Origin of the sequence: Emticicia agri, from assembly GCF_004168285.1 — a bacterium.
Lineage (GTDB): Bacteria > Bacteroidota > Bacteroidia > Cytophagales > Spirosomataceae > Emticicia > Emticicia agri.
Genome location: NZ_SEWF01000006.1, coordinates 173,015 through 219,931 on the forward strand (window position 1 = coordinate 173,015; position 46,917 = coordinate 219,931).

The window sequence follows — 46,917 nt, forward strand, 5'->3', positions numbered from 1 at the left end:
CTCATGGATGCTTTCGCAGGAGTTTCAGATTATGGAGGGGCATATGGGTGATTTCTGGTGTCAGGCCAATTCAGCCATTGATATACGCTCTTTTCCGGCAGAAGGGATTATGAACAGGGTTGCAGACGAGAAACAGCCATTCGGTACATTCAAAAGTAAAGGAGACTATTATTGTATGCGCTCGGGAAACTACGAAAGCCCTGCGGGCGAATGGACGACGCTTGAACTCATTTGTTTCAATGGGAAAAGCCTGCACATTGTGAATGGACACGTAGTAATGGTTCTGCAAAATTCACGCTATATCCAGCCTGATGGTAAAGAAATTCCTATGACCAGTGGTAAAATACAACTGCAAAGTGAAGCGGCTGAGGTATTTTACAGAGACATAAAAATTAAACCACTTACGGCCATGCCTAAAGCTTATGAAGGCCTTTTTCTCTAAACAAATAAAGATTTAAATTAAAAGTCAATGAAAAAAACGACACGTAGAAAATTTTTGCAGACAACTGCATTAGCTTCAGTAGCGGCCGCTCCGGTTTTTGCTTCTGATAATAATAAAGCCAAAGAACTCTTTGTGCATCATGTGTACTTCTATTTGAAGAATCCGGGTAATGAAGCGGATAGAGCTAAATTAATAGAAGGGTTAGAAGTACTATCGAAAGTTCCGGAAATCAGAATGGTGCATATTGGTACACCTGCCAGTACGAACCGAAGCGTCATAGAACGAGGCTATGCCGTTTCATGGTTATTATTTTTTGATAACCTCGAACAGGAAGAAATTTATCAGAAACACCCGATTCATCTGAAATTTATTGAAGATTACTCACATCTTTGGGAGAAAGTAATTGTATATGATTCAGTGGGAGCGAAGAGAGGTTAAGCAAAAACGCTCTTGTGTAAATGGTATATTATTGGCACAAGAGCGTTACAAAAGACTATTCCCCTACTCAATGCTCTCCCTTTCCTCCTAAATAAGGGTTATCTAACAATTTTTGAAAGCCTTCAAATTTTACAGGTGTTTTCTGATACTGGTAGGTGGTGCGCAACGATTGCGTACGGTTATTATCACCCATTGCCACATCAACGTCGTCCATCATAAACTGGCTTGGGTGTTCGTAGCCGCAGGCATGGCATATTTCCAGTATCTCTTTGGTCATGGTTTTCAGGTAATTATAGAGCCTTTCGCTTTTTAAAGTGGGGTCTAAGCCTGACTGTAACCATTTATTTTGTGTGGCTACTCCTGTAGGACAGGTATTGTTATGGCAAACCTGCGCCTGAATACAGCCGATGGAAAGCATAGCTTCACGGGCTACATTCACTACATCGGCACCCATCGCAAAAGCCATAATAGCAGTGTCGGGTAAACCTAATTTCCCCGCACCCATAAACGTTATTTTTTCGGTTAAATCTCTCTTCTGAAAAATTCGGTACACCGACGAAAACGCATAGACATAAGGCAAAGAAACGTGGTCGGCAAAACTTGGCGGAGCCGCACCTGTGCCTCCTTCACCTCCATCTATATTAATAAAGTCAGGGCCTTTGCCGGTCTTTTTCATCAGGTCAGCCAGTTCTTCCCATAACTCTAATTTTCCTACGGCTGATTTGAGACCTACGGGTAGGCCGGTAGCATCTGCCATTTTTTCAATGAAATCAATCATTTCAGGTACATTCGAGAAAGCGCTATGGCTGGCCGGGGAAATAATATCTTTGCCAATAGGCACGTGTCGAATTTCGGCTAATTCGGGCGTTACCTTAGAGGCAGGTAATACTCCCCCTTTACCGGGTTTAGCTCCTTGCGAGAGCTTTAATTCAATCATTTTAATTGCGGGGTTCGCTTTACATAGCTTCACCAGTTTTTCCATCACAAAATTGCCGTCGTCGTCTCGCACACCAAAATAGGCTGTTCCGATATTTACCACCACATCGGCCCCTTTTTTATGATAGGCAGATACGCCTCCCTCACCTGTATTATGATATGCCCCGAATTTGGCAGCGCCTATGTTTAACGCTTCTATGGCCGGAGCCGACAACGAACCAAAGCTCATACCCGATATATTGATAACTGATTTAGGTAGATAAGGGTGTTTACGGTTATGGTATTCGCCGATAACCTTGGCTGACGGGCATATATAAGGATTGGCTATATTCGGATGACCTTCGGGCAGTTTGAAGGGTAATAAAGCAGGTTTAATGAAATTATAACCTGCGGTGTGCATATCCTGGTCGGTACCAAAGCCCTGAAAGTTGTTTTCTTTTTTAGAAGAGGCATAAATCCAGGAACGTTGCCGACGATTGAACGGAAGTTCTTCCCGGTTATTGGCAACAATGTACTGACGGAATTCGGGGCCGATGCTTTCGATGAAATAGCGCAGATGTCCAACCAGCGGGAAGTTATGAACAATCGTATGCTTTTTTTGCGATATATCTCTGAGTGCCAGTAAAACGAGTATCAATAGCAGATATACCCACCAGGGAATATTACCTAAAAATTCTAATAGGGTCTCCATAAGTCATTTTGTAGTGTTGAATTTAAGAGTATGTTTAGCCTGAATATGTTAATACAACGGTTGAATGTATAAGTTTTTGATAGACCAATAGTAATATGTTGCATTAAATTCGTATTAATGAATGATATTTGGCAAATAATTACCTTTTATTTATTGAACGTCAGGTATATACATGAAAGTACTATACGCAAACTTCTGTAACTTACAACTATTCACTCAAAACTATTGTATCCAATGAAACTTCAACACCTATTTATTCTCTTTTGTTTATTGTGCTTTAAAAATAGTTTTTCCCAGAACCCTGTACTGAAAAAAGAAGATATTTATGAGTCTGCACCTTTTCCTGAATGTCATGCTTCTACTATCGTAGAATTATCGAAAGGTAAAATGCTGGCGGCATGGTTTGGTGGCACACGTGAATCAAATCCTGATGTATGTATCTGGCAGTCGAGAAACGAAAACGGTAAATGGTCAACACCTGAAAAAATAGCCGATGGGGTCATTGACGAGAAACTGCGCTATCCGACGTGGAATCCGGTATTGTTCAAAACCAATGAGGGTAAACTATTCCTATTTTATAAAGTAGGTAAGAACCCGAGAGAATGGTGGGGAGAAATGAAAACATCGGCAGATAATGGCGTAACGTGGTCGAAGGCTGAAAAACTACCGGACGGGATGTTAGGTCCTATTAAAAATAAGCCCGTACAACTGCCAAACGGAGATATTCTGTATCCGACCAGTACAGAAAGCGTAAAAGGAAATATCTGGCATATTCACCTGGAGAAATCTGACAAGAACGCTAAAAACTGGGAGAAGATTCCGATAGAGAACGATACCTTTGGTGTAATTCAGCCAAGTATTCTGCAATATGCCGATGGACGTATGCAATTGCTTTGCCGCAGTAAACAGAATTATGTAGTAGAAACATGGTCGAAAGATGGGGGTAAAACCTGGGGACCACTTAAAACCACCAGTCTGCTTAACCCCAACTCAGGTACTGATGCCGTTACCTTAAAGAACGGTAAACAGGTAATTGTTTATAATCCATTAACAAGAGGCAAACAATGGTCTAATGGCCGACAAAAATTACATGTAGCGGTTTCGACTGATGGTGTCGATTGGAAAGATATAGCAGTATTGGAAGACGAGACTAAAGGCGAATTCAGCTATCCTGCCATCATTCAATCATCAGATGGATTGGTACATATTACCTACACCAATAATCGTAAAAAGATAAAATATGTTGTGATGGATGTGAAATAGGAAGCCATGTAGGGAGCCAAAATTTTGAACCCCTGCTGGGTACATTCATGCAGTATTAGTAGAAATAGTCAGATAATAAAAAGCAGATATAGCCACTATATCTGCTTTTTATTTGCCTTTTCATGTAACCAAAAACCGAAAAATACTACCACTTATCTAAAATTAACTGCCATTTAACCGAGTATAACCACCAATTATCCGAAAAATGCTTCCAAACAGGCTCCATTTTTTGCATTTCATCGAAAAAGGCTCCTGTAATCTTTAAAAGGAATATAAATTTGTATCAACAAAGCGCAAGAGCAAAAGGCGATTTGAATGGTTAAGCTATTAGAGTGCAAAAGTTTACAGTACAATTGCTATTGAGTGAAATATTGAGCGGACATCGCATAGTGAAAAAATTACCATTGCTATTCAATGAAAGTTTCGGAAATGAATATAGACTAAGACAATTGCTATTAAAAAAGAATCCCGGAAAGTATCGATTAACACGAGTATTTAGTTTGATTGAGAGAATTTGAGTAAACAATTGCTATTGAAAGAAATTACCAATTTGTATGATTGCTGTTACTGTAAAAATCTTAAGTTGAGGTTGAATAGAAAGACAATTGTTATTGAGAGAATTTAACACTAAAAACAAACTGCTATTTTCATTGAATGAAGGTTAAGAGAATTGAGGAAAGCTTGTTAACCTACTCCCAAAAAGTAAAACTTACTAAAAAAGAAAAGTGGAGTTGAAAATCGACTCCACTTTTACTGACAATTGCTATTGAGTGAATATTCTTGTTATATATTGAACTATATAAATCTTTTTGAAAAAAAGGAAATTGTATTTTTCTAATAATGAAATAAAATCATATTCCCTTACCCAAGGAATCTTTATAAAAAGAAACAAAACTTACGAACTGTCCCCTTTTAGTTTTTTAATCACTTCCAACACCTCCCTACAATGAGCATCTTTACACATTAATAGGAGAGCAAAAATGCTCATTCACGGGAGGGTTGGAGTGACCATTACGATGTCCCACAAAATACTAAGAAATAATCATACCAAAACCTTGTAAATAAGGCAATTTGTATTTATTTTTGTTTAACGGTGCTTTAAAACATGCTTGGAATTATACAATTTTGAGCTCTTTTTATGCCGCTTAATAACAAAGACAAACTTTTGCTACCTCTTGATAATTTTTTTGATAAATGAAAAAAAAGTCTTTTTTCATTTATCAAAAACTTAAAAGTAAATTAAAAAATTAGTGAACGGTACCAAAAGAAAAATTCTGAAAAAATGGTATGAAATTTGTTGACGTGCAAGACCATTTTTGAAGATTCAATTTGCACTTTTTTACGTGGCATAAACTTCATAAACCCAACATAAAATGAAAACGTTTACAAAGAATACTTTGAATACTATTGAGGAAGTTCTAACTGAAATTAACCACTTAATTGCCCAAAAAGAAAAAGAAGACTATGCAAAAATTTTTATTATGCGCAGTAATCTTTCAAGCACGTATCAGTCAAATGAATATTTGACAATCATGGATACAACATCAACACTTTTCAACAAAAGTATTTCATGGCAGGCAGACTTTAGTCTGTAACAGAAGTATGTAAATCTATTGATTCTTTAAACAAAGACTGTACCAGAATTAGGACAAAACGCAGTTTTATTTTTTTCTATTTCACTAATTTACGGTAGAGTTCTGTTTTTGATGGGTCAATTGAAGAAAGTACCTGAAATGCCTTTTGTTTTTCGTCTTTGGTAGCCTCCGAAAAAATATTTACCAGTTCCTGTCCTTTTGCATCTAAAAAGCTATTCATTAAAACCGAGTTAGTTCTGGATTGTTGCATAGTTTTAATTACGTTCAGAAACTCAAGCACCTGTCTGCGTCCGTTACCGGGGTCGCTTGTAAAGTTATCTAACGCCAGGCGGTGATAGGTATAAAAGCCTTCACGGAATGGCAACAGCTGCTGATTCTGTAAATTCTCTACCAACCAGTATCTGTTTCTCACGTCTCCTGTCTGTTCCCAGCCCGACTGTCCGGCACTGAAAGCCATATTGGCAATATTATAAGCCCTTGTAAGAAACTGGCTACCGCCTGTTTTTGAGAAACTGTCATAATCAAGTGTCAGCGCAATCATTGAATAAAAACCTAAGATAGAGGTCAGGTTATTGGTAAAAGATTGTTCGTTGAAATTCATCTGACGGTCTTCAGGCGAAAACGAAATATTGAAGTTTCTGTCAACATAAGTCAGCAATAAAGTCTGATAAGTAGTATTAAAGACTGGTCTTATTATCTGAAACTGAGCATTTCCCTGAAAAACATTTTGTTGTGGCGACTTGGTAAATGTTATAATAAGGTTACATTTAATACGCTCGTCCTGTGAGTAAATATCATTTGTCCAGCGTTTATTATTCATAAAATCGCTGATAGCAATTTTCATATCTACAAATACCTGCTTTTCAGCAGCCTGCTGTGCATTAATCTGGTCAGATATAATGGTTACATTACAATTGAGTTCCTGCGCATAGACTGCCGCCGAACAGCAAACAAATGATAGTACACTTAGTATTTTTTTCATATACATTTTAATCACAGGTTGTTTTTGATAGCACCCCACCCTAAACCTCCCCAACAGTGGGGAGGGGATTTGAACTCCCTTCTCCACTGTTGGGTCGGACCGCCGATGCGGAAGGGTTGGGGATGGGGTTTTCTAAACCAACCCACGTTACATTTTTTCTATAACAATATTGAATATATCTTGCGCTACTTCCTGCTTCGATTTTAAATCAAAATCATACAGATTGCCTTCCTTGTCAAGAATTTTGATTTTGTTGGTATCATAACGAAAACCCGCCCCTTTATCTTGTAAAGAATTGAGTACTATCAAATCAAAATTTTTCTTTTCCAGTTTCCCTTTGGCGTTTTCCAGTTCGTTGTCTGTCTCCAGAGCAAAACCCACTATCAGTTGATTGGTTTTCTTCCGCTTACCAAGCGTAGCTGCAATATCAATAGTTTTGGTAAGTTCTATATTAAATACATCTTCTTTCTTCTTGATTTTTTTATCGGCCACGTGTAGTGGCGTATAATCTGCTACAGCCGCAGCTAATATCACAATATCACTTTCGGTAAATTGCTTTTCTACTGCCTCATACATCTGTTGAGCCGAGAAAACTTTTTCAACTTTTATGCCAATGGGTGTCGGTATTGAAACCGGCCCGCTTACTATTGTTACTTCAGCACCTGCCATGCTGAAAGCTTCTGCAATGGCAAAGCCCATTTTACCCGATGAATGATTACTGATGAACCTCGCAGGGTCAATAGGTTCTTGAGTAGGCCCGGCTGTAATCAATACTTTCTTCCCTTGTAGTGTTGCATGCTGTAAAAAATGACGGCGCAACTCTTGTACGATGTGTTCAGGCTCCGCCAGCCGACCTTCGCCTACCAGCCCACTGGCCAGTTCTCCATACTCAGCATTAATTAACTTATTCCCGTATGCAATTAATTTATCTATATTGTGTAGCGTGCTTGGATGCTTATACATGTCTAAGTCCATAGCCGGGGCAAAAAAGACCGGGCATCTGGCAGACAGATAGGTAGCCACCAACAGATTATCAGCAATACCATTGGCACACTTAGCTATGGTATGGGCAGAAGCAGGGGCAATAAGCATTACATCAGCCCACAGCCCTAAATCTACGTGATTATTCCATTCGCCTGTTGCACCGCTGGTAAACGAACTTAAAACCGGATTTTTAGATAAGGTAGCCAAAGTAAGTGGTGTAATAAATTCTTTGGCTGATTCGGTCAGTATTACTTTTACCTGTGCGCCTTCTTTTACTAACAGGCGTACAAGTATGGCAGCCTTATAAGCCGCAATACTACCGCTGACACCTAAGAGAATTTTTTTGTCTTTTAAGCTCAATGTATTCAGATTGGTATGATTTTTTTATCAATGTTAAGTATTACACAACAAAAATAGAAAACATCAGATTAAGTCATTGATATTTTCGTTAAAAGTATATAGTTTTAAGAATCGGGAAGCCACAAACAGATATTGATGAAACGACTTGCACGCATCTTTTTATGGTTTATTGTTGGATTATTGGCGCTGGTAGGGCTGGTAATTGTCTTTGTGCAGTCTCCTACCGGGCAAGACTACCTTACCAAACAAGCAGTAACTTTTCTCCGCAAAAAATTAGGCACGCCTGTCTCCGTCCAGAAAGTCCGTTTTCGTATTCCCGACTGGGTTACTTTAGAAGGGGTGTATGTACCTGACCTCAAAAAAGATACGCTACTGGCAGGTAAACGGCTACACGTAGATTTGGACATGCTTGGTTTATTAAGCAATAATGTAAAACTCAATCAGATTGAATTAGAAGGGATAAGAGTAAATATCAACCGCACCTTGCCGGATACGGTTTTCAACTTCAACTACATTCTGGACGCCTTTATGTCGAAAGAACCTGTGGACACTACTTCATCGTCTGACCCTTTCGATATCAGTCTAAAACGTGTCAAACTCAACAACGTAAAGATTACGTATAATGATGCCATTATAGGTACCGATGCAGACATGTATGTAAAAGACTTATCGACTGAGTTTAAGGAGTTTAACATCGCTAAATCGCAATATCACTTTGCTAATGTGAATGCCAATGGCGGCTCTGCCAAACTAAGATTGTATAAGTCTGTAAAGCCCAGTCCGGTTGCTCCACCAACCAAGGTAAACCCCGAAGTAGCCGCCGCCGATACGCTTGATTTGAATGTAGGAACAGTAACCCTGGCTAATTTTAACTGGTTGATGGAAAGTGAAGAAGACGGTTTAAAAAATGGAGTGAAAATAGGAAAACTTGAACTGGAAGGCGACAAAATTTATGTGAACGGGCAAAAGGTGATTTTCAAAAAAGTAGCCTTGGAAAATACGGAAGCCTTTGTTGAAATGGCTAACAAGCCTCAGCCGACGCCTGCTAAAAAACCAGCAGAAAACAGCACTGATACCGGGCCGGGCTGGGCGGCTATCATCAGCAATATTGAGGTAAATAAAGTAAGACTCAGGTACGATGATAAGTATGCACCACGCCAGTTGAAAGGGTTAGATTATGGGCATTTAGATGTAAATAATCTGTCTTTATTACTCAAAAATTTTGTGTATAGTTCAACTAATATTTCAGGTCAATTAGCAAAAAGTACTTTTACAGAACAAAGCGGATTGAACTTACAGAGCCTTACAACCAACTTTACTTATGGTAATAAAGAGATTGGTCTGAGGAATTTATTCCTCAAAACTCCCCAAACTGTGATTCGTGATGAGGTGGTGATGCAATATGATACTATTGCCGATTTAAGTAATAATTTAGGCAGTGTAAGAGTAAAAATGAACATCAGACAAAGCCAGGTGGCTATGAAAGATGTATTATTGCTGGTACCTGATTTAGCCAAAAATCCGACATTCAGAGAAAACCAGAATGACATTATCAAAGCAGATGGTATTATTACCGGAAGGGTTAATAATTTAGCTATTCCGAAATTATCAATCACCGGATTCGGAGCTACCAGAGTAATAGCTAAAGGTAACATTACAGGTTTGCCTGATGCCAATAAATTAGGCTTTAATTTGGACATTGACGAAGTGTCAACCACTAAAAAAGACATTATTAAATTGGCAGGCCCCGGCACCATACCTGAATCAATAGAGATACCTGAGAAGATAACCGTAAAAGGCAAACTGAAAGGTAAAGCCAACGATTTGCAGGTGGACGCTTCCCTTAATTCAGATTTTGGCATAGCTGTATTTACAGGCAAACTACAGAACTTTGTAGCAGGTAAAAATCAGGCTTATGACGGTAAACTGACACTCGAAGATTTTGACGCAGGTAAACTGATTAAGCAACCAGAAAATGTAGGCAAACTGACCTTAGAGGTAAACGCCAAAGGTACAGGCATTGACCCTAAAACCATGAATGCAAGCATTGATGGCACTGCCAAGAAAGCAGTATTGAAAGGCTACGAATATAATAACCTGATTCTGAAAGGGGATATACACAACCAGATTGCCAATATCAATGCTAATTTAGACGACCCGAACGCCGATTTCAAGTTAGTAGCCAAAGCTGATTTATCGCAACCTTATCCGGCTGTAGAAGGAAATGTATCTATCAATAATGTTGATTTGAAAAAGCTGAATCTTTATGCAGAAGATTTGAAGATAAAAGGAGATATAAAAGTAGATTTAACGTCAACTGACCCGAAAAATCCAATCGGAACAGTATCTATCAATCAGGCAGTAATTGAAACCGCAGGCAAGGTAATTCCTTTAGATACCACCAATCTGGTTATTCAGAACTCACCTGAAGGCCATAATATAGTTTTGAAGTCTCCGATAGCTACTGCAGAAGTAGAAGGTAATTTTGATTATACTCGTCTGTTGGATATGGTTATGACAGAAGTGAACAAGTATTTCAAGATTCCTGATGTGCCTTATACGCCTGTTACAGAAGCCTACGATATAAGTGTCAAAGCCAAAGTAAACCAGCACCCGATTATTCAGAGTTTTGTGCCAGAACTAACCAGGCTGGCAACCGTAACACTGATAGCTGAAATTGATAATAAGAAAGACACCACTTTGCAGGCAACCGTATTGGTTCCTTTGGTAGAATACGATTCTTCTGTAGTAAGAAATGCCAATCTGAAATTGTATGCCATTGGCGACAAAGCTACCTATAATGCAGGTATAAGTGAAGTTAATGTGTCAGACTTCAGTATCAAACGTACTTCTTTGAATGGAGAAATAACTAACAATACATTAACTGCTAATGTAGCTTTGAAAGACTCTCTGAATAAAGACCGATTTGCTTTTAATACCAGAGTACAGTCTGTTGAAGATAAATATCGCATTAACCTGAGTAATGGCGGTACATTGATTGACTATAAAGAATGGCGTTCTGATTCGACCGGATATATAGAATATGGTAAGCAAGGGCTATTGGTGAAACAGTTTTTATTAGAGCAAAACGGACAAAAACTATTGGTAAACAGCACTACCAACGAACCAAATTCGCCGATTACAGTAGAGGTAGATAGTCTGGATATTAAGCCTTTTGTTACCATAGCCACTATGGACTCAACACTGGCAGGGGGTAAACTGAACGGAGATTTCAAATTAGCTAATTACATGACGGCTTCTCCGGCCTTTACAGGTGATTTAGTGATTAATAATTTTACGCTTACGCAGATACCTATCGGGAATGTAGCCGTAAATGCCAATAACGAAACCGCCGACAGAATTGCCACAAAGGCTTCTATTACGAGCGATAAAAACGATATTCAGCTAACGGGCAATTATATCCTGAAACCGAAAGGCACACTTGATTTTGATGTGGACATCAAGAAGTTAGGTGCTGAAACCGTTCAGGCTTTCAGCTTTGGCCAACTAAAAAATGCCAAGGGGAACCTGAGCGGAGGACTAACCTTAAAAGGTGAACCTACCAAACCTTTAATTAACGGCTCTCTCAAATTTGATGATGTATCTTTGAGCCTTACACAATTAGGGTCTAAATATATTTTCAATAACCAGACGCTGACTTTTGTTAATAGCGACATTAAGTTTAACAACTTTGTAGTAGCCGATACTTTAGGGCAAAAACTGACTGTAACCGGAAATCTTAATATTCAGAATATCCCTGATTTCAGTTATAAATTAGATGTAGATGCCCGCAACTTCATGGTATTAAACGGTAGCCGGAAAGACAATGATTTCTTCTATGGCAAGGGCTTTATAGATGCCGACCTGAATGTAACAGGGGTAGGGGCAACGCCTTCTATTGATGGAAGTGTACACCTGAAAGAAGGCAGTGACATTACCGTAATTCTGCCTGATGATTCTATTGGTGAAACTGAAACAGATGGCATAGTTGAATTTATTAATGTGAAGAATCCGGCGGCTGCTGATTCACTGGCAAAAGATAGTACTGCTTTAGCCACTAACTTTAGTGATGTAGCCTCTGAAATGGCACTGAATATTGAAGTGGACGATAAGTCTCAATTAACTATTGTGATTGATGAGGTGAATGGAGACGCCTTGAAAATTAAAGGCAATGCCCAACTGAATACAGGTATTACGCCAAGTGGAGAGTTCTATATTTTTGGTTTGTATGAACTTACTTCGGGTCAGTATGATTTGACTTTTGAGGTACTCAAAAGACAATTTACCATAGAGAAAGGTAGCACCCTGTTATGGACAGGAGACCCAATGAAGGCACAGATAGATATTACAGCGGCCTACTCACTGAATACTGAATTAACCTCTTTAAGCGATGAATCCAGAGCCAGGTATTATGGTAAAGTTCCGGTGAAAGTGTTGTTGAAAATGCAAGGAAACTTATCAAGCCCGGATATTAGCTTTGGTATTGTGTTAGATGAAAAAATAGCGTCAAGTGATGTAAAAAACTTTGTTGAGGAAAAAGGCTTATTCAAGCCTTTTGAACAAGACCAGATGGCTTTGAATAAAGAGGTGTTTTCTTTATTGATATTGAATCGTTTTTCAGGTCAGCAATCTTCCGATTTCTTCTCTGGTGCAGGTGCTGAGGCCATTGCACGGCAGAGTGTAAGTAAACTATTAACTGACCAGTTGAATGTATTAGCCGGAGATTTGATTAAAGGTGTAAAATTAGACTTCAATCTGAATTCAGATTTTTCAGCTGCTCAAGCGGGTGGTACGGGCGTAAGAACCGACCTGAATGTGGGTTTAAGTAAAGCCTTCCTGAACGACCGTTTAACGGTATCCGTGGGTCGCAACTTCCAGATTGAAAATACAACGGGCATACAAAAAAGCTCAACAGAAATTTTCGATAACATTGCTTTAAACTATAACCTGACAAAAGACGGACGCTATCTGTTCAGAGCGTATCGCAAAAACGAATTCTTTATTCTTGACGGTTACGTACAGGAAACAGGGGTGAGTTTTGCGGTTACGTTAAACTACGAAACATTTAAGGAATTATTCAGTAAACAGAAAAAATGAGAGCAGCTAAATACATACTACTATTGAGCATGATAGGCTTATGGAGCTGTTCGGTTACGAAGCATATACCGGCAGGAGAGAGTTTGTACACCGGAGCCGATATAAAAATCCAGACAGATTCTACCGTAAAAGTCAGTAAGATTGAGGCAAAGGCATTGGAAGGACAGATTGAGGAAATTATTAGACCCAAGCCTAATAGTACTATCTTCGGTTGGCCTTATAAAGTGTCATTCTACTATTTATTCGGAGAACCTAAAAAGGAAAAAGGTTTCAAGAGTTTCTTCAGAAAACGATTCGGAGAGGCTCCTGTATTAGCCAATAGAAGAGCTGTTACGACCAGTTCGGCCATTATTGCCAATACACTTCAGAACGAAGGATATTTTCGTTCTACGGCTACCGGTGAACTGATAATTAAAGGAAAAAAAGCCAGAGGCCTTTATACAGCCTATCTTAAGCCGCGCTATACCATTAACGAGGTGCAATTTACTATCAAAGATAGTAGTATCTTTCAGAAGAGTTTCAGGCTTTCGGAGCGGAGAACCCTATTGCGGGAAAATAACCCTTACCGGTTTGAAGTAATTAAACTCGAACGTGAACGCATTGACCAGTTTCTGAAACGCAGAGGCTTCTATTTCTTCCGGCCTGATTACCTGATTGTGAAAGTAGATACGAACCTGAGCACCTACAAGGTAAATATGTATGTTGATATAAAACCTACTGTAAACCAGACTTCACTGAAACAATACCGCATCAATGAAATATATGTAAACACCGATGCAACTGATACTACCAACAGAAATTACGTGCAGCAGGAATTTATGAAGATTTCAGACCTGAATCGTTCTTATAAACCACGTGTGTTTAATGATGCCATCGGTTTTCGTTCGGGTATGATTTACAGTAGTACTGTGCATGATGCTTCTTTATCAAGGTTGATTAACCTGCGTAATTTTAAATTTGTCAGAAATCGTTTTGAGTTGGTGCCACGTTCAGACTCTGCACTGATAGATGTGCATTATGACATGACCCCACTGAAAAAGAAAGCCCTCCGTTCTGAAATCTCAGGTGCTTCCAAATCTAATGGTTTAGTCGGTTTTCAGATAGGAATTAACTGGTCGAACAGAAATATGTTCAGAGGAGCCGAGATATTGAACATAGGTGCCAACATTGGAACAGATATTCAGGTAAGCGGGAGGAAACAAACAAATCTGAATAATTTCCGCAGGTATAAGGCTACTATTGACTTAACTTTTCCAAGATTTGTATTCCCTTTTTACAGAATCAATCCGGCACGCAATCAGGCTTTACCTAAAACAAACCTGAATTTAGCTTATGGCTGGTTACAACAAAGAGGAGTGGCCTATAACGATGATAGCACAACGTATGCTTATACCCAATATGTACTGACTTCTATTGAAGGCTCATGGGGCTATGAGTGGCGACCTAACCCAAGAGTGCTCCATACCTTGACCCCATTGTATGCCAATGTATTGAAGCCTAAGAATATCAGTGAAGAGTTTGTTGAAATGATTTTTAATAGTACCAACCCTAATGATATTGTTCGCTATATAGAAATATTAAAAAACCAATTGATATTAGGCGGGCAATATCAGATTACTTATACACCACAACAAACAAATAACAAGCGCCATTTCCTTTATATGTCGGGTGGAATAGATGTAGCCGGAAATTTAGGGAGTTTATTTGCCAAGAAGGGTTCTGATGAAACTTCGCCCAAAACACTTTTTGGTATAGCCTATTCCCAGTTTGTACGGTTAGATGGTGAAATCAGATATTATTACGATATATCGCCAAGTCTGCGTATTGCTAACCGGTTAATGGTAGGCTATGGTATTCCTTATGGTAATTCGAACGAACTACCACAAATTAAGCAATATTTTGTAGGAGGTAGCAATAGTCTGCGAGGATTCAGGGCACGTTCGGTAGGGCCGGGTGCTTTTTATGCCGACTCACTCACGGTATCTATCTTTGGTTATCGCTCGTTTGGTGATATCAGATTAGAAGGAAACACAGAGTTAAGATATAAAGCAACTGACTACATTAATTTAGCCCTCTTTGTTGATGCAGGAAACGTATGGCTGAAAAAGTATAACCCCAATACCTCATTTTATGATGCAGGAGCTCAGTTCGGTAAAGACTTTTATAAACAATTGGCTGTAGGGGGCGGGATTGGACTTCGCCTGGATTTCAGTTATATCAAACTCCGTTTTGATTTAGCAACGCCATTCCGTAAACCCTGGTTACCAGAGGGAGAGCGATGGGTATTTAAAGATATTTCCATCTCAAGAAAAGCCTGGCGGCAGGAAAACCTGATTCTGAATATTGCAGTAGATTATCCGTTTTAAGGAGTGTTGATTATGAGTTTTTAAATATGTCCATAATGGCATGGTTGGAAGGTTTCAGCGAATAGAATTCGCCGTCTAAATTAACAAAGGAATTTTTTATATACGGTGCCGGACTTAAGTCCGCACATGTAAGATGACATTACCATTGTTATCTTAGACGGCGACCGCACGGCGGACCGTTTCAGTCGCTGACACTTTAATATAAAGCCGATTTTATATCCACCCACAACAAACACAAAAAAGCGTTGCACTCAATCATAGAATGCAACGCTTTTTATATGGGCATAAGACAAGTTTATTCTTCGTCTCTCCAACGATATTCTACTTTCTCTTCTGTAAATTCGTCCAAGGCAATAGAAGTTGGTTTTGGCTGACGCTCATAGAAACGTGAGATTTCGATTTGCTCACGGTTTTCAAAAATTTCTTCTAAATTGTCGATATTCGAAGCAAATTCTGCTAATTTTTGCGTTAGTTCTTCTTTGGTCTTAACAGCCACCTGTTTCGCACGTTGCGAAACAATAAATACAGACTCATAAACATTACCCGTTTTGGCGGCAAGTTTATCTACGTCTCTTGTTACTATTGAAGGATTTACTGCCATAATATAAAAACCCCGGCCTCTGGAGGGGTATGGTGTTTATGTGTAATGATAGCAGATAAGTGAGTCCTGTTAGAGGCGCCGGACTTTTGGCTTATCCTTTGGTTGCAGTATCAGCCTTTGCGGCTTCGGCTGCTTGTTTTGCTTTTAATTCTTTTAATTCCTGTTCCTGTTTAGCCAGACGTTCCAACTCTTTATTGGCACCATCATAGGCTTTTTGAGCTTGTTTAATGTATTTGCTCTTCGGATAGGCATCTATAAATGCTTCATAGAATTTCAAAACATCTAAGAAACGTTCTTTCTGTTTATTCTCAAAACTCACCATTGCGTAATCATATTGTGACTGCACTTTCAGATAAGATAATTCTTCGTTATACTGCGAATCAGGAAAATCTTTCTGGAAATTATCTATGGTTACTACGGCGGCTTTAAAGTTTACAATAGTTACCCCACTGGTTTTGTAATACAACTTGGCCTTTTCGTAGGCTTTTTCTTCTAACCGATGTCTTAAATCGAGCAGGTGTTCATTACAGTTCTGTGCGTATTTACTGTCCGGAAAACTATTAATAAATGTCTGTAAAGCATCAATCGCTGTCAGGGTATTCGTCTGGTCAAGGTTATAGTTCGGAGAATCCTTATAGGTCGAATACGCATACATATAAAATGCTTCCTCAGCCATCGGACTATTCGCATACGTTGCATAAAAGCTCTTGAATAAATAAGAACTCATGCTGTATTGCTTTTGCTGAAACTGGGCATAAGCATTATAAAACTGTGCATTTTCCGCCAGTGAATCTCCCTTCAATAACGGTATAATTTCCTCAAAAAGCAGACCAGCTTTGTAATAGTCTCCCTTTTTATAGTATTCGTTGGCCGCAGCGTATTTTTCTTCGGTTGTACCTTTTTTCTGCAATCTGGCAAACTTAGCCGAACAAGCCGATGACAATACAATAACGACAAACAAAAGGGCGGTATATGGTCTTTTCAAAAACATGGGTGCAAAGATAATAAAAAATATATGCTTTCAGAACGAAAAATTCAGCATAATTATTCTTTATTAAGAATTTTTAAGACATTATTTCTCTCAGACTCTCTTCATTGGCCTGTAAAATGGCCTGAATATGCTCGTCGGTAAGGGCAGTGGATAAGAAAAGTGCTTCGTACTGTGACGGAGCCAGATAAACGCCTCTATTCAACATAGCATGGAAATACTTACCGAATCGTGGAATATCGGAAGTTTTAGCGGTCTCAAAATCAACTACAGGCGTATCGGTAAAGAATAAACTATACATCGACCCGATATGGTTAATCTGGTAGTTTAACTGCAATTTTTTCAATATTTCTCTTATACCACTTACCAGTTTTTCTCCGGTTTTTTCCAGTGTAGTATATACTTCAGGGTGCTCGTTCAGATAGGTAAGCATAGCATAGCCTGCCGCCATCGCTATCGGATTGCCCGATAAAGTACCTGCCTGATACACAGGGCCTTGGGGAGATACACAGTCCATAATTTCTTTACGCCCACCATAAGCACCCACAGGCATACCTCCACCAATAATTTTACCAAGGGTTGTCAAATCAGGCATAATATTGAAACGCTCCTGTGCGCCACCTTTAGCCAGACGAAAACCTGTCATTACTTCATCAAAAATCAACACAATTCCTTCTTTGGTACACAGTTCACGCAGGTTTTCAAGAAAGCCTTCCTGCGGTAGTACAGTACCCATATTGCCTACTACGGGTTCTAATATTAAAGCGGCAATCTGGTTCTTGTTGGCATCAACCAATTGCTGTACGGCTGCAAGATTATTAAATGGGGCTGTAAGGGTATCATTTGCTACGCCTTTGGTTACACCCGGACTATCAGGTACGCCCATAGTTACTGCTCCACTACCTGCGGCAATCAGAAACGAATCGCCATGCCCGTGATAACAGCCTTCAAACTTGATAATTTTATCCCGTCCTGTAAACCCGCGGGCTACCCGGATAGCCGCCATTGTAGCTTCTGTTCCGGAGTTGACCATTCTTACTTTTTCGATAGAAGGTACCATGTCGATAATCAGTTCAGCCATTTCTACCTCTTTGCGGGTTGGTGCACCAAATGAAAAAGAGTGCTGAATGGCTGCTTTTACAGCTTCTTCAACAGGGGCATAGGCATGGCCTAATATCATAGGCCCCCACGAGTTAATGAGCTCGATGTATTGATTGTCGTCTTCGTCATAAATATAGGCGCCTTTTGCTTTTTTAATAAAGATAGGATTACCCCCTACCGATTTAAACGCTCTCACAGGAGAATTAACCCCTCCCGGAATATAGTTTTTGGCTTTAGCAAAAAGGGCTTCACTTGTAGTATGTATCATTGAATGAGGTATTTTTTATTTCAGACAGGCCGCAAAGTTCGTGAAGAATTGGGAATGAAGCAATGAGAATAGTAAAGGAATGAATTGATTCTTTATAGGATAAGATTTACAAGTATAAATCTGTAGGCACCATAGAATTAATACCTGATGTGAAATAAGCTCATTGATAAATAAAAGACCTCTGACATTTAAAACCAGTCGTAAATAGGAATAGATTTATCAGCTATTCTCTTCATGGATTTACTTATCATAGGAGTAAAAAGTGCTTTTATTGAATTTTATCGGCATTTTGCATGGTCTTGTCTTGAAAGATGCCATTCTTCTACCGGAATTTTATCTTTTTCATTATCTTGCATAAAACATTTATAAACTCCCTAAGATAAATTAATGAAAAAGTTTGCATTGGCCGCCACTGTTCTATTGACTACCAGCCATTTATACGCTCAACAAATAAAAATCGGCGACAACGCCGGAGCCGTTACTTTTGAAGAATACGAGCCAAAATCTACCCTTGTTGTTCCGGGTAAGGCAATTACACGTGCTAAATTCCCTTTTATAGATATTCATAACCATCAATGGGAATTGAACAGCAAAGAAGACCTGAATAAGTTGATTACCGAAATGGATAAAATGAATATGGGTCTTATGGTAAATTTAAGTGGACGAGGGTTTAATCAGGATGAAGCCAGAAGTACAGCAGGACTGGTAAAGCAGATAGAAACGGTAAAATCTTATTACCCGACCCGTTTTGCCATTTTTACTAATATTGATTTCTCTAAAATAGGTGACCCTGACTGGACAGCCAAAGCGGTGAAAACTTTAGAAGACGATGTGAAACTTCGGGGTGCCAAAGGTCTGAAAATCTACAAAAGCCTTGGATTTAGTGTAAAAGATAATGGCAAATTAGTACCTGTAGATGATGCTCGTATTGACCCTGTCTGGAAAAAAGCGGGTGAGCTGGGTATTCCGGTTTTGATTCATACGGCTGACCCTTCTTCTTTCTGGGACCCACTCAATGCCCAGAATGAACGTTGGTTAGAGCTGAAAACTCATCCGGGTCGTAAACGTAATGCGGCAGAAGGCAAAGATTATACCTGGGAACAATTGATTGAACAACAACACAATGTTTTTAGAAAAAATCCTAAAACTATCTTTATTAATGCCCACATGGGTTGGTATCCAAACAATTTAGCAAAATTAGATAGCCTGATGGACGCATTCCCGAATATGTATGCCGAAATCGGGGCGGTAATTGCCGAGTTGGGTCGCCAGCCACGTACAGCCAAGAAATTTTTTGAAAAACGTCAGGATCGTATTCTATTCGGTAAAGACTCGTGGGTACCTGACGAATACCAGACGTATTTCCGTGTATTAGAATCAGAAGATGAGTATTTCCCTTATCACAAAAAATACCATGCGTATTGGAAAATGTATGGTTTAGGGCTATCAGACGAAGTGTTGAAGAAAGTGTATTATAAGAACGCATTGAAAATTGTGCCGGGTCTCGACAAGAGCCAGTTCCCCAAGTAAACCTAAACTAAACATACTGTCATGAAGAAACACTTCATCTTCGCTCTTACTTTACTTTTGAGCAGTAGTATTGCTTTTTCTCAAAAAAAGAAAAAGGATACTGCTCCTGTACCTGATAAGCTTGAATTGCTGAAACAGGAAGTTATTAAAAAGATTGACGAACGTCAGAAATTTACGCAGGAAGTCAATGACCAGATTTTCAGTTTTGGCGAATTAGGCTTTCAGGAATTTGAAACAACGAAGTATCTGACAAATCTATTAGAGAAAAATGGTTTTACCATTGAAAGGGGAGTAGCCGGAATGCCTACTGCATGGATAGCTAAGTGGGGTTCGGGTAAACCTGTGATTGCTATCGGCTCTGATGTGGACTGTATTCCGAAAGCCTCTCAGAAACCCGGGGTTGCTTACAAAGACCCGATTGTAGAAGGTGCACCCGGACACGGCGAAGGCCATAATTCAGGTCAGGCGTTGAATATCACGGCTATGCTTGCCTTAAAGGAGATTATGGAGCGTGAAAAAATATCAGGTACGCTCATGTTATGGCCGGGTATAGCCGAAGAGCAGGTAGGAGCCAAGGCTATTTATGTGCGTGACGGCTATTTTAAAGATGTAGATGCCTGTATTTTTACTCACGTAGGCGATAACCTCGGTGTATCGTGGGGAGATGCCGGAAATACCGGACTGATTTCTGTAAAGTTTCATTTTGAGGGTGCTGCTGCGCATGCAGCAGGGGCTCCGTGGCGTGGCAGAAGTGCCTTAGATGCCGTAGAACTCATGAACATTGCCTGGAATTATAAACGTGAACACCTGGAAACTACGCAACGCTCGCATTATGTTATCTCAGATGGTGGCGACCAACCCAATGTGGTACCTTCTAAAGCTACAGTATGGTATTATTTCAGAGAGCGTACTTACCCGAAAATCAAGAATTTGTTTGAGAATGGTATCAAGATGGCACAAGGGGCTTCTATCATGACCGATACCAAGTTTACTTATGAGATATTGGGGAGTGCATGGCCGGGGCATTTCAATAAACCTATTGCCGAAACCATGTTTTACAATATCAAGCGAGTAGGTTTGCCGCAATGGTCAGCAGAAGACCAGTTATTGGCAAAAGCAAGCCAGAAAGAACTGCAATCACCTAAAGCTGATGGTTTAGCCATTAAATTAGATACGATGTCTGAACCTGTGTATTCGCCGAATATTATACGTCAGGGCGGTTCTGATGATATTGCAGATATTTCATGGTCTTTACCAACCGTTGTGCTTCGTTATCCGTCAAATATGCCGGGTATGCCCGGGCATCACTGGGCAAATGCTATCACTATGGCTACCCCAATTGCACATAAAGGTTGTACAGCAGGGGCAAAAGTAGAGGCATTGACAGTATTAGATATGCTTTTTAAACCGGAAATCATTCAGAAGGCGTGGGAGTATTATAATAAAGAACAAACCAAAGAGATAAAATATACACCACTGATTTCGAAAGACGATAAACCGGCTATTCAACTGAATAAAGAGATTATGGAGAAATTCCGTCCTGAAATGAGTAAATATTATTACGACCCAACTAAATATAAAACCTATTTAGAACAATTGGGCATTAAATATCCTACTGTAAAGGAAAAATAATGATATTGTCAATTTTCAATTGCAGATTGTCGATTTCACAATTCGACAATCTGCAATCGACATTCGACAATTTATTTAATTCTCACAAATACTCCTCCATAAAAAAAACCTGTTGGCTTGTCATTGGCATCGTATTGAACAGATTTTAATTCATATTCATTTTCCGAAATCCATTTGTAAGAGTATCTTCTGTAGGTGCCTTCCGGTTCGTCAGCAAATGCTATTTTTAGATACACATCTCCATTTTCATTGACAGTCCCCTTCCCGACACCTGCTCGGGAGGTACCAAAACTTGATAAATGGTCTACTTCTTTTTTCACGGGGTTATAAGACCAGAAAATATGCCCATGCGGCGGCGCTCCATCAATTACAGCAAGCAGGCTATTATCTGTATTAATTGCCCGGCAAATAGTATGATGGTTGGGGATTTTTATATGTTCATCTTTCCCTCCCCAGTTCTGAGACCAGTTATCATCTTTTAAAGTCCATTCGCCAATGAATTTTTTAAAAGGATTTTTTGAGTGCTGAGCATAACCAATGAGGGTAGAAAAACTCAACAAAAGCAAGAAAGTTATTCGGGTAGAAGTATTTTTCATGATATTTTCCGGTTTGGTAAGTAGTAGGTTTATTATTGCATAAAACGCATGAAATGCTGCTTTTTGCATGCTATTCAAACAGGAAATACGCCTTTCATAAAAAACATTAGGTAAGTAAGCTATTTTAGTCCTATGCCTCAATAAAAAAAGTGTGCCACGATTCAGAACCATAGCACACTTTTTTAGTTTATATCCTAATGTTACTCAACTATATCCATCATGAAAATCCTGCTTGTATTCATTCTCACCACTGTCATATTTGCTGCTATTGATTTGGTCTGGCTTGGAGTAATAGCCAAAAATCTCTATCAGCAAAAAATCGGCTTCATTATGGCCGACGAAGTAAACTGGATAGCGGCACTGATTTTCTATCTGATGTATATAGGCGGTATTCTTTACTTTGTTATTTTCCCAAGTCTGGATAATGGCAACTGGCAAACGGCTTTATTAAAAGGCGCAATCTTAGGTGCCTTATGCTATGGTACTTACGACCTTACCAATTGGGCAACCCTCAAAAACTGGCCATCCGAAATTGTGATTATCGATATACTATGGGGTGCTTTTCTTACAGGGCTTACGGCTACTCTTTCGTTCATTGTTAGCCAGAAATTCCTGTAAGGCTTATTTAATTGTCGAGAAATCGGTGGGGGTCATATACATCGACTCCACTTTCTCAGTCAGCTTACCGTTTTTCTCAGATTCGTCACGGGCTTTTACCCATTTCATGTCTTTTCTGAACGCCTCAAAAGAGGCTTTGCCTGCTTCTTCGCTTTTGTGAGCTAATATATAAACCAGTTTAGGTTGAGCACCATCTTTCTCAATGGTTGTCCAGTAAGCCACATTAGTCATACCATGCTTTTTGAATAGTTTAAAAGTATGATTTCTGAAACGAGACAATAAATCATTAAGTTTATCAGGAGCAGCAGTATAAGTTCTTAATTCAAAAACTCTTTCAGGATTCTTTGCCTGCGCTTTTACTGCCGGAGAGAAATCTGTCAGGTTCATAAATACGGATACTACTTTTGCTACAATTTTACCGTTCTTCTCAGATTCTGTCGCTACTGTTTTCCATTCAGGGTCACTACCAAAGGCTTTCCAAGAGGCATCTCTTGCTTCTTTACTTGGGTAAGAGAGTACGTAATAAAGGGCATTATCTTTATTATCGACAGGTACCCAATAACCTACGTTGGTCATTCCATGACGCTCGAAAATTTTGGTTGTATGATTGCGGAATCGGGTTAATAAATCAGGTAGCTTACCCGGGTGGCAATAATAGATGCGCATTTCATAATAACGCGTGTCTGTATCTTTTGCCATAGCAACCATACTGAATAAGAGGGCAATAAATAGGCTGAATAATGTTTTCATAGATGAGGTTGATTAGACTACAAAGGTATTTCATTACGAGCATAATCATTCACTATTCATTTGTTTTTTTATAATAATTCGTTGATTTACTGTGTGCAAAAAACAAATTGGCCTCCATTCGATAAGTGAAAACAAAGAAAATTTTATTGAATAGCTTTTATCTGGCTTCGTAGGGTATTGGTTGCATTCTGCCAGACAATATGAGTAGTTGTTTTTTTATTTGTTTCTAACTGAATATATCGGTTATGAACCTGGTCTGCCTCAATGATAAATGGTTCAATTTGCTTTGCCCAGACTTCTAACTGAGAAAGTATTTTATTGTTTGCCAGAAAATTGTGCTTAAAATCGTTTTTAGTAGAGGTATATTCCTGTCCAAAACTTACCCATGCAGAAGTAAGTTTTTCGCAAGCGGCCGAAAGCTGCCTTTTACCGGGGCCGTATTTAAAAGGTAAACAGTCGTTCGATATTGCTCCCCATTTATCAGCCATAGCAGTATAGCCATTAGCATCATGGATGATATGTTCGAAAGTACCGTCCATATCCCAGGGAATAAGGTGCATTTTTTTGTTTTTCTTGTCTTCAAACCAGTAATAATTATGATTTTCACAAGAGCTTGCCTTTTCGTCGCCACAATACCAATGAAAAGGACCATCGTCGTGTCTGATGGCTCTATCTACCACAATATATGACATGAGTTCGTTGACCTTCATATATTTTCTTACCACATCTTTACTATTGGAGGGATTAGCAGCCACAAGTGCCTGACCAAATTCTTTGATTAAACCAATGTTTTGTTCCTCCTCGTTGGTTTTCAGGGCATCAATAAAAGCCTTATCCGCCTGGAGTTCGCCATCGGGTTTTATGGGCCATACTTCTTTATAGACATTGCCTTTGCCCTCTTTATAGAAATACTCGGCAAAACGATTATCAATTTCTTCGGTAAGACCGTATATACCCGAATATTTATTATTGATAAACAATCTTGCATGAACAGAGCGGGGAGCAGGAACACCCATTTCCCCAAAAAGCCAATAAGCCAAGCGTTCACGAAGTTGCGATTTATCATAATTCTGCGAATGGAACTGAAGTTTGTTTAAGTCAAAAAAACGTTCTTTGCGGTCTCCCCAGTTGATTTTTACCTGCATGCTGAGCTTTTCACAAATCTTTTGTCCTGCAGGTTTCCCCCAGTCAGGACTGGACAAACAGCCAGCAAAAGCTCCGATTGAGCCTTTGTAACGTACACCAACCGGGCTGATAGTATCTCCTTCAAATATCAGAGCGGCTTCTACATATTCTTCTTTGGCGGGGTCGGAATCTATTTTTGACAAATCGTCGTTTGCAATAATCAGCTCATAAGTTCTTATTTTTTCCTGGTCGTAAACATAGTCAGAGTTTTGTCTCAGGTAATTTTCATTACCTCTGGGTTTGATATTGGGTAAGAACTGGCTTGGAGGATTAGATTTTATGGGTGTTGGTGAATCCTCTTTTGAACAGGAAAAGATAGTTATTACGCTTAGAGTAGCAAGTATTAATACTTGAGAAAACTTGTTTAGTCGACAGCCAGCCATTGAGGTATGAGTTTATTTTAAAAAATAGGTAACAATAGTAATTTCAATCGTCAATTTAATGTTTTATACGTAAACGAAGATACTATTTTCCTTATAATTCTGACTGCCAATACAAGAATACCCTGAATACTGATTATTCAGGCGAAAACTTGCGGCATGATAGACTATTTTAAAACAAATTACCCTTCACGAACCTCAATAAGACAGAAGTTTGTTGCTATGCTTCCTTACACTCAATTATCGTTGTCCAAACAATCAGGGAAGTAAACGTTTACTTTTCAAATGATATACGTCTTCTTCTGCAAATACCTCTTCAATAAATTCTTCTACAATTTTATCAAGACCTTCGTACCAATCAAGATGAGGAGATTTTTTATCACAACCCCCGGCATGCGGAACACATTGGGTATATTCATGCTGATAGTGGCAGGAAGGGCAACGCCCGATGGTTTCAAACGTATTCCAGATATGGCCGCAGTGGCATTGCCAGTATTTGCCTCCATCTGGTTCCCAGGAGCATTTGGGACAACGAATTTTCATAGTGATTACAGTTTTTTTGCAATATATCAGTTTTTCTACAAAAAAAGGCCACCTTTTTTATTAAAAGGTGGCCAATGCTATGCAGGTTTAGTATAGTGCGTTAAACAGCTTCTTTTACCAAGTCAACTATTCTTCCTAAAGTTTTCTTGACAGCCGAAGCGGCCACTTTAGCACCGCCATCTTCGTCGTCTAATTTTTTAACCGGGTCGGTAGCTGCATCTAATAAATTGCCCAATTTATCTCTCTGTTTATTGTCTAAAACAGCTTTGCCCAGTTGCAGGAGATTAATGCTGGCTGTCAGGTCTTCAGCATTGCCCAACAGGCCTTCTTTACCCTCGCTCAATAAATTATTAATCTGATTTGCGCCAACCAATAACCTTATGGTATTCACTACTTTACTTAAAACATCTGTTTTTAAAGTACCCTCTGTAGCTGATGGAATAAGGTTTTTTAAAGCTGCGGCCCGACCTAATAATTTGTCTTTGAAATCATTTCCTCTGGTATTGGCCTCACCTTCCAACGCAAAACTTCCTGATTTTAGCACTTCTGCTAATTCTGTATTCTTTCCACTTTCTGAAAGGCTCATAGCCTTCTCTAACAAACTTTCCAACGTTACTTTTTGTGCGAATAAGTCATGGTTTAAGACAAGCAAAAATAAGGTAACAAAACTTAAAAATACGTTTCTTTTCATTCTTTACTTTTTAAATTAAAGACTTCTACTATTATTATTTAGACGTAAATTTTTAGTAAAAGACGCTTAACTTTTGGTTAATAATTCCTTAATACTGACTAAATGACTCATTTTACATACGATAAGTTGTATTTAATGGATGAAAACTTTTAAAATATTTATTGAACGGCGAGTAAACTTTATGCGTTCGGAATGTTTATCAGGTGCTATTTGCATATCTGATAATGCATTAACTTTGCCCTGATAAAAGATAAGAAACCCAATGATGCAGATTATTGAAGTGGGTAATAACCGGAGACTTCAGAAAGAATTTTTAGAATTTCCTGCAAGGCTTTATAAAGAAAATCTTTATTGGATTCGGCCTTTGGATAACGATATTGATAAAATTTTTGACGCAAAAAAAAATCCTCTGTTGCAAGATGATAATTGTGTCAGATGGCTGGCTCTCGACAACCACGGACAAACCATTGCACGGGTAGCTGCCTTTATAAATCCGAATACGGTGATTCATAGTAATGACCAGCCCACGGGCGGCATAGGCTTTTTTGAGTGTATCAATAATGAGGAGGTAGCCTTTAAGATGTTTGACCAATGTAAAGCCTGGCTACAAGAAAGAGGAATGGAAGCAATGGACGGCCCGATTAACTTTGGCGAACGGGATAACTGGTGGGGTTTATTGGTTGCCCCTTATGATGCCGAACCTACCTGGTCGATGTTCTACCATCATGCCTATTATCGCAAATTCTTTGAAGATTATGGTTTTCAGGATTATTTTCAGCAATATACTTTTCTGCTACCGCTGGAAGAAAAAGAAGCTCGTAAGGTAGTACGGCCTGCACTTTTTGAAATTGCCAACCGGATTTATCGAACCCCCGGATATGATTTCAGACATGTTGATAAGAAAAATCTATCGAAATTTGCGCAGGATTTTAGGATTATCTATAACAAAGCATGGGCTAAAAATATGTCAACCGGTGAAATGACTGCCGAGCGTGCCGAAGCTATCATGCAATTGATGAAACCTATTTTAGAAGAGGAACTGATGTGGTTTGGGTACCATCATGATGAACCCATCGCTTTCTCTATCATGATACCGGAGTTGAATCAGATTATCAAGCATCTGAATGGGCAACTGAACTGGATTGGCAAACTTAAATGGTTGTATCATACGCTTATGAAAACCAACCATAAAGCCCGTGGCGTTATTTTTGGGGTTATTCCCGAATATCAGGGTCGGGGTATAGAATCTGCCATTACTTTAGCTTTTTCAAGGGCTTGCTGGCGCCCCGGGTATCAGTACAAAATCATAGAACTGAACTGGATAGGCGATTTTAACCCTAAAATGTTGAAAGTAACGCAATTACTCGGTGCAAAGAAATTTAAAACTTATATCACCTATCGTTATTTATTCGACCGCACTAAAGCGTTCAAAAGACATCCGGTAATATAGTGCCTGAAAGTTCAGACAACTCACTCAACCATAAATCTCAGGAATTTTATTAATTTTGTGTCGTTTTTTACTTCAAAAGCAATATAACAATCATATTTTTCATCTAAACAATAAAATTGCCCATTAGCATTCATGGGATTCAGTATTTATGTCTTTACTCACAGTTGGTTCGGTGGCATTCGATAAAATTGAAACACCTTTTGGAAAAACAGATAAAATCATTGGTGGTGCGGCTACTTTTATTACGCTTACTGCCTCTTATTTTGTAAAAGAAAATAACCTTGTAGCCGTAGTTGGCGAGGATTTCCCACAGAGCATGATAGATGTGCTTGAATCTCATGGAGTGAACACCGAAGGGCTGGAAATTGTAAAAGGTGGAAAAACGTTTTTCTGGTCAGGGCTTTATCACAATGATATGAACTCACGTGATAGCCTGGAAACCCAACTGAATGTAATGGGTGAGTTTGACCCGAAAATTCCGGAATCTTATCAGGATTGTCAATATCTGATGTTAGGTAATACCTCTCCTGAAATTCAGATGCGTGTACTGACACGTTTGCACAACAGACCTAAGTTTGTAATGGTTGATACCATGAACTTATGGATTAACATTGCCAATGGTGATTTAAAAGCATTATTGAAACACGTAGATTGTTTGACTATCAATGACGAAGAAGCCCGCATGCTTTCCGGCGATTATTCATTGCGGAGAGCAGCCAAAACCATTATGGCTATGGGGCCTAAAACCCTGATTATCAAAAAAGGAGAACACGGTGCTTTGTTGTTTCAGGAAGATAATATTTTCTTCTGCCCTGCATTACCTTTAGAAGAGGTATTTGACCCGACAGGAGCCGGAGATACTTTTGCGGGTGGTTTTATAGCCTACTTAGCACAAACTGATGACTTGAGTTTTGAAAATATGAAGCGTGCCATTATTTATGGTTCGGCTATGGCCTCTTTTTGTGTAGAGAAATTTGGCTCTGAAAGAATCCAGAATCTTACACCAGACGAAATTAACGACCGTATTGGTGAATTTAAGAAACTGGCAAGTTTCAATCTGCAATAAATTTTGTTTAATACGATTCCCGAAGTCAGGCTTTGTAAAGGGTCTGACTTTTTTATTGTATAACAGATTTTTTATTCATAAAAAATTATCCATAAACCACCGATTTTATTATTTTGCCATACGAATCATCATCAATAAACCACATGAGCAAAATAATTTTAATTACAGGTGGCAGCGACGGAATAGGTGCCACAACAGCCGAATTGGCAGCCAAAGAAGGATATACCGTTTGCATCAACTACAAACAGAATCATCTGGCAGCTAACCGCATAACAGAAAAAATTAACCACGAAGGCGGTATGGCTTATGCTTTTCAGGCCGATATTTCTGTTGAGTCAGAAGTGGTTGATATGTTTGCCGCTATTGACAGTCAGGTAGGCCGTATTACCGCTTTAGTGAACAATGCAGGTATCATAGAATCACAACAGAAATTGGTAGATATGTCGGCTGAACGCTTGCATAAAATCTTTGCGGTAAATGTAATAGGTAGTTTTTTATGCGCCAGAGAGGCCATTAAACGTATGTCGGTTAAGTATCAGGGTGAGGGTGGTAGTATTGTTAATATTTCTTCAATGGCATCACGCTTAGGCTCTCCTTTTGAATATATTGATTATGCCGCTACCAAAGGTGCTATTGATTCTATGAGTATCAGTTTATCGAAAGAAGTAGCCGAAGACCAGATAAGGGTCAATGTGGTTCGTCCGGGTACTATTCAGACGGCTATTCATGGCAAAGCCGGAGAACCCGGTCGGGTAGCAAGAGTAAAGGAATTTATACCTATGAAGCGTGGCGGTGAACCCGAAGAAGTAGCGAAAGCCATTTTATGGTTGTTATCTGACGATGCTTCTTACGTAACAGGAGCTATATTAGACGTATCAGGCGGAAGGTAGATGGAATTTATGAAATATAGTGCCATTTGTGTACATTGTGGCAAAAACATTTATGAATCACTCATTCATCTTATTCATAAAACGTATTATTTACCTGCCCGAAGCAGAAGAAGCCAAGTTACTAAATCTACTCAAACCGATAAAAATAGCTAAGGGCGAGTACTATATCAGAGAAGGCCAAATACCCAAGAAGTTTGCCTTTGTTGAACGTGGACTTTTCAGGTACCTCTATATCAATAATAAAGGTACAGAATTTACCAAGAACTTTATCTTGGAAAACAATTTCATTTCTGCTTATTCGGCTATGATTAGCCAACATCCATCACGTATGTTTATTGAAGCATTGGAAGATAGTTATGTGTACGACATCTGTTATAATGATTGGCTCGAACTGAAAAGAGGACATGAATGCTGGAATCAGTTTTTGGTAGTAATATTAGAGAAAGCTTTCTCAATCAAGGAAATCCGTGAGCGGGAGTTATTGCTATTAGATGCACAGGAGCGCTACGCTATTTTCAGAAAGGAATTTTCGACACTTGAAAACCGCATTAAACAACACATGATAGCTTCGTATTTAGGCATTTCTCCCATTTCATTGAGTAGAATCAGAAATAAATTGACACATTAACCTATGTTAATGTTTTTTATACTGGCATCTGTTTGTTTTGTACCACTAAACAAACCAAAAGATGCTTACAAACAATACCATAATCATTACAGGGGGCAGTTCCGGTGTTGGGCTTGAATTAGCCAAAAGATTAATAGAGAAAAATAATACCGTTCTCATTTGTGGTCGCTCCAAAGAAAAATTAGAGGAAGCCAAAAGTTTACTCCCTAAAGTACAAACCTTTCCCTGTGATATTTCATCCGAAAAAGAATGTATCCGGCTTTATGAATGGGTACGAAACAATCACCCCGATTGCAATATACTCATCAACAACGCCGCCATTGTATATAAGACTGAGTTTCTGAATGATAATGAAGCCATATGTAAAGCCCAAGAAGAATTTCAGACCAATATCTTGGCACCTATCCGTCTGACTAAGCTGTTCCTGCCCTTGTTATTACAAAACCCTAATGGCCAACTAATCAACATCACTACCGGATTAGTCTACGCACCCCGTGCTGTATATCCTTTTTATAATGCCACTAAAGCGGCTTTGCACTCGTTTACCCAAACGCTTAGAATACAATTAAGCCATTTACCTATCAAAATGATAGAAATATTATTGCCCGTAGTTGATACTCCCTGGCACAAAGGCAATCCACCTAAAATGGCTATTTCTGCTGAAAAAGCAGTAGAAGAAGTACTAAGAAAATTAGAAAAAAGCAATAGTCCTGAAGTCAGAATTGGAGGGGTAAAGATTCTTTATTGGTTGGCAAGGATTGCACCAGGGTTTGCTATAAGGAAAATTAATTCCTTATAGTTAAAAACTACTTACGCCCAAAATCCGCAGGATTTTCGCCCCAGTAATCTGTTTCCCATTTCAGAACCTTGTTGGGATAGGTATTGGTTTTCAGCCATTTTTCGGCACGGTCTAAAAGTTCAAAAACTTCGGGGTTGCCATTGGCTTCATCCAGTTTGGTATTGGCTTTTTTGTTACGAACCCAACTGATGGCTGTACGTGAGTCAGAATAGATAGGCAGATTAGAATTACGATTTTTAAGATAGGCTAAAGCATGAACAATAGCTAAAAACTCTCCGATATTGTTGGTAGCTTTCGGAAACGGGCCTTTATGGAAAATCAATTCTTTGGTTTTCAGATAAAAACCCTGATACTCCATGTCTTTGTTTACAGAGTTCCAGGCGGCATCTACTACAATAGACTCTAAAACTGGTGGTGGAAAAGCCGATGCCGGAATTTTAGCCTGCTTTTTTGCAGTGCTTTGGGTTTGGGTATATTTCCAGTAATTTTCTTTCAATGCCGCTTCTGCTTCCTTTTTACTATCGAAAGATTTGTACTTGGCTCCTGCAACACCCTCTACCTGCTTTTTACACTCATCCCACGAGTCGTAAACACCTGCTTTCCGACCCTCCCATACTGTATAAAATTTGGGTTTCTTTTCCATAGCGCAAAAGTGCGAAAAAAAGTCTCCGTCTCCTAAAAAAGGAGGGGAGATTTAGTGCAAACGTTGCTTGGGATGAGGTAATAGCAATAAAAAACCTCTTCCTGTTAAGAAAGAGGCTTATCTTCTGATTCTTATTATTTGCGCTTGTTACAAAACGGTTTCTACACTTTCAAAAGTAAGGTTCCAGGCATCAGCTACACCTTTATACACTACTTTTCCATCAACCACATTCAATCCTTTTTTCAGTTCTTCATTCTCGGCACAGGCTTTTTTCCAGCCTTTATTTGCTAACTGAATGGCGTATGGCAAAGTAGCATTTGTTAAACCTAAAGTAGAAGTGTAAGGCACGGCACCCGGCATATTGGCTACGCAATAATGTACTACATCATCAATAATAAACGTTGGGTTTTCGTGCGTAGTTGGTGTACAGGTTTCAATACAACCACCCTGGTCAACAGCTACGTCAACCACTACTGTGCCTGGGCGCATCGTTTTCAGCATATCTCTCGTAATCAGATGAGGGGCTTTTGCTCCCGGAATCAACACTGCACCTACAATCAGGTCTGCTTCACGGATAGCCTCACGGATATTATATTCGTTTGACATAATCGTTACTACGTTTTGCGGCATAATATCCGACAAGTATCTTAAACGTGGTAAACTTACATCCATAATCACTACTCTTGCACCCAATCCAGCAGCCATTTTAGCCGCCTGTGTACCCACAATGCCACCACCTAATACCAACACTTTTGCCGGAGGAACACCCGGAATACCACCCAACAAAATACCTTTTCCTTTCAATGGTTTCTCTAAGTATTTCGCACCTTCCTGAATGGCCATACGTCCGGCCACTTCCGACATTGGCACCAGTAAAGGCAAACTACGGTCTGTTTTCTCTACTGTTTCATAGGCCAAACATACAGCCCCTTGCTTAATCATGGCATGCGTCAGTTCTTCTGATGAAGCAAAGTGAAAATAGGTAAACAGCAACTGGTCTTTTTTGATAAGATTATATTCAGAAGCAATGGGCTCTTTTACCTTTATAATCATCTCGGCAATGCCATATATCTCTTCTATCGTTGGCAACAAAGTTGCGCCCGCTTTGATATATTCTTCGTCTTTAAAACCACTACCTTCTCCGGCCGTTGACTGTATATAAACCGTATGTCCGTGTTTCTTGAATTCAGCTACTCCTGCAGGTGTAAGGGCTACTCTGTTTTCGTTGTTCTTGATTTCCTTAGGTACTCCGATAATCATTCTCTCTGAAAGGTTTGTTGATGAAGTGTTTCAATACAATTAAGCCTGATTTGGCTTAATGATTGAAATAGTTTATAGTTTATTGATGAAGTATAATTGCACAACAAAATTAACAAAAGAAGAAAATATTTTTTCTATCCTGAAAAAAATAAGAAATTATTTGCCCGAATGAATATATTTGCAAAAATTATTTCTTTCATACATCCTATTTTTCAGGCATGAGAGAAAATTTTTCTGCAAGCACTTCTCACATTTATAAAGATTCATGGCTTTAAGCTTTTAACTGTATAAACATGATTGACGAAACTGACAGAAAAATCCTGCGTTTATTGCAGAGTAATGCGCATCTTACCTTCAAAGAGATAGCCCAACAGATTAATCTTTCACTCACACCCGTTCATGACCGTATTAAACGCATGGAGCAGGAAGGTATCATCGAAAAGTATGTTTCAATTCTGAATAAAAAGAAATTAGGTAAGAATCTGACTGTATATTGTCAGGTTACGCTTATTAAACAGACACATGATACTTCTGAAGACTTCAATCAGTCTATTTTAGATTTACCCGAGGTTATCAGTTGTGATTTCGTATCGGGCAGTTTCGATTATCTGCTTAAAATAGTAGTACCCGATATGGAGAATTATCACCTGTTTCACCAACAAAAGCTTTCAGTTTTACCCAGTGTTTCATTGATTCACAGCTTTTTTGTGATGTCGGAGGTAAAGAGTACTACTGTTGTGCCTATTTGATTAATAATAATTGTATCCGGTTAAATAATTAGCTAAAGCAAATAGTTAATATCCTATGAAGCAGTTCTGTGGCAAAACACTTATTCCTGAATATGATGAAAAAAAAGAAAAAGCTTATTATTCTCTCTTTAATTCTACTGCTAATTCTGTCAGTCTCAGCCATCTTTGTATGTGATGCTTTAATTAAAAAACATGCCACCGGAAAACTCTATTCAACTGTGAATGATGTTCCGTATAGAAAGGTAGGTTTGCTGTTAGGCACAGGAAAATATACGAAAAGGCCGGGTAGTTTTAACCCTTATTATGTTAACAGAATTAAGGCAGCTACAGAGTTATTGAAAGCAGGTAAAATAAAATACCTGATTATAAGTGGCGATAATGGGCGACAGGAATATAACGAACCTGAAATGATGCGTGAAGACCTGATGAAAGCAAGTATTGATTCAACACGCCTTTATCTGGATTATGCCGGATTCAGAACCTTTGATTCTATGGTGCGTCTGAAAGAGGTTTTTGGGCAAGATTCTGTTACAGTTATTTCTCAATTATTTCATAATGAACGTGCCCTCTACATTGCTTCGAAAGAAGGCATAGCCGCCTATGGCTTTAATGCCAAAGACAGACCGGGTGGAGAAGGCTTTTACTTGAGAGAAAAACTGGCAAGAGTAAAAGTTTTTGTCGATTATCTGATATCTACCAAACCTAAGTTTTTAGGGAAAAAGATAGAATTGCCGGAGTAGAGGTATAACCTGAAAATGGTTATACTTTATAAATCAAAGCAATGGCATGTGCTTCCAGTCCCTCTTTTCTGCCTACAAAGCCCATTTCTTCTGTAGTAGTAGCTTTGATAGAAATGCAATTTTCGGGCAATTGGGTTACCTCAGCAATGGCTTTTATCATGTCAGGGATATATTTACCAATTTTAGGTTCCTGTAAACAAACAGTTGAATCTATATTGCCAATTTTATAACCTCCTTTGGCTAACATTTCGGCTACTATTTTCAATAATATTTTGCTGTCGATACCTTTCCAGCGAGGGTCAGTATTCTTGAAGTGTTTGCCAATATCACCCATAGCGGCGGCACCTAAAAGAGCATCACAAATGGCATGTAAGAGTACATCGGCATCAGAATGACCTACTGAACCCACTGTATGAGGAATCTTTACGCCTCCTAACCACAACTCATAACCCTCACCTAACTGGTGTACATCATACCCTTGTCCGACTCTTATATTCATAGATTTTTTTGTGTTTTACCTGTAATCTTTAAACCGTGGTAAAACTAAGTAATTTTACTGAGATTCATAAACTCAGATTCAGGAAATGCTGTTTGCGAAGCCTCTTAAAAAATCAGCCGTGAGAATAAAAGTAGGGGACAGGCCCAAAACGTATATAAGAAGCGTAAGTATGCTTTAAGTAAAAAATTTTTTCGAAATAGATAAAATTTAAGAGAGAACAAGATTTGCCTATCAGAATAATTTACCCCAGAAAATCTGCCAGTGAATTTTAGTAATTTCCCAGGTAGAAAAAGGTCGGCCGGTATCTTCCCATTTTACTTCATCAAATATTTTTTCGGCATTTTCGGCATTCCCATCCTGCAGGTAAGCTACTACCAGCATCCATTTAGCCTCATTACGGTAATTCTTACTTACATTTTCATCATCTTTCAGGCGTTTCAGAATTTTAATGGCTTGCGCAGGATTTTCGCCTTGTTCTACCAATCGGGTAGCTTTTTCATAATCGTTGGCACGTGTCTGGGTTTCATTGTTTAAAGAAACACCGTCGCCCCGATAATTAAATTCTTTAGGCGAAAATGTGATAGAAGTAGAAAGTAGAAACAGTACAATGGCGGCAGCAGCACCAAAAGTGCCTAAAACATAGGTTAATCCTCTCTTGGGCTTATTAATAATTGCCCGGGCATTCGCAACACTAACACGGGCATTGGCACGCATTAATGCTTCCTGCACACGTCTGATTTCTTCTATTTGTTGTTGTAGATGAAAGTCGTTTTTAACTTTTTGTTCAAATTCCAGTTTAGTTTTTTCAGGCATTATTCCCGCTACATAATCTTCAATCTGATTTTGCAGAATATCATCCATAGTGGTAATAGAATTTATTAATGATTTGAGTTTATCATTTCCATTATTTTTTTCAGACACTTACTTTTGGCATTTCTTACGGTCTGGTCATTTTCAAAAGTACCGTTAGCAATTAGTTTTTGTGATATTTCCTGCATTGATAAGCCTTCTATCAGACGCATATCTAAAATCTGTCTGCAATTTTTACCTAATTTATTGACTAATCCAATATAATGTTCCCAGTTTTCTTTTTCTATCAGCATATCACTCACATCATCTTCCAGCTTATCCCATTCAGCCATATACCGATTCTGACGCTCCTCACGAGAAGCCTCTTGCGAAATATATCTAAACCATAAGTTTTTACAAATACTTTTCAGGTAAGTTTCTAAAGTAGCATCTTTGAGAGTAAAAGTGCCTTTTTTTACATTCACAACAAAAGCTTCAATGGCCTCCCAAATAATATCCTCCGGTTGTTTAGCATAATCTCTTCCAGTGCTTCGATGGATAATGAACCTTTCCAAAGAAACATGAAATTTCTTATATAATGCTACTAACGCCTCATGTTCTTTGCGCCCACCAATCAGAATTCCCTCTACTATGGCTTCATCTGACGGGTGTTTTGATAAACCAAGGATCATATTATAGTTATTAATATCAATAGCCCCCTTTTATGTAACCTTATGAAAGATTTTTTTTTCAAAGAGCTTTTTCATTCAGGCAAACACTCAATGGCAAAACTAAAATTATTGTATTTTAATGGATTAAGTATGAATATATTATCCTGCAAAAACTATGCAAAACAACCCACTATTTTGGTAACAAAAAAAAAAAAATAAAAAAAAAGAAAAATTAAGGTTACAAAAGCTGTGTCGGCTGATATTAATGGTCAGAGTTTGTTGCTAACTAAATCTACACAAAGTAGATATTTTTATTCTTTAGCTCTAAGGCCATGAAAAACTAATGAAAAAAATATGCACTTTGTGGTTACAAATGACTACTTAGAAGATATTAATACACACAATTTTACTCTATAGCCATAAAACAAAACCCCTCACCCAAAATTTTACTAGGGTTAGGGTTAATTAGCTCAAGATTCCCCCTCATTTTGAATAAAAATAGGGGGATATTGACTTTGTTCAAAGTTATATGTAAAAAAAATGTCAACAAAATTTTCCTTACAACAAAAATTGAAGATATTTGTTAGGTTACGTAATTTTTGCCAAAGTCTATACTATATTTAATCAATGTCGTTGTAATGAAAAAAATTATCCCTGCTTTACTCTTACTATTGATCTTAACAACCGGCGCCTTTTCACAGTCAACAACTATTACCGCCGGACAGACTGCGAACGTTCAACTGCCTGTACTAAAGAATGAGGATATTTCATCAATTCCTTCGCCACAGGTTGGTATGATGGTCTTTGACCAGACTTTTAATGTGGTCAGAGTTTTTAATGGTAATACCTGGACTTGTGTAGGCTGCTCTGAACAAGCCTATTCAAGTGTACAATTAGCTACTGTTGAGTCTTTTACCCTTGGTAGCTCAAAGGTCGGTACAAATACAATATATAGTGCCAATAACCTGGGCGCATTTAAAATCAGCGATAACGGAATTGGTAATGTGAAACCTGTCTTGTCTAATAGCGGAGCACAGCCAAATGGTTTTTTGATGGACAATCAGGATGTAATTGTATTTGAGACAACACTTCCGTGGCAATTACAGATTCTTCCACAATTCGATTTGTTGAATATTATTAACCGGTGCCAATGGGTAAGTCCTTATACGTATACTCAGCCTGTTGATGTCATTACAAGTGCCGATGAGCCTAATCTGACTTACACGGTAAGAGAGGCCGGAAGTTTTGAAAGAAGAGAATGTACTATTTTTGGTATGAAAGCATATAAATTCAGGAATAAGGTTTTTACTGAAAAATATGCACCATTTATAACTTTCTTTGATAAGTTAATTACAGCTACTACCTCAGTCAACTTATATACTGCAATGGGTATCAGTCCGCAGGCTTATAACATTATCAGTAATTCGCCTTGGTTTGCCGTAAATGACGGCATCCTGACATTCCCGAGAGCTGATAACAAGCCTCAGAGTAATTATGGGCTTATTTATTTTGTCGCCAAGTCAAATAACCTGCCCAGCTTCCGGATGAGAATTTTTACACACCGCCCGAGTAAAACCAACATTGAACAATATTTTGATGCCAATGGAAATATACGGAACCGCACTAACTATTTAGATAATTATTATATAAATGCCATGGATACTGATATGCCTTCAGCTTTAAATTTCTCAAAACAAAGCCCGAATCTAAAGGTAGCAGATCCGCCATCTAAAAAAGAAGTGCCGCCACCAACAGCAGGTACTGAAAACGATTTTAACTAAGGATACACGGCTATTTAGTCAAAAAGCTATATAATATGAGAAAAAATCTTCTTATATGTGTTTTTGCTATATGTGTGTTGAATGTGTGGGCGCAGTCGAAAGACATGGCAATGCAAATTCAACAGCTACGAGAAGATATATACACAAAGCTGGATAACAGACAGATTACTGCCGAGCAAGCATTGAAAAGTTACAAGAGTCTTCAGAAAAAACTGCTTGACCAGAAAGACTATGATAACTACGTAAACCTTTTTATGCTGACGGCGGTAGATTTATATGTACCTAACGACGATTATGAAAGCGCTGCGAAAATTATTACAGAAGGAATAGATGCACTGAAGAGCCAGACTGGTGAGAAAAAAGTTGTGTATTTCTTCAAACTAAATGCCGAGTTATCAGAGTATTACCGACGAATACCCAGCAAACTTAATCTGGCAGAAAAACATTTTAAAAAAGGGTACGATTTTTTCCTGCAACATAAAAGCCTCCAGAAAAAAATACCGGCTTTTATTATTACTTTTTTGAGTAATTACGGACGTCTGATTGATGATTTGGGCGATACCGAGCAGAGTTTCTATTATTTTCAACAAGCCCGACAAATTGCCAAACAAGAAAAAATTACCCTTAACCAGTATGCGGTTCTGAGTAATATGGCCAAGTATTACCGGGAAAAGAAACAATATGAAAATGCTTTAGGCTTATTGAAAGAAGCATTGCCATTGGCAGAAAGCGATGATAAAACCGCTTCTATTTACTTATCAATCGGGCGGTGTTATAATCAGATGAACAAACCGGGCGAAGCACTAAAAGCCTTTACTGATGCCGAGAAGTTCTATCGAAAATCTAAAGACCCACAACCTCGTATGTGGGTGAATATTCAGACCAACAGAGCTGAGTCTTATTTGCAGACAGATAATCTGGTTAAAGCTGAAAGCACCTATAAAAATGCTTTGAAAGATTTTGTGCGTAGTTTCCGTCATTCGCATGGGATTCAGGTAGCAAAGATAGAAAACGGATTAAGTGAGATTTATAAGAGAAAAGGTAATTTTAAAGAAGCATTGGCGCATAGTCAGAAAGCCATGACCGCTGCCGATACTTCTTATACACAAACAAGTGTGTATACCAATCCTACTTTTGAAGCGGTCAATGCCCCTCAGGAAATGTTTATCGCCCTTAATGCAAAGGCAGACCTTTTATCAAGTTCAGACCCTGCTTTATCGGCAGATACCTATATTACAGCTATTAAATTTGCTACGCATCTTCGGAAGACTTTCGATATGCCTGAATCAAAACTATTTTATAGCGAAAAGGTATATCCGGTTTATGAAAAAGCATTGTCGAAAATATTTGAACAATGGAAGGCCACACAATCACAGCAATGGGCAGAGAAGTTTTTTTATGCGATGGAGGCAAGTAAATCAGCTGCACTATGGGATGCCGTAAAAGAGCAAAAAATCCGCCCGGAAGTATTAGACAAAAGTTTGTTAGACCAGGAAGCTACTTTGCGCCAGAAGATTGTAAAGCTACAAATCAGGTTATTGGAAGCAGGTAATGAAAAAACACTTTCAGATTTATCTGATGCCAAGATACAGTTAAATCATCTGACCAAAAAAATAGAGCAGGAGTCAAAAAATTATTATAAGCTCAAATATGATAATTATATGATTTCGCTGAAAGAAACGCAGCAAAAAATTGATAAAAATACAGCTTTTATTAGTTATTTTTTAGGCGAAAGTGTGTTGTATTACCTGGTTGTAGATAAAGAATCTTATAATATTATAAAGAAAGAAAAGGCGTCTGAGATACATGATTTAGTACTTGAATTATACGCCAAAGTAAATACTCCTCCTAGCATTGATGCCTATAAAGGACATAGCCTGGCAAAAAAGACTTATGATGTTTTGTTGGCACCTATTGACGGAATGCTTAAAAAATCTAAGAAACTGATTATTGCACGCCATGATATTTTAGGCTTTCTGCCTTTCGAAATATTAGAGAAAAAAGGACAATCAGATTACCTCTTGTTTGATTATACCATTTCTTATGCTAATTCTGCTTCATTGCAATTTGATTATGCTATTATAAAGCCGCAAAGCGATATAATTGCCTACGCACCATTCAGTAATGGTAAGCAATCAGGTATTTTCAGAGATAAGGGATTTAAGACCCTCCCGGCATCAATTAACGAAATGGGAGAAATAAACGGCGAAATTTTTCAGGATAGCAAAGCTACAAAACTGAATTTTCAGGAGACTTACCGCAACAAAGGAATCATTCACTTTGCCACACATGCACAGGTAAATGATGCCGAACCTTTGAAGTCTTTCATTGCCTTATATCCTGAGGGAAAAGATTTTAAATTATACACGCCCGAGCTATACAATCTTTCTTTAGAAAATACACAACTGGTTGTATTAAGTGCCTGTGAAACTGGTAAAGGACAAATCAGAAAAGGCGAAGGAATTATCAGTCTGGCAAGAGCATTTCAGTTTGCAGGTTGCCCTTCGGTAATTACTACGCTGTGGAATGCCCACGACGAAAGCATTGCTAAATTATCAGAGAAATTTTATTACTATCTCAAAAAAGGAAAACCGACAGATGAAGCCATTCGTTTATCGAAAATAGATTTGATTAAAAGCGAATCAGACCACCCGTTCTATTGGTCAAATTTCGTATTGATTGGTAAATCTTCTATCATTCCTATTGCTTCAAATAACATTATTTACCTCTGGCTGAGCTTATTTTCAGCAGTATTGGTTTGTATGTATTTGTTCAGAGCAAAAATTGCTGCTTTTTTCTCTAATCTATCAAGATAAAATTATCATTGATAGTTTTCATAATTCTACCGAAACCTTACATTTGTGATTGGTGTTATAATAAGAAACTGTTTGAGTTAATCTTATTTTGTCCAAAATGATTTTTTTCTACAAATCCTACGTCATCAAAATCCTCATTTAGCTTTGCTAAACTCCGGTTTTGCTGTCTTGTCTTTGTAAAAAACAATTCATTTTGATTCATAAAATTTAACTCAAACAGTTTCTAAAATATGCTTAACAACAAGTTAGGCAGAATCAGAGAACAAAATCACTATCGAATGATTAGCTACGAGCATTTTACTTTGCAAAACGGCCTTGAAGTGTATGTACACGAAGACCATACCACACCTATGGCGGCTGTTAATATATTATATAATGTAGGGTCGAGAGACGAAGACGAAAAGAAAACAGGCTTTGCCCATCTTTTTGAACACCTGATGTTTGGCGGCTCAAAGAATATTCCTGCCTATGATGAGCCGTTACAGAATGTAGGAGGGGAAAACAATGCCTTTACCTCGCCCGATATTACAAATTATTATATTACACTTCCTGCCAAAAATATTGAAACGGCATTCTGGTTGGAGTCAGACCGGATGATGAGCCTGTCTTTTGATGATAAAGTACTGGAAGTACAAAGAAAAGTGGTGATTGAAGAGTTTAAACAAAGGTATCTGAATCAGCCTTATGGTGATGTATGGTTAAAACTACGTCCATTGGTCTATGAAAAACATCCGTATCGCTGGGCTACTATCGGCAAGGAAATCAGCCATATAGAAGAAGCTACTATGGACGACGTAAAAGGTTTTTTCTTTAAATATTATCTACCCAATAATGCTACATTGGTAGTAGCAGGCGATGTAACGGTAGCACAAATAAAATATCTGTGTGAAAAATGGTTTGAATCCATTCCGGCAGGGGAAAAGTATATCAGAAACCTACCACAGGAAGCCATACAAACGGAAGCGAAATTTTTAGAGACTTCGGCCAAAGTACCTTTAAATGGTATCTATAAAGCATACCATATGCCGGGACGCTTTGACCCTGAGTTTTATAATGCCGATTTATTGAGCGACTTACTGGGCAGAGGGAAATCTTCAAGACTTTATACCAAACTGGTCAAAGAAAAGCAGCTATTTAATAATATCTCGTGCTATATTACTGCCTCTCTCGACCCGGGTTTATTAATGGTACAGGGGAACCTGAACGAGGGTGTAGCACTGGAAGCAGCAGATGCAGCCATTGAAGAGATAATTACCGAACTGGTGAATAATAAAGTAGAAGAATCTGAATTGCAGAAAGTAAAAAACCAGAGTGAATCTACTCTCGCCTTTGCAGAGGTCGAACTATTGAACAGAGCCATGAATCTGGCTTTTGCGGCCAATGCTGGTAATGCAGAATGGTGTAATCAGGATGCAGAGAAAATAGCGGCTGTAACGCCTGAATCATTGCAGATAATGGCCAGGCATATCTTAAGAAAAGAAAATAGCTCAACCATGTATTATCGGGCTAACTAAGGCCTGCGTTACGCTTATTTTCGGCCTGTGTGGCACTCCTATCCTCGTCCGAAAAAGGGCGTGTCAGCATAATTTAGGAGTGGTTTCAGATAATAGAAGAAAGGCAATAAAGGTAAATGTAATTGAGATAATTGATAGCTTACTAATTGCCTAAGCGTGCCATCGTACGACGACCGCACCCTTTTGTGGTCGAGGATAGAGGTGACACGCTAAAAGAAAATAGCCACGCCTATTAATATAAGCGTGGCTATTTATATATATTTTAAGCATATCAGACTGCGAAACTTTCTCCACAACCACAAGTGCGAGTGGCATTTGGGTTTTTGAATTGGAATCCTTTTCCGTTCAGGCCATCTGAAAAGTCTAATTCAGTACCAATCAGATATAAAAGGCTTTTTTTATCTACAAATACCTTGATTCCGTTGTCTTCAAAAATATGGTCGTTTGGACGAGTTTCAAAATCAAATTTCAAATCATACATCAAGCCCGAACAGCCGCCTCCTTCTACTGCTACACGCACACCATGCTCGCCTGTTAAGCCATCTTTTTGTCTTAATTCAATGATTTTATTTTTTGCTATTTCTGTTACTGTTACCATGACCTTAAAACGGTTGTATTATAGTTTATTTTGAATGCTGATATAAAAACGCCATTACTAACCGAAAAGTTTCTTGAATAGGCAATTATGTAAATTGGTTGAATAGTTTTGCGTTTTTTCTAAAACGGACTTTCCAACCCTGCTACCCTTTTATACCAGAATTCACTAAAACTGGTTCTGGGCTTCTGGCAAAGATATACCTGCGTGCCGTATTCTCTTGCCAGAGGGTTACTGATTTTGCCAACTAATTTTATATCAGCAAATAGCTTATTCACATCTTCACCTAATTCATCATTTATATAAATAAACGTATCAGTAGTGGCAGGTATCTTTTTCGGTGCCCAATAGTAGTAATTATCAGAAAAGCTGACAGGTTCGGGCAGACCGTACTTTTTGCCTAAGATATTAACCGCAGAGGCTTGCCCATAGTTATCACCAAAAATCAGTACACGAGATTTATCAGGCACCTGATTATAAGCAGTAGCCGTAATTTTAGCTAATTCTTCCCAGCCAATCATATCGGCATAATCTTGTGGTAACGTATGAATTTCGCCGTCTTCATGCCTTAACATGCCATCCATGCCGTATTTTGCCGAGAAGTTTTTAAAATGAATGGCTAAATTTTCAGGCGTATCGGTTGGAATACCTATCGGAAGTAAGAAAATAGAAAATGCTACTAAAATACCTGTTAATATGACTCTGAAATACCATTGTTTCAGAAAATCTTCCCACCAGACAGCCCCAGCTGCTAATGCCAAAGGAAATATACCTGCGGTATAATAGCCTTTGCCTTTCACCGCAAAAAGAATACCTATGACCAATAATATGGCTACACCTAATAAGTGGAATCTGTTCAGTTTTTTAAAGAACAATAAAGCCAATAGTCCGGCACAGGTCAGGAGGCAAAAAATGCCGGGCATCAGCAATTGCTCTTTCAGAAAATTGACTCGGTTTACATTTACCAACTGATACTTATTAAGGGCACTGAAATGCCTGAAACTAGAAAGCCCATGACTCAACTGCCAGATAATATTGGGTGAAGCAATAAGAACACAAAGCCCAATGGCATACCAGAAAGGTTTTTGCATAAGTACTTTCCGTTCTGAACTCAACAGAAAAGCTATACATAAAGACCCTAATTGTAGCACAACTAAATGCTTGTTGAGTATAGCCAAACCTGCGGCTATACCTAAATAAAGCAGATAATTGGTCTGACGGGTATTAAGGTATCTGATTGTGAGATAAAACAGGAGTGTCCAGAAGAAAATATCGAAGCCTACCGGCTGATACAGATAAAAAGGACGTACAAAGATGGGGGATATGAAAATACCCAAAGCTGCTAATAATTGTGCAAACCAGGCACCGCCTAATTCTTCGGTTATTTTGGCTGTCAGCCATACCATAATTCCTCCCAATATGGCAGGTAGAATCTTGATAGCCAAAGCCGAAAAACCGATAGTTTTCATCAACAGAAATGCCAGCCAGCCTATCATGGGCGGAACCGAAGCATAACCACTTGCCGGGTGAGTACCTAACGAAAAATACAATAGTTCGTCCCGGTGAGGTTCAAGCATATTATGAAAATACAAATGAAAAACTATTTTCAGTAGAACTATAATGAGTATCAGCCATTTCAGGTGGTTTGCTTGCATAGTGGATGGTTTGAATCTTAAAAGTGAAAATACAACATATTAGTATCAGAAGAAAACGAAGGAGTGAAATTATAAGAAATACTATTTGCTATGAATAATTAACCAGAGAAAATTGTCCATCTGATTGCGGAAATCATCCATTTCAGGGCTGAGAGGGCTGCTATACCTTTGTATCATCAAAACAGCACTAATAATTTAAACCGAAAAAGAGATGAAAACTTTCGCAGTACCAACCAGAGAAGAAGTAACGCCTGCCAATCAGGAAATTTTTGATAATCTTAAAAAGTCATTAGGTTTTGTACCTAACTTATATGCAACCATGGCCTATTCTACCAATGGGTTGGCAAGATTTTTAGCTTATTCAAACGCTAAAACATCATTAAATAACAGAGAAAAAGAAGCAGTAAATTTAATAGTGAGCCAGGTAAATGGTTGTGTGTATTGTCAGAGTGCGCATACGGTGATTGGTAAAATGAATGGTTTTACCGATGAACAACTCTTGGATTTCAGAAGAGGAAAAAGTGATAATCCGAAGCTGAATGCACTGGTGAAACTGGCCGCTGATATTACAAAAAACAAAGGTAGAGCCTCTGAAGAGTCGGTCAATGAGTTTTATGCACAGGGTTATACCAACGAAAATCTGATTGATGTAATCTTACTGGTATCAGACAAAACAGCAATGAATTATATTCATAACCTGACACAGGTTCCGGTTGATTTTCCGTTGGCACCTGCTTTAACAGAAGAACCGATTGTGATACCTGACGAATGTGGTGATACCCTTTGGGAGGCTGTGTTGGCACAACAAAATAATTAAAACCATGAGTTATTACGGGAAAATTGCTTTTGGCAATGCAGCCAAAGCGTTTCAGGAAGAAGCGGGAAGCAGAGGTATTTATGCGAGAATGGAGCGTGAGAATAAGAAAGAGGGCTTAAGCACTTATGAGGTATCGTTTATTGCGCAGAGAGATAGCTTTTATATGGCCAGCATTACCGAAAGCGGTTTTCCTTATATTCAGCATCGAGGCGGGCCAAAAGGATTTCTGAAAGTATTAGATGAAAAACGGTTAGGTTTTATTGATTTCGGAGGAAATAAACAATATGTTTCGGTTGGAAATTTTGAAAGTAACCCGAATGTTTCGTTATTTCTGATGGATTATGCGCATAAAATCAGATTAAAGATTTTTGCCAGGGCAGAAGTAGTCGAATTAGCAGATAATGACGAGTTTATACTACTACACCATTTTAAGTAATACGACAAAATTATTTTAAATTTTAATTTTAGAAAAGTCGATTTGATAGTCAAAACCAAATTTAGACCAAATTTTGTCAAGGGCTTTTTTGAGGGTTTCCAAATCTTGATAATCACTAGGCTTAAGCCAATAATATTTAGTATGCCTCCAAAGCCTTTCGATTCTGTTTAGATGTGGACTGTAAGCAGGCAAATAGAAAATATAGAGCCCTTTGTTTTGCCACAATTCTAACTTTTCTTGAAAAACTTTGGCGTGATGAATTCTGGCATTATCAATTACTAAAACTGTTGGTTTTCTAATTTTATCAATAAATATTTCTATTGAATTGATGACAAAATCAGCATTAATAGTACCTTTTACATCAAAAGTGTAAAGTTCATTTCCATCAGCATTCATCAACCCAAATACATTGATATTCTTGCCTTTTTGTGGCAGAATATAAACGGGTTCATCTGGAAATTGCCAGCAGTAAGGTACGACACAATTGAGCGAAAAACCAGCCTGATCACCATAAAATAAGTCAATATGACTTTGTTGGTGGAGCTCGAGTAAGTCATTTAAGCAGTCTTCTTTATATGCGTACTCAGAAGTGTTTTGCTTTGACTTTAAACTTTTTCTGGCTCTTTTCCAACTGGCTCGACAAGTGTTTTTAAAAAACGCTCTAATGTTCTTTGAGAGAAGTCTTTCTGTAATGCTTCTTTCAGTTCTTGACGTACTTTTTTCAGAGTCTGAGGGCTTGATTTTACTTTGCTTTTTACCAATGATTCATCAGCTGCATTGAAAATAGGTTTGCGACCCTGACCCAATTGATTGCGTAAACCTACTATCCCATGCGTTTCCCAACTGTCAAACCAGTTAGTGATGGTAGGGTGGCTTACTTGAAATATAGATTTTAGGCTATACATATCATACCCCTGATGACTTAGCAATAGACAATGACAACGTTGTTTGAATTGATGATGGGTAGCATTTTTGTACCCTTCTTCCATTGTGATGACCTCACTTGGCTCTAATTTAATATATCGTTTTGCTCGCATAGAGCAAAGTTAACAATTTTAAAATAATTTTGTCGCATTACTTAA

Annotated in this window: 41 protein-coding genes (1 of these 41 running past the window's edge); 21 read left to right on the plus strand and 20 right to left on the minus strand. The window is 38.5% G+C overall.

Translation table 11 applies throughout. The features are described from left to right. Positions 1 to 442 carry the 3' portion of a 3-keto-disaccharide hydrolase gene (locus EWM59_RS05975; protein ID WP_130020031.1) on the plus strand. 431 nt of this gene lie to the left of the window's left edge, so the window shows 442 of its 873 coding nt (coding positions 432-873); its start codon lies off the left edge, out of view; its stop codon occupies positions 440 to 442. 27 nt (positions 443 to 469) lie between these two features. Continuing rightward, positions 470 to 880 carry a Dabb family protein gene (locus tag EWM59_RS05980; RefSeq protein ID WP_130020032.1) on the plus strand — a complete coding sequence of 137 codons (411 nt, stop codon included), beginning with the start codon at positions 470 to 472 and terminating at the stop codon, positions 878 to 880. Between the two features lie 67 nt (positions 881 to 947). Here EWM59_RS05980 and EWM59_RS05985 read toward each other — a convergent pair whose 3' ends face one another. After that, positions 948 to 2,507 carry an FMN-binding glutamate synthase family protein gene (locus EWM59_RS05985; RefSeq protein ID WP_130020033.1) on the minus strand — a complete coding sequence of 520 codons (1,560 nt, stop codon included), beginning with the start codon at positions 2,505 to 2,507 and terminating at the stop codon, positions 948 to 950. Between the two features lie 234 nt (positions 2,508 to 2,741). On the opposite strand from EWM59_RS05985, the gene EWM59_RS05990 reads away from it, so the two are divergent. Then, on the plus strand, positions 2,742 to 3,770 hold the full coding sequence (locus EWM59_RS05990) for a sialidase family protein (RefSeq protein WP_130020034.1): 1,029 nt from the start codon (positions 2,742 to 2,744) through the stop codon (positions 3,768 to 3,770). A gap of 1,373 nt (positions 3,771 to 5,143) precedes the next feature. Then, positions 5,144 to 5,365, plus strand: coding sequence for a hypothetical protein (locus tag EWM59_RS05995; protein WP_130020035.1), 222 nt, complete (start codon positions 5,144 to 5,146; stop codon positions 5,363 to 5,365). Positions 5,366 to 5,441: 76 nt separating this feature from the next. Here EWM59_RS05995 and porD read toward each other — a convergent pair whose 3' ends face one another. Further along, positions 5,442 to 6,347, minus strand: coding sequence for a type IX secretion system protein PorD (gene porD / locus EWM59_RS06000; RefSeq protein ID WP_130020036.1), 906 nt, complete (start codon positions 6,345 to 6,347; stop codon positions 5,442 to 5,444). Between the two features lie 147 nt (positions 6,348 to 6,494). Further along, entirely contained in the window at positions 6,495 to 7,691 is a 1,197-nt protein-coding gene (gene coaBC, locus EWM59_RS06005; protein ID WP_130020037.1) for a bifunctional phosphopantothenoylcysteine decarboxylase/phosphopantothenate--cysteine ligase CoaBC, read from the minus strand. Positions 7,692 to 7,826: 135 nt separating this feature from the next. On the opposite strand from coaBC, the gene EWM59_RS06010 reads away from it, so the two are divergent. Together EWM59_RS06010 and tamL are read left to right on the plus strand one after the other, a co-directional pair. Beyond that, on the plus strand, positions 7,827 to 12,788 hold the full coding sequence (locus EWM59_RS06010; protein ID WP_130020038.1) for a translocation/assembly module TamB domain-containing protein: 4,962 nt from the start codon (positions 7,827 to 7,829) through the stop codon (positions 12,786 to 12,788). Beyond that, on the plus strand, positions 12,785 to 15,154 hold the full coding sequence (gene tamL, locus EWM59_RS06015) for a translocation and assembly module lipoprotein TamL (RefSeq protein ID WP_130020039.1): 2,370 nt from the start codon (positions 12,785 to 12,787) through the stop codon (positions 15,152 to 15,154). Before EWM59_RS06010 ends, tamL begins: the two co-directional genes overlap by 4 nt. Before the next feature lie 295 nt (positions 15,155 to 15,449). On the opposite strand, the gene EWM59_RS06020 is transcribed toward tamL, so the two are convergent. The 3 genes from EWM59_RS06020 to hemL all read right to left on the minus strand — a co-directional run bounded on the left by EWM59_RS06020 (position 15,450) and on the right by hemL (position 18,112). Next, positions 15,450 to 15,755, minus strand: a complete 306-nt coding sequence (locus tag EWM59_RS06020; RefSeq protein ID WP_130020040.1) for a DNA-directed RNA polymerase subunit omega — start codon at positions 15,753 to 15,755, stop codon at positions 15,450 to 15,452. 91 nt (positions 15,756 to 15,846) lie between these two features. Continuing rightward, positions 15,847 to 16,746, minus strand: coding sequence for an outer membrane protein assembly factor BamD (locus EWM59_RS06025; RefSeq protein WP_130020041.1), 900 nt, complete (start codon positions 16,744 to 16,746; stop codon positions 15,847 to 15,849). Between the two features lie 73 nt (positions 16,747 to 16,819). Then, a complete protein-coding gene (hemL, locus tag EWM59_RS06030) occupies positions 16,820 to 18,112 on the minus strand; it encodes a glutamate-1-semialdehyde 2,1-aminomutase (RefSeq protein ID WP_130020042.1) in 1,293 nt (430 codons plus the stop codon). Positions 18,113 to 18,499: 387 nt separating this feature from the next. On the opposite strand from hemL, the gene EWM59_RS06035 reads away from it, so the two are divergent. After that, on the plus strand, positions 18,500 to 19,642 hold the full coding sequence (locus EWM59_RS06035; protein WP_130020043.1) for an amidohydrolase family protein: 1,143 nt from the start codon (positions 18,500 to 18,502) through the stop codon (positions 19,640 to 19,642). A 21-nt stretch (positions 19,643 to 19,663) separates the two neighbouring features. Beyond that, complete coding sequence (locus EWM59_RS06040) at positions 19,664 to 21,274, plus strand: amidohydrolase (protein ID WP_130020044.1); 1,611 nt, start codon at positions 19,664 to 19,666, stop codon at positions 21,272 to 21,274. A 71-nt stretch (positions 21,275 to 21,345) separates the two neighbouring features. On the opposite strand, the gene EWM59_RS06045 is transcribed toward EWM59_RS06040, so the two are convergent. Continuing rightward, a complete protein-coding gene (locus tag EWM59_RS06045; RefSeq protein WP_130020045.1) occupies positions 21,346 to 21,939 on the minus strand; it encodes a hypothetical protein in 594 nt (197 codons plus the stop codon). 150 nt (positions 21,940 to 22,089) lie between these two features. Between EWM59_RS06045 and EWM59_RS06050 the strand changes: the two genes are divergently transcribed. Beyond that, positions 22,090 to 22,488 (plus strand): DUF2177 family protein, encoded by a 399-nt coding sequence (locus EWM59_RS06050; RefSeq protein WP_130020046.1) that lies wholly within the window; start codon positions 22,090 to 22,092, stop codon positions 22,486 to 22,488. 3 nt (positions 22,489 to 22,491) lie between these two features. Here EWM59_RS06050 and EWM59_RS06055 read toward each other — a convergent pair whose 3' ends face one another. The 4 genes from EWM59_RS06055 to EWM59_RS06070 form a co-directional block, all read right to left on the minus strand. After that, positions 22,492 to 23,238, minus strand: coding sequence for an NIPSNAP family protein (locus tag EWM59_RS06055; protein ID WP_130020047.1), 747 nt, complete (start codon positions 23,236 to 23,238; stop codon positions 22,492 to 22,494). Between the two features lie 143 nt (positions 23,239 to 23,381). Further along, positions 23,382 to 24,806 (minus strand): CotH kinase family protein, encoded by a 1,425-nt coding sequence (locus EWM59_RS06060; RefSeq protein ID WP_130020048.1) that lies wholly within the window; start codon positions 24,804 to 24,806, stop codon positions 23,382 to 23,384. 255 nt (positions 24,807 to 25,061) lie between these two features. Beyond that, positions 25,062 to 25,346, minus strand: coding sequence for a hypothetical protein (locus EWM59_RS06065; protein WP_130020049.1), 285 nt, complete (start codon positions 25,344 to 25,346; stop codon positions 25,062 to 25,064). A gap of 100 nt (positions 25,347 to 25,446) precedes the next feature. Then, positions 25,447 to 26,037, minus strand: a complete 591-nt coding sequence (locus tag EWM59_RS06070) for a hypothetical protein (protein WP_130020050.1) — start codon at positions 26,035 to 26,037, stop codon at positions 25,447 to 25,449. A 262-nt stretch (positions 26,038 to 26,299) separates the two neighbouring features. Here EWM59_RS06070 and EWM59_RS06075 point away from each other — a divergent pair, with 262 nt between their 5' ends. From EWM59_RS06075 to EWM59_RS06095, 5 genes are all read left to right on the plus strand, one after another. After that, positions 26,300 to 27,487 (plus strand): hypothetical protein, encoded by a 1,188-nt coding sequence (locus EWM59_RS06075; RefSeq protein WP_310587832.1) that lies wholly within the window; start codon positions 26,300 to 26,302, stop codon positions 27,485 to 27,487. A 148-nt stretch (positions 27,488 to 27,635) separates the two neighbouring features. After that, positions 27,636 to 28,553 carry a PfkB family carbohydrate kinase gene (locus tag EWM59_RS06080; protein ID WP_130020051.1) on the plus strand — a complete coding sequence of 306 codons (918 nt, stop codon included), beginning with the start codon at positions 27,636 to 27,638 and terminating at the stop codon, positions 28,551 to 28,553. 143 nt (positions 28,554 to 28,696) lie between these two features. Further along, positions 28,697 to 29,443: an SDR family oxidoreductase gene (locus tag EWM59_RS06085; protein WP_130020052.1), complete on the plus strand. Its 747-nt coding sequence runs from the start codon at positions 28,697 to 28,699 to the stop codon at positions 29,441 to 29,443. 52 nt (positions 29,444 to 29,495) lie between these two features. After that, positions 29,496 to 30,071: a Crp/Fnr family transcriptional regulator gene (locus EWM59_RS06090; RefSeq protein WP_130020053.1), complete on the plus strand. Its 576-nt coding sequence runs from the start codon at positions 29,496 to 29,498 to the stop codon at positions 30,069 to 30,071. A gap of 61 nt (positions 30,072 to 30,132) precedes the next feature. Then, on the plus strand, positions 30,133 to 30,870 hold the full coding sequence (locus EWM59_RS06095) for an SDR family oxidoreductase (RefSeq protein ID WP_130020054.1): 738 nt from the start codon (positions 30,133 to 30,135) through the stop codon (positions 30,868 to 30,870). Positions 30,871 to 30,877: 7 nt separating this feature from the next. Here the strand turns inward: EWM59_RS06095 and EWM59_RS06100 are convergent, their stop codons facing one another. Both EWM59_RS06100 and ald read right to left on the minus strand, forming a co-directional pair. After that, the gene (locus EWM59_RS06100) at positions 30,878 to 31,513 is read right to left on the minus strand and encodes a ribonuclease H1 domain-containing protein (protein WP_130020055.1); all 636 of its coding nucleotides are present in this window, start codon (positions 31,511 to 31,513) and stop codon (positions 30,878 to 30,880) included. Positions 31,514 to 31,660: 147 nt separating this feature from the next. Beyond that, positions 31,661 to 32,773 (minus strand): alanine dehydrogenase, encoded by a 1,113-nt coding sequence (gene ald / locus EWM59_RS06105; RefSeq protein WP_130020056.1) that lies wholly within the window; start codon positions 32,771 to 32,773, stop codon positions 31,661 to 31,663. A 293-nt stretch (positions 32,774 to 33,066) separates the two neighbouring features. Here ald and EWM59_RS06110 point away from each other — a divergent pair, with 293 nt between their 5' ends. Next, entirely contained in the window at positions 33,067 to 33,522 is a 456-nt protein-coding gene (locus EWM59_RS06110) for an Lrp/AsnC family transcriptional regulator (RefSeq protein ID WP_130020057.1), read from the plus strand. A 92-nt stretch (positions 33,523 to 33,614) separates the two neighbouring features. After that, on the plus strand, positions 33,615 to 34,262 hold the full coding sequence (locus EWM59_RS06115; RefSeq protein WP_229239287.1) for a SanA/YdcF family protein: 648 nt from the start codon (positions 33,615 to 33,617) through the stop codon (positions 34,260 to 34,262). A 19-nt stretch (positions 34,263 to 34,281) separates the two neighbouring features. Here EWM59_RS06115 and ispF read toward each other — a convergent pair whose 3' ends face one another. The 3 genes from ispF to EWM59_RS06130 form a co-directional block, all read right to left on the minus strand. Next, positions 34,282 to 34,761 (minus strand): 2-C-methyl-D-erythritol 2,4-cyclodiphosphate synthase, encoded by a 480-nt coding sequence (gene ispF / locus EWM59_RS06120; protein ID WP_130020058.1) that lies wholly within the window; start codon positions 34,759 to 34,761, stop codon positions 34,282 to 34,284. Positions 34,762 to 34,992: 231 nt separating this feature from the next. Beyond that, positions 34,993 to 35,622, minus strand: a complete 630-nt coding sequence (locus tag EWM59_RS06125; protein WP_130020059.1) for a hypothetical protein — start codon at positions 35,620 to 35,622, stop codon at positions 34,993 to 34,995. Positions 35,623 to 35,639: 17 nt separating this feature from the next. Then, positions 35,640 to 36,242, minus strand: coding sequence for an RNA polymerase sigma factor (locus tag EWM59_RS06130; protein WP_130020060.1), 603 nt, complete (start codon positions 36,240 to 36,242; stop codon positions 35,640 to 35,642). Positions 36,243 to 36,859: 617 nt separating this feature from the next. On the opposite strand from EWM59_RS06130, the gene EWM59_RS06135 reads away from it, so the two are divergent. The 3 genes from EWM59_RS06135 (at position 36,860) to EWM59_RS06145 (ending at position 42,332) form a co-directional block, all read left to right on the plus strand. Then, positions 36,860 to 38,002: a hypothetical protein gene (locus EWM59_RS06135; protein WP_130020061.1), complete on the plus strand. Its 1,143-nt coding sequence runs from the start codon at positions 36,860 to 36,862 to the stop codon at positions 38,000 to 38,002. Positions 38,003 to 38,037: 35 nt separating this feature from the next. After that, positions 38,038 to 40,818: a CHAT domain-containing protein gene (locus EWM59_RS06140; RefSeq protein ID WP_130020062.1), complete on the plus strand. Its 2,781-nt coding sequence runs from the start codon at positions 38,038 to 38,040 to the stop codon at positions 40,816 to 40,818. Positions 40,819 to 41,096: 278 nt separating this feature from the next. Further along, positions 41,097 to 42,332, plus strand: a complete 1,236-nt coding sequence (locus EWM59_RS06145; RefSeq protein ID WP_130020077.1) for a M16 family metallopeptidase — start codon at positions 41,097 to 41,099, stop codon at positions 42,330 to 42,332. A gap of 271 nt (positions 42,333 to 42,603) precedes the next feature. Here EWM59_RS06145 and EWM59_RS06150 read toward each other — a convergent pair whose 3' ends face one another. Together EWM59_RS06150 and EWM59_RS06155 are read right to left on the minus strand one after the other, a co-directional pair. After that, complete coding sequence (locus EWM59_RS06150) at positions 42,604 to 42,930, minus strand: HesB/IscA family protein (protein WP_130020063.1); 327 nt, start codon at positions 42,928 to 42,930, stop codon at positions 42,604 to 42,606. 119 nt (positions 42,931 to 43,049) lie between these two features. Then, positions 43,050 to 44,582, minus strand: a complete 1,533-nt coding sequence (locus EWM59_RS06155; protein ID WP_130020064.1) for a glycosyltransferase family 39 protein — start codon at positions 44,580 to 44,582, stop codon at positions 43,050 to 43,052. A gap of 211 nt (positions 44,583 to 44,793) precedes the next feature. Here EWM59_RS06155 and EWM59_RS06160 point away from each other — a divergent pair, with 211 nt between their 5' ends. Further along, entirely contained in the window at positions 44,794 to 45,399 is a 606-nt protein-coding gene (locus EWM59_RS06160) for a carboxymuconolactone decarboxylase family protein (protein WP_130020065.1), read from the plus strand. A 4-nt stretch (positions 45,400 to 45,403) separates the two neighbouring features. Further along, positions 45,404 to 45,835 carry a pyridoxamine 5'-phosphate oxidase family protein gene (locus tag EWM59_RS06165; protein ID WP_130020066.1) on the plus strand — a complete coding sequence of 144 codons (432 nt, stop codon included), beginning with the start codon at positions 45,404 to 45,406 and terminating at the stop codon, positions 45,833 to 45,835. A gap of 15 nt (positions 45,836 to 45,850) precedes the next feature. Here the strand turns inward: EWM59_RS06165 and EWM59_RS06170 are convergent, their stop codons facing one another. Continuing rightward, entirely contained in the window at positions 45,851 to 46,528 is a 678-nt protein-coding gene (locus EWM59_RS06170) for an IS630 family transposase (protein WP_310587833.1), read from the minus strand. Then, positions 46,441 to 46,872, minus strand: coding sequence for a helix-turn-helix domain-containing protein (locus EWM59_RS28355; protein ID WP_130021386.1), 432 nt, complete (start codon positions 46,870 to 46,872; stop codon positions 46,441 to 46,443). The genes EWM59_RS06170 and EWM59_RS28355 overlap by 88 nt, the downstream gene beginning before the upstream one ends. Positions 46,873 to 46,917: the final 45 nt, after the last annotated feature.

Excerpts from the sequence above, each read along its gene's own strand:
- EWM59_RS05980 (WP_130020032.1), top strand. The coding sequence starts at position 470 with ATGAAAAAAACGACACGTAGAAAATTTTTGCAGACAACTGCATTAGCT.
- EWM59_RS05985 (WP_130020033.1), bottom strand. The coding sequence starts at position 2,507 with ATGGAGACCCTATTAGAATTTTTAGGTAATATTCCCTGGTGGGTATAT.
- EWM59_RS05990 (WP_130020034.1), top strand. The coding sequence starts at position 2,742 with ATGAAACTTCAACACCTATTTATTCTCTTTTGTTTATTGTGCTTTAAA.
- EWM59_RS05995 (WP_130020035.1), top strand. The coding sequence starts at position 5,144 with ATGAAAACGTTTACAAAGAATACTTTGAATACTATTGAGGAAGTTCTA.
- porD (WP_130020036.1), bottom strand. The coding sequence starts at position 6,347 with ATGAAAAAAATACTAAGTGTACTATCATTTGTTTGCTGTTCGGCGGCA.
- EWM59_RS06010 (WP_130020038.1), top strand. The coding sequence starts at position 7,827 with ATGAAACGACTTGCACGCATCTTTTTATGGTTTATTGTTGGATTATTG.
- tamL (WP_130020039.1), top strand. The coding sequence starts at position 12,785 with ATGAGAGCAGCTAAATACATACTACTATTGAGCATGATAGGCTTATGG.
- EWM59_RS06020 (WP_130020040.1), bottom strand. The coding sequence starts at position 15,755 with ATGGCAGTAAATCCTTCAATAGTAACAAGAGACGTAGATAAACTTGCC.
- EWM59_RS06025 (WP_130020041.1), bottom strand. The coding sequence starts at position 16,746 with ATGTTTTTGAAAAGACCATATACCGCCCTTTTGTTTGTCGTTATTGTA.
- hemL (WP_130020042.1), bottom strand. The coding sequence starts at position 18,112 with ATGATACATACTACAAGTGAAGCCCTTTTTGCTAAAGCCAAAAACTAT.
- EWM59_RS06035 (WP_130020043.1), top strand. The coding sequence starts at position 18,500 with ATGAAAAAGTTTGCATTGGCCGCCACTGTTCTATTGACTACCAGCCAT.
- EWM59_RS06040 (WP_130020044.1), top strand. The coding sequence starts at position 19,664 with ATGAAGAAACACTTCATCTTCGCTCTTACTTTACTTTTGAGCAGTAGT.
- EWM59_RS06045 (WP_130020045.1), bottom strand. The coding sequence starts at position 21,939 with ATGCAAAAAGCAGCATTTCATGCGTTTTATGCAATAATAAACCTACTA.
- EWM59_RS06050 (WP_130020046.1), top strand. The coding sequence starts at position 22,090 with ATGAAAATCCTGCTTGTATTCATTCTCACCACTGTCATATTTGCTGCT.
- EWM59_RS06055 (WP_130020047.1), bottom strand. The coding sequence starts at position 23,238 with ATGAAAACATTATTCAGCCTATTTATTGCCCTCTTATTCAGTATGGTT.
- EWM59_RS06060 (WP_130020048.1), bottom strand. The coding sequence starts at position 24,806 with ATGGCTGGCTGTCGACTAAACAAGTTTTCTCAAGTATTAATACTTGCT.
- EWM59_RS06065 (WP_130020049.1), bottom strand. The coding sequence starts at position 25,346 with ATGAAAATTCGTTGTCCCAAATGCTCCTGGGAACCAGATGGAGGCAAA.
- EWM59_RS06070 (WP_130020050.1), bottom strand. The coding sequence starts at position 26,037 with ATGAAAAGAAACGTATTTTTAAGTTTTGTTACCTTATTTTTGCTTGTC.
- EWM59_RS06075 (WP_310587832.1), top strand. The coding sequence starts at position 26,300 with ATGATGCAGATTATTGAAGTGGGTAATAACCGGAGACTTCAGAAAGAA.
- EWM59_RS06080 (WP_130020051.1), top strand. The coding sequence starts at position 27,636 with ATGTCTTTACTCACAGTTGGTTCGGTGGCATTCGATAAAATTGAAACA.
- EWM59_RS06085 (WP_130020052.1), top strand. The coding sequence starts at position 28,697 with ATGAGCAAAATAATTTTAATTACAGGTGGCAGCGACGGAATAGGTGCC.
- EWM59_RS06090 (WP_130020053.1), top strand. The coding sequence starts at position 29,496 with ATGAATCACTCATTCATCTTATTCATAAAACGTATTATTTACCTGCCC.
- EWM59_RS06095 (WP_130020054.1), top strand. The coding sequence starts at position 30,133 with ATGCTTACAAACAATACCATAATCATTACAGGGGGCAGTTCCGGTGTT.
- EWM59_RS06100 (WP_130020055.1), bottom strand. The coding sequence starts at position 31,513 with ATGGAAAAGAAACCCAAATTTTATACAGTATGGGAGGGTCGGAAAGCA.
- ald (WP_130020056.1), bottom strand. The coding sequence starts at position 32,773 with ATGATTATCGGAGTACCTAAGGAAATCAAGAACAACGAAAACAGAGTA.
- EWM59_RS06110 (WP_130020057.1), top strand. The coding sequence starts at position 33,067 with ATGATTGACGAAACTGACAGAAAAATCCTGCGTTTATTGCAGAGTAAT.
- EWM59_RS06115 (WP_229239287.1), top strand. The coding sequence starts at position 33,615 with ATGATGAAAAAAAAGAAAAAGCTTATTATTCTCTCTTTAATTCTACTG.
- ispF (WP_130020058.1), bottom strand. The coding sequence starts at position 34,761 with ATGAATATAAGAGTCGGACAAGGGTATGATGTACACCAGTTAGGTGAG.
- EWM59_RS06125 (WP_130020059.1), bottom strand. The coding sequence starts at position 35,622 with ATGGATGATATTCTGCAAAATCAGATTGAAGATTATGTAGCGGGAATA.
- EWM59_RS06130 (WP_130020060.1), bottom strand. The coding sequence starts at position 36,242 with ATGATCCTTGGTTTATCAAAACACCCGTCAGATGAAGCCATAGTAGAG.
- EWM59_RS06135 (WP_130020061.1), top strand. The coding sequence starts at position 36,860 with ATGAAAAAAATTATCCCTGCTTTACTCTTACTATTGATCTTAACAACC.
- EWM59_RS06140 (WP_130020062.1), top strand. The coding sequence starts at position 38,038 with ATGAGAAAAAATCTTCTTATATGTGTTTTTGCTATATGTGTGTTGAAT.
- EWM59_RS06145 (WP_130020077.1), top strand. The coding sequence starts at position 41,097 with ATGATTAGCTACGAGCATTTTACTTTGCAAAACGGCCTTGAAGTGTAT.
- EWM59_RS06150 (WP_130020063.1), bottom strand. The coding sequence starts at position 42,930 with ATGGTAACAGTAACAGAAATAGCAAAAAATAAAATCATTGAATTAAGA.
- EWM59_RS06155 (WP_130020064.1), bottom strand. The coding sequence starts at position 44,582 with ATGCAAGCAAACCACCTGAAATGGCTGATACTCATTATAGTTCTACTG.
- EWM59_RS06160 (WP_130020065.1), top strand. The coding sequence starts at position 44,794 with ATGAAAACTTTCGCAGTACCAACCAGAGAAGAAGTAACGCCTGCCAAT.
- EWM59_RS06165 (WP_130020066.1), top strand. The coding sequence starts at position 45,404 with ATGAGTTATTACGGGAAAATTGCTTTTGGCAATGCAGCCAAAGCGTTT.
- EWM59_RS28355 (WP_130021386.1), bottom strand. The coding sequence starts at position 46,872 with ATGCGAGCAAAACGATATATTAAATTAGAGCCAAGTGAGGTCATCACA.